The following is a 57,671-nucleotide window of genomic DNA, read 5'->3' as shown; positions in this document are numbered from 1 at the left end:
CTTGCTGGCGTCGATCTCGGCGTTCACTTCGCCGATCACGGTGCGGAACTCACCCTTGGTGAACTCGCTCACCGGCGAGGTGGCGTCCTTGGCGCGCAGCAGCGACTTCGGCGTCAGGATGACCAGCGGCTTGCGGAACATGCGCAGCATCTGGCGGCGCAGCAGATGGAAGATCTGCGAGGCGCTCGTCGGCTGGACGATCTGCATGTTGTTGTCGGCGGCCAGCTGCATGAAGCGCTCCAGGCGGGCCGAGCTGTGCTCGGGGCCCTGGCCTTCGTAGCCGTGCGGCAGCATCATCGTCAGGCCGTTGGCGCGGCCCCACTTCACTTCGCCGGAGGCGATGAACTGGTCGATGACGACCTGCGCGCCGTTGACGAAGTCGCCGAACTGGGCTTCCCAGATCGTCAGCGTCTGCGGATCGGCGGCGGCGTAGCCGTACTCGAAGCCCAGCACCGCCTCTTCCGACAGGATCGAGTCGATCACGACGAACGGGGCCTGGCCTTCCGCGACGTTCTGCAGCGGGATGTAGGTGCCTTCGTCGAAGCGCTCGCGGTTCTGGTCGTGCAGCACGGCGTGGCGGTGCGTGAAGGTGCCACGGCCGCAGTCCTCGCCGGACAGGCGCACCGGGTAGCCCGAGGCCACCAGCGAGGCAAAGGCCATGTGCTCGCCCATGCCCCAGTCGACGTTGATGTCGCCGCGGCCCATGGCCGCGCGGTCGGCGATGACCTTCTCCACCAGCGTGTGGGCCTTGAAGCCGGCCGGCAGCGTGGTGATCTTCTCGGACAGGCGCTTCCACTCGGCCACCGGCAGCGCGGTGTCGCAGCTGTCGGTCCACTTCTTGCCGAGGAACGGGGTCCAGTCGGTGGCGTACTTGCTCTTGAAGTTGGTCAGCACCGGGTCGACGGTGTGACGGCCTTCGTCCATCGCGGCGCGGAAGGCCTTGACCATGCTGTCCGGACCGTCGGCGGCCAGGACGCCCTGGGCCACCAGCTTCTCGCCGTACAGCTTGCGCGTGCCGGGATGCTGGCCGATCTTCTTGTACATCAGCGGCTGGGTCAGCGCCGGCGTGTCCTGCTCGTTGTGGCCCAGCTTGCGGAAGCAGACGATGTCGACGACCACATCCTTCTTGAACTGCTGGCGGTACTCCAGCGCCAGCTGCGTGCACAGCACGACCGCTTCCGGATCGTCGCCATTCACGTGCAGCACCGGGGCCTCGATCATCTTGACGACGTCGGAGCAGTACAGCGTCGAGCGGGTGTCGCGCGGGTCGCTGGTGGTGAAGCCGATCTGGTTGTTGATGACGATGTGGACCGTGCCGCCGGTGTAGTAGCCGCGGGTCTGGGCCAGCGCCAGCGTCTCCATCACGACGCCCTGGCCGGCGAAGGCCGCGTCGCCGTGCACCAGCACGGGCAGCACCTGCTCGCCGGTCTTGTCGCCGCGGCGGTCCATGCGGGCCTTGACCGAGCCCTCGACGACCGGGTTCACGATCTCCAGGTGCGACGGGTTGAAGGCCAGGCTCAGGTGGACCGGGCCGCCGGGGGTGGTCACGTCGCTGGAGAAGCCCTGGTGGTACTTCACGTCGCCGGACGGGAGGTCCTCGGGGGCGGTGTGGTCGAACTCGGCGAACAGGTCCTTGGGCATCTTGCCCAGGGTGTTGACCAGCACGTTCAGGCGGCCGCGGTGGGCCATGCCGATCACGATCTCCTGCACGCCCTTGACGCCGGCGCACTTGACCAGCTCGTCCATCGAGGCGATGAAGCTCTCGCCGCCTTCCAGCGAGAAGCGCTTCTGGCCGACGTACTTCGTGTGCAGGTAGCGCTCCAGGCCTTCGGCGGCGGTCAGGCGCTCCAGGATCTGCTGCTTCTTCTCGGCCGTGTAGGTCGGCTTGCTGCGGATCGCCTCCAGGCGTTCCTGCCACCAGCGCTTCTCGGTCGGCTCGGTGACGTGCATGAACTCGGCGCCAACGGAGCCGCAGTAGGTGTCACGCAAGGCCTGCACGATCTCGCGCAGGGTCATGCGCTCGGCCTTGGTGAAGTAGGTGTTGGTCGCGCTGAAGGTGCGGTCCATGTCGGCCTCGGTCAGGCCGTAGGACGCGGGATCCAGCTCGGGAATCTTGGGACGCTCGGTGCGCTTGAGCGGGTCCAGGTCGGCCCAGCGCGAGCCCAGCGTGCGATACGCGGCGATCAGCGACTGGACGTGCACCTGCTTGCCGGCCACTTCGAGCTCGGCGGAGGACACCTGGTTGTTGAAGGCGTTGGCCTTGGCGCGCTGCGCGAAGGACTCGATCACCGGCGCATGCGCCACGTCGCGCTTGTCGCTGCCGTCCACCGCGGGGACGTGCTGCAGCGCGTCGAAGTAGGCGCGCCAGTTGTCGGGCACGGCGCCCGGGTTGTCGAGGTACTGCTCGTACATCTCCTCGACGTAGGGAGCATTGCCCCCGAACAGATAGGAGTTCGAGCTGTATTGCTGCATCATCTTTCGCTCACCTCTGCCCCGGCTTCCGGAGCTATCGGCTGGTTAACAAACCTTCCGCGACACGGCTTGACCGGTTGGCGGATTGCGACCCGCCTTTGCTGTTGCCAGAAAAGGGGACGGGAAGGACCTGAAGTCACAAGCGCAGGACTGTAGCACCACGCTGATACCGCCGCTGTTGCGGGTTCGCCCAATTGTTGTGCGGGCTGTCCATGACTTGAATCAATCGAGCGGCACCCCAAACCATACAAACGTTTGCGATGCAATAGCCCATAGAAGTAGACTTCGCGCTGGCGTACCGCCCCGACATTGAATGGCGGACAGCCCGGGACCACAGGAGATCCCACATGCAAGTTCGAGTCGTCGACTACCGCGCCGCGGATGCGGCCGAGCAATTCACCCGCTCCCTGCACGAGACAGGCTTCGGCGTCCTGGTGAATCACCCCCTGCCCCAGGACCTGGTCGAGAAGATCTACACGGACTGGCTGGCCTATTTCAATGGCACCGAGAAGCATGAGCTGGCGTTCTCCAAGGAGACGCAGGACGGCTACTTCTCCACCGAGATCTCGGAGACCGCCAAGGGCCACACGCAAAAGGACATCAAGGAGTACTTCCACATCTATCCATGGGGGCGCATCCCGGCGTCTCTGAAGGACGATGCGATGCGCTACTACCGCATCGCCAACGACCTGGCGGCGGAGCTGCTGTCGTGGGTGGAGAAGCACACGCCGGCCGAGATCGCGAAGAACTATCGCGAGCCGCTGTCCAACATGATCAAGGACAGCCGGCTGACGCTGCTGCGGGTGCTGCGGTATCCGCCGCTGACGGGCAACGAGCCGGCCGGCTCGCTGCGCGCGGCCGCGCACGGCGACATCAACCTGCTGACCATCCTGCCGGCGGCCAACGAGCCGGGGCTGCAGGTGCAGGGCAAGGATGGCGAGTGGGTCGACGTGCCCGGCGACTTCGGCATGCTGATCATCAACATCGGCGACATGCTGCAGGAGGCCTCGCAGGGCTACTACCCGTCGACGCAGCACCGCGTGGTCAACCCGACCGGCGAAGGCGCGAAGAAGAGCCGCGTGTCGCTGCCGCTGTTCCTGCATCCGCGTGAGGACGTCGTCCTGTCGGACCGCTACACCGCCCACGAGTACCTCGAGGAACGGCTGCGGGAACTAGGCGTGAAGGCCTGACAAGGACGCTGATCCTCACCCCTACCCTCTCCCGCAGCAAGCGGGAGAGGGAGCCAGAGATCACAGGCTCTTGAGCGGCACGACGTCCTTGCCCTTGAAGGTGAACACGGTGACGGCGGACGACTTCAGGTCGTGCTTCTCGTCATACGCGTACTCGCCGGCCACGCCCGCGTAGCTCGACTTGGCCAGGTGCTCGCCGACCTTCTTCGGATCGGTGGACTGCGTCGCTTCCATCGCGCCGGCCAGCAGGTAGGCGCCGTCGTAGAAGGCCGCCGCATAGGTCAGCGGATCGCGCTTGAACTCGGCCTTGTACTTCTCGAGGAACTTCTTGCCCTTGTCGCTGCGGTCGATCAGCGCGCCGCCCTGGGTGCAGTAGGCGTTCAGCTCGGTCGTGATCTGCGACAGCGTCGCGGTCTCCGTCGAGCAGATGCCGTCGCCGCCCAGCAGCGGCGCGGTGATGCCCAGGCCGCGCATCTGGCGCAGCATCGGGCCGCCCTGCGCGGAGTAGCCGCCGTAGAACACGGCGTCCGGCTTGGCGGCCTTGACGGCGGTCAGGATGCTGCTGAAGTCGGTCGCCTTGTCGTTGGTGAATTCCTTGGCCACCACCTTCAGGCCCAGCTTGGTGGCCTGGGCGGTGAACTCCTGGGCGACGCCCTGGCCGTAGGCGGTGCGGTCGTCGATGACCGCGACGGTCTTGACCTTCAGGTCCTGCGCCGCATAGACGGCCATCTTGGCGCCGAGCTGGTTGTCGGTCGCGCCGATGCGGAACAGGTTGGACTGGTTGGGCTGCTGCGTGATGCGCGGGTTGGAGGCCACCGTCAGCACGATCACGCCGCCGTCGGAGAACACCCGCGAGGCCGGCATGGTCACGCCCGAGTTGTACGGGCCGAGCACGAAGCGGACCTTCTTGTCCACCAGCGCCTGCGCCACCTGCACGCCCTGGCGCGGGTCGGCGACGTCGTCGTTGACATCGAGTTCGAAGATCACCGGCTTGCCGCCGATCTTCACGCCCTTGGCGTTGAGTTCCTTGATCGCCAACGCGGCGCCGTCGCGGTTGTCCGTGCCGTAGCCGGCCTGCGGGCCGGTGATCGGGCTCATGAAACCGATGCGCACGCGCTCCTGCGCCTGGGCGCCCAGCGCCACCAGGCCGGCGGCCAGCACCAGCCACTTCAACGAGATCTTCTTCATGGGTCTTCCTCGGTAAGGTCTTCCCGGGATCGATTCCCGGGAGGGGTCTTCCCCGATAGGGGAAACGCGAGTCTACGTAAAGACGCCGGTACCGGCCGACAACCGCACCGAAGTGCGCGACACGACGACCGCCCTCACGCACGCGGCACGTCTACAGTGGCGCATGGTCCGCCCCCTCTCCGGCAGCGTCATCTGGATCCAGCCCGAGGCCCCGCCCAAGCCCGCCGTCGGCGCGCCCTGCAACGGCTGCGGGGTGTGCTGCCTGGCCGAGCCCTGCCCGCTCGGCATGCTGGTGAGCCTCAAGCGCGAAGGCGCCTGTCGCGCGCTGGTGTGGTCCGACGCCGACCGCCAGTACCGCTGCGGCATGCTGGTGCATCCGAGCCGCTATGTGGGCCTGCGCACATTGCCGCCGCAGGGCCTGGTCAACCGCCTGATCCGCCGCTACGCGCGCCGCATGATCGCCGCCGGCATCGGCTGCGACGCCGCGATCGACACCGATCCGCCTGTCGACGCGGCCCCTCCGGAGAAGCGCTAAGCAACACCCGGCCCCACCGGGCATAGCATCGTCCGCGCATCGCCTGGTCCAGGCTCGATCGGAGGTTCCCCATGACTCGACTGCCGAGCGCTCCGCGCTTGCCTCGCGCCCACGCGGCGCTGTCCCTGGCGATCGCGCTCGGCGCGACGACCGCCGTCACCCTTGCCGCCACCCTCGCCGCCTCGTCCGCCCACGCGGTGCCGCTGCGCTGGGCGGCGCAGAACGACGTGCTGACGCTGGATCCGCATTCGCAGGACCACACCACCACCAGCGCCATCCTGCAGCATGCCTACGAGGGCCTGACCCGCTACAACGAGCAGTGGGAGATCGAGCCCTGCCTGGCCACGAAGTGGACGACGATCAGCCCGACGCAGGTGCGCTTCGAGCTGCGCAAGGGCGTGAAGTTCCACGACGGCTCGCCCTTCACCGCCGACGACGTGGTCTTCAGCTTCGACCGCGTCCGCCAGCCGCAGGGCACGATGCAGATCTACGTCACCGGCATCAAGGAAATCAAGAAGGTCGACGACTTCACCGTCGACCTGATCCTCGACTCGCCGCAGCCCATCCTGCTGCGCAACCTGGTCGACTTCCGGATCATGAGCAAGGCCTGGTCCGAGAAGAACCGGGCCACGCAGATGGCCGATTACAAGGCCAAGGACGAGAACTACGCCAGCCGCCACGCCGCCGGCACCGGGCCCTACGAGATCACCTCGTGGCAGCCCGACCAGAAGGTCTCGATGGTCATCAACAAGGGCTGGTGGGACAGGAACAAGGGCAACATCACCGAGGTCAGCTACATCCCGATCAAGTCGGACCCGACGCGCGTCGCGGCGCTGACCTCGGGCGACGTGGACCTGCTGACCGACGTGCCCACGCAGGACGTGGGCGCGCTCAAGGCCGATGCCAAGCTCAAGTCGATCGACGGTCCCGAGACCCGCACCATCTTCTTCGCGATGGACCTGGGCAGCGACGAACTGCGCGGCGCGTCGGTCAAGGGCAAGAACCCCTTCAAGGACGTGCGCGTGCGCGAGGCGCTGTCGCTGGCCATCGACCGCGAGGCCATCAAGCGCAGCATCATGCGCGGGCTGTCGGTGCCGGCGGCGCTGATGGTCGCGCCCGGCGTGCACGGCTACGACGCGGCGCTGGACAAGCCGCGCGCGCCCGACATCGCCAAGGCGAAGAAGCTGCTCGCCGATGCCGGCTACCCCAGCGGCTTCGAGGTCCCGCTGAACTGCCCCAACAACCGCTACGTCAACGACGAGAAGGTCTGCCTGGCCGTCGTGTCGATGTGGAGCAAGATCGGCATCACCGCGCGGCTGACCGCGCAGCCGATGTCGCAGCACAGCCAGCTGTTCCAGCGCTTCGAGGCGCCGCTGTTCATGCTGGGCTGGGGCGTGTCCACGCGCGACGCGCTCTACGCGATGCAGGCGCTGGCGCGCACCCGCAGCGGCGGCGCGGATGGCAGCTTCAACTTCTCCAAGGTCAGCGATCCCGCGCTCGACAAGCTGATCGACGCCGCCAAGAGCGAAAGCGACACCGCCAAGCGCGATGCGCTGCTGCGCGACGGCCTGGTGCTGATCCGCGATCAATACCTCTTCATCCCGCTGCACCACCAGGTGCGGCCGTGGGCCATGCGCGCCAACCTGCAGACGCTGCACCGCTCCAACGATCGGCCCGAGGCGCGCTTCACGACGATCAAGTGAGCGGCCCGCCGCCGAAGGGCCGGCGCGCGGACTGAAGGACCGGCCGCGGGGCTGGGTTTTCCGGTCCGGCCCTGGGGCAATCCCCAGGGTGGACCTCGCTCCCGGACCGGGTCCCGACGGCTAGTATCCAGGCGACTTCACGTTTGCTTAACGACGTTGCCAAGGGAGCTACCGCTCATGTCGAGGAAATCCATCGGACCGATCCGGTCCGCGCGCCTGTTGCTGTCCGCCGCCGCCGTCGGTGCCGCCGCCCTGATGGGCGCGGCCCTGGCCGCCCACGAGGCGCTCGCCGCCCCGCTGCGCTGGGCCGCGCAGAACGACGTGCTCACGCTGGACCCGCATTCGCAGAACCACAGCACCACCAACGCGATCTCGATGCATGCCTACGAGGGCCTGACCAGGTACGACCGCCAGTACCAGGTCGAGCCCGCGCTGGCCACCAAGTGGACGCAGACCGGCCCCACGAGCTGGCGCTTCGAGCTGCGCAAGGGCGTCAAGTTCCATGACGGTTCGCCGTTCACCGCCGACGACGTGGTGTTCTCCTTCCACCGCATCAAGCAGCCGGTGGGCACGATGCATCCGTTCGTGGCCGGCGTGGCCGACATCAAGAAGGTCGACAGCCACACCGTCGACGTGATCCTGTCGGCGCCCAATCCGATCGTGCTGCGGCAGTTCGTCGACTTCCGCATCATGAGCAAGGCCTGGGCGGAGAAGAACAAGGCGATCAACCTGCCCGACTTCAAGGCCAAGGAAGAGACCTTCGCCACGCGCAACGCCAACGGCACCGGCCCGTACCGGATCACCGGCTGGCAGCCGGACCAGCGCATCACGATGGTCCAGAACAAGGACTGGTGGGACGCGAAGAACGCGACCAATGTCGACGAGGTGATCTACACGCCGATCAAGTCCGACCCCACGCGCGTCGCGGCGCTGCTGTCGGGCGACGTGGACCTGCTGTCCGACATCCCGACGCAGGACGTGGGCCGCCTGAAGGCCGACGGCAAGCTGACGGTGCTGGAAGGCAGCGAGACCCGCACGATCTTCATCGGCATGGACCAGGGCAGCGAGCAGCTCAAGGGCAGCAACATCACCGGCAAGAACCCGTTCAAGGACAAGCGGGTGCGGGAGGCGATGTCGCTGGCCATCGACCGCGAGGCGATCAAGCGCGCGACGATGCGCGGCCTGTCGGTGCCCGCCGGCATCATGGTCGCGCCGGGCGTCAACGGCAATGCGCCGGACATCGACGTGCCGACCAAGGTCGACGCGGAGCGCGCCCGCAAGCTGCTGGCCGACGCCGGTTATCCAGGCGGCTTCGAAGTGCCGATGAACTGCCCCAACAACCGCTACGTCAACGACGAGGAGATCTGCCTGGCGGTGGTGTCGATGTGGAGCAAGGTCGGCATCAAGGCGCGCCTGCAGACCGAGTCGTTCAGCACCTTCAGCCCGAAGCTGCAAGCCTTCGAGTACCCGCTGTTCCTGTACGGCTGGGGCGTGCCCACGTATGACGCGCTGTACACGATGCAATCGCTGGCGCGCACGCGGGTCGGTGGCGCGGACGGCAGCGGCAACTATTTCCGGCTGAGCGACGCCAAGCTCGACCAGATCATCGACGCCGCGAAGGTCGAGGGCGACGTGGCCAAGCGCAACGCGCTGCTGAAGGACGGGCTGGTGCGCATCCGCGACGAGGTGTTCTTCATCCCGCTGCACCACCAGGTGCGTCCGTGGGCGATGAAGAAGAACGTCACGACGCCCCACCGCTCCGACGACCGGCCGGAAGCGCGGTTCACGACGATCAAGTGAGCGCCGAAGGCGGCGGCGCCTGCCGCCGCCTCGAGGGATCAGGCCGCGGCCTGCGGCACAGCCGGGGAGCGTCCGCAACGCGCAGCTCGCCCGACTGCCGGTCGTTCGTCCCCGCGCCTCGACCTCCGTTCACCCTGTAGCAGGGCAGGCATCGTCACGCCACGCCGTCGGCGACGCGGCTCGGTGGCTGAGCCCATTTCAGCAGCACCTCGACCAGCTCGGCCGGCACGATCGGCTTGCCGATGTGGGCGTCCATGCCCGCCGCCAGGCAGGCCTGGCGATCCTCGTCCATCGCCGCCGCCGTCATCGCGACGATCGGCAGGCCCTCGCCCTGCGGCAGCAGCCGGATGCAGCGGGTGGCCTCGATGCCGCTCATCTCCGGCATCTGCATGTCCATCAGCACCAGGTCGAAAGCGCGCTCGCGGACCAGGTCCACCGCCTGCAGCCCGTTGCCGGCAATCGTCACCGCCAGGCCGCCCAGTTCCAGGAAGGCCTGCGCCACCTGCTGGTTGACCGGGTCGTCCTCGACCAGCAGCACCTGCGCGCCCCGCAAGGACCGCAGCGCCTCGTCCAGCGTCTTCTCCAGCGGGCGCGCGATCCGCGGTGCCTCGGTGCCATGCTGCAGTCGCACGATCGCCTCGAACAGCCGGGACGGCGTCACCGGCTTGACCAGCACCTGCAGGCCCTCGCGCGGCCCGAGTTCGCGCTCGAGCGCATCGACGTGATGCTGCCCCGTCAGCACCAGCACGCGCGGCGTCGGCAGCCCCCGTTCGGCGCAGATCGTCTCCATCTTCTCCAGCACCGCCGCGGCGCCGGTCTTGCCGTCCAGCACCAGCAGCTCATACGGCAGCTCGTGGCTCGCGGCGCGCTGGAACTTGAAGACCGCGTCGTCGACGAAAGCTGCCGCGCTCACCTGGAAGCGCCAGCTCGACAGCATGCTGATCCAGGCCTCGCGCTCGGTCGGCGGTCCGTCCATCACCAGCGCGCGCATGCCGCGGATCCGATGCAGGTCGCGCCGCGGTTCACCCGCCGCCGTCAGTCCGAACCAGGCGCTGAAGCGGAAGGTCGAGCCGCTCCCCAACTCGCTGTCGACCGCGATCTCGCCGCCCATCAGCGCCACCAGGCGCCGGCAGATCGCCAGCCCCAGGCCGGTGCCGCCGAAGCGGCGCGCGGTGCCGGACTCGCCCTGCGCGAAGGCCTCGAAGAGCCGCTCGCGGGTCTCGCGGCTCATGCCGATGCCGGTATCGCGCACCGCCAGCCGCAGGCCGACGCGCTCGGGCGTGCGCTCGATCAACTCCACGCGGATCACGATCTCGCCGCGCGGCGTGAACTTGATCGCGTTGCCGACCAGGTTGTTCAGCACCTGCGTCAGCCGGAAGGCATCGCCGACGACACGCGGCGGCACCTCCCGGTCGATGTCGAAGACCAGGTCCAGGCCGGTCTCCTCCAGCCGCGCCGAGAACAGCTCGCCGACGTTCTCCACCACCTCCTCGATGCCGAACTCCTCGGCCTCCAGGCTGATCTTGCCGGCCTCGACCTTGGAGTAGTCCAGGATGTCGTTCAGCAGCGCGAGCAGCGCCTTCGACGAGGTGTGGGCCTTGGCGACATAGTCGCGCTGCCGGCCTTCGAGCGGGCCCTGCAGCGCCAGATGGGTCAGCCCGATCACGGCATTCATCGGGGTGCGGATCTCGTGGCTCATGCTGGCCAGGAACAGGCTCTTGGACGCGTTGGCCCGCTGCGCCTCGTCGCGCGCCAGCGCCAGCTCCGCGGCGCGTTGCCGCTCGCGGCCATGCGCCTGCGCCAGGCGCGCGTACAGCACGGCGTTCTCGAACAGCAGTTCCGCCAGCACCGCGCTGCAGGCCAGCAGGCCGTAGATGCGGCCCGCGTAGAAGCCCAGGTCGTAGCGGCCGCCGTTGAGCATGGCCGACAGGGCGATGTCGCACAGCCAGGCCACCATCACCACCATCAGGCCCAGGTCCAGCATGCTGGCATCGCGCCGCCGTGGCAGCAGCGCCAGCAGCGCGGCGATGCACAGGACCCAGACGGTGCCGACCGTCACCAGCATCGCCGGCGTGTAGCGGTTGCCGCTCATGATCGCCGGCAACAGCGCGTGGCCGGCGGTCGCCAGCGCCGTCAGGCCGACGCCGAGGATCAGCGCCGCCGCAGTCGCGAGCACCGCGGTGCGTCGCTCGCCGGCGGCATCGGCATCGGCATCGGCATCGGCATCGGCATCGGGCGCCGGCGTCCCGCGGCGCATCCAGGCGTAGACGACCACGAAGAGCGGAAAGCCGCCATGCCAGAACATGTAGATCCAGGCCGTCGATTGCGGCCCGGCGCCCAGCACGCCGCCGGGCGCGAACAGTCCGGGGAAGGACAGCGCGTGGCCGATGGTGATGGTGGCCGTGAACAGGTAGCCGCTGGCCAGCACCGCCAGCGCGCGCAGGCGCGTGATCCGCCATTGGCCATAGAGCAGCGCCGCGGTGATCAGGTCGTTGAGGACCAGCGCCGCCTCGTACAACGGGATGAAGGCCGCCATGGCCGGCAGCTGCAGCTTCGCGAATGGCGCCAGCGCCAGGCAGACGCCCAGGGACAGCCCCATCGTCGCGAACGCGCGCAGGCGGGCCCGACGGCCCGCTGGCTGGATCGCAAGAAAGGAAGGCGCCGGATCACCGGCCTCGTCCCCGTCCAACGCGACGCCGCTGGCCGCGGCGCGCTGTGCCTCGACTTCGCCCACGCTGCCTCCCTGAAGGCATGCCCGATCGACTTTGCGTCGATGTTGGCCGATCCCCCCGGGGAGCGCAAGGGCGCGCGCGAGGACGCCGCCTTCCCCCAATGGCGAACGCCCCGCAGGCGGGGCGTTCTTCAAGGGCGCCGGCAGCGCTGGCGCGGGGTCGGGCGGGCGACCCGCGGCGCGAGGACTCAGCCCAGCGCCAGGCGCTGGCGTGCCGCCGCGTATTCGCGGCCGAAGCGCGCGACCAGCTCGCCGGCCGGCAGCACCTCGCGGATCGCGCCGATGCCCTGGCCGCTGCCCCACACGTCCTTCCACGCCTTCGCGCCGTTGCCGCCGAAGTTCATCTTCGTCGGGTCGCTCTCGGGCAGGTTCTCCGGATCCAGGCCCGCCTTCACGATCGAGCCCTTCAGGTAGTTGCCGTGCACGCCGGTGAACAGGTTGCTGTAGACGATGTCGTCGCTGTTGCTCTCGACAATCATCTGCTTGTACTCGTCGGCGGCGCGCGCCTCCTCGGTCGCGATGAAGGCCGAGCCGATGTAGGCCAGGTCCGCGCCCATCGCCTGCGCCGCCAGGATCGCGTCGCCGCTGGCCATCGAGCCCGACAGCGCCAGCGGACCGTCGAACCACTCGCGGATCTCCTGGATCAGCGCGAACGGGCTCTTGACGCCCGCATGGCCGCCGGCGCCCGCCGCGACGGCGATCAGGCCGTCGGCGCCCTTCTCGATCGCCTTCCTCGCGAACTTGTTGTTGATGATGTCGTGCAGCACGATGCCGCCCCAGCCATGCACCGCGGCATTGACGTCCTCGCGCGCGCCCAGCGAGGTGATCACGATGGGCACCTTGTACTTGGCGCACAGGGCCATGTCGTGCTCGAGCCGGTCATTGCTCTTGTGCACGATCTGGTTGATCGCGAACGGCGCCGCCGGCGACTCCGGATGCGCGCGGTCATGCGCGGCCAGGGTCTCGGTGATCTCGGCCAGCCAATCTTCGAGCAGCTCGGCCGGGCGCGCGTTGAGCGCCGGCATCGAGCCGACGATGCCGGCCTTGCATTGCGCGATCACCAGCTTCGGATTGCTGATGATGAACAGCGGCGAGCCGATCACCGGCAGGCGCAGGGTGTTGAACAGCGGGGGAAGTGCCACCTCGGAATCTCCTCGGGTCAAGTCGACGGATCGTTGCCGTCCATGGTGGCCCCGGCGCGCGCGGGAGCGCGTCGCGCCGGGGACGTCGAGATCAGGTCGGGACGCGGCTCAGAAAGCGTCGACCGGCAGCGCCATCACGCTGCCCGCGCCGTTCACCACGGCATCGCGCTGCGCGGCGCAGCGCGGCAGGATGTGCTCGGCGTAGAAGCGCGCGGTGGCGATCTTGGCGTCCATGAAGGCGACATCCTGGCCTACGGCCTTGAGCTCCTGCGCCGCCAGCAGCGAGCGCGCCAGCTGCCAGCCGGCCATCAGGTTGCCGCCCACCATCAGGTAGGGCACCGAGCCGGCGAAGGCGGCATTCGGATTGGCCTTGCCGTTGGCGGCGATGAAATCGACGACGTCGACGAAAGCCGCGCGCGCCGCCGCGAGCTGCGCCCGCACCGCCAGCGCGTCGGCGCTGCCGCTGGCGGCCAGCGCGCCTTCGGTCTCCTCGACCTGCGCCGCGACCGAGCGCGCGAACGCGCCGCCGTCGCGCACCGTCTTGCGGCCCACCAGGTCGTTGGCCTGGATCGCGGTCGTGCCTTCGTAGATCGGCAGGATGCGCGCGTCGCGGTAGTACTGTGCCGCGCCGGTCTCCTCGATGAAGCCCATGCCGCCGTGCACCTGCACGCCCAGCGAGGTGACCTCCAGGCTCATCTCGGTGCTGTAGCCCTTGACCAGCGGCACCATGAATTCGTAGAAGGCCTGCGCCTGCTGGCGGGTCTCGGCATCCTCGTGGTGATGCGCCATGTCGTAGGCCGCGGCGGCATCGATCGCCATCGCGCGGCAGCCTTCGACCAGCGCGCGCTGCGTCATCAGCATGCGGCGCACGTCGGGGTGGTGGATGATCGCGGCCGCGTCCTTCGACGAGCCATCCACCGGGCGCGACTGCACGCGGTCCTTCGCGTACTCGACCGCCTTCTGGTAGGCCCGGTCCGCCACCGCGATGCCCTGCACGCCGACGCCGAAGCGGGCCGCGTTCATCATGATGAACATGTACTCGAGGCCGCGGTTCTCCTCGCCGATCAGCGTGCCGATCGCGCCGCCGTGATCGCCGAACTGCAGCACTGCGGTCGGGCTGGCCTTGATGCCGAGCTTGTGCTCGATCGACACGCAGTGCGCGTCATTGCGCGCGCCCAGCGAGCCGTCCGCGTTGACCAGGAACTTGGGCACCAGGAACAGGCTGATGCCCTTCACGCCTTCCGGCGCGCCCGGCACGCGGGCCAGCACCAGGTGGACGATGTTGTCCGCCATGTCGTGCTCGCCCCAGGTGATGAAGATCTTGGTGCCGAAGATCTTGTAGGTCCCGTCGCCCTGCGGCTCGGCGCGCGTGCGCACCATCGCCAGGTCCGAGCCCGCCTGCGGCTCGGTCAGGTTCATCGTGCCGGTCCACTCGCCGGAGATCAGCTTGGGGATGAAGGTCTGCTTCTGCGCCTCGGAGCCCGCCACCAGCAGCGCCTCGATCGCGCCATCGGTCAGCAACGGGCACAGCGCGAAGCTGACGTTGGCCGCCTGCACGATTTCGCCGCAAGCCGCGCCGATCGTCTTGGGCAGACCCTGGCCGCCATAGGCCTCCGGATGCTGCAGCCCCTGCCAGCCACCCTCGACGTACTGCTTGAACGCTTCCTTGAAGCCGGGTGTCGCGAAGACCTCGCCGTTCTTCCAGTAGGAGGGGTTCTTGTCGCCTTCCACGTTCAACGGGGCGATGACGTCCTCGTTGAGCTTGGCCGATTCCTCGAGCACCGCCTGCGCGGTGTCCAGGCCATGGTCGGCGAACGCGGGAATCTGCTCGGACAGCGTCTGCAGGCCGGCCAGGGCCTGCATGTCGAACAGCATGTCCTTGATCGGGGCGCGGTAGGTCATGGGGTGTCTCCGGATGAAAAAAGGCGCCGCGCGTCGTCGGCGGGCGCCCTTGGTCTTGTCGGCGACCGTTCGATGCGGTCGCGGTGCTCAGCGATCGATTACAGGGCCTTGACCAGTTCCGGCACCGCCGTGAACAGGTCGGCTTCCAGGCCGTAATCGGCCACCGAGAAGATCGGCGCTTCCGGATCCTTGTTGATCGCCACGATCACCTTGGAGTCCTTCATGCCGGCCAGATGCTGGATCGCGCCCGAGATGCCGGCCGCGATGTACAGCTGCGGCGCGACGATCTTGCCGGTCTGGCCGACCTGCCAGTCGTTGGGCGCGTAGCCCGCGTCCACCGCGGCGCGCGAGGCACCCAGCGCGGCGTTCAGCTTGTCGGCCAGCGGGGTCAGGACTTCATTGAACTTGTCGCTGCTGCCCAGCGCGCGGCCACCCGACACGATGATCTTGGCGGCGGTCAGCTCGGGGCGGTCGCTCTTCGTCACCTCGCGGCCGACGAAGCTGCTCTTGCCGCTGTCGGCCACGGCCGTCAGCGATTGGACCGCGGCGCTGCCGCCTTCGGCCGCCGAATCGAACCCGGTCGTGCGGACGGTGATCACCTTGACCGAGTCGGTCGACTGCACGGTCGCGATCGCGTTGCCGGCGTAGATCGGACGCTCGAAGGTGTCGGCCGAGACGACCTTGGTGATGTCGCTCACCTGGCCCACGTCCAGCAGCGCGGCCACGCGCGGTGCGACGTTCTTGCCGGCAGCGGTGGCCGGGAACAGGACGTGCGAGTAGTCCTTGGCGATGGCGATCACCTGCGCGGCGACGTTCTCGGCCAGGCCGTCGGCGAACTGGGCGCCGTCGGCGTGCAGCACCTTGGCGACGCCCGAAATCTTGGCGGCGGCCTGCGCGGCGGCGCCGGCGTTCGAGCCGGCGACCAGTACGTGCACGTCGCCACCGATGGCAGCGGCGGCGGTGACGACGTGGTGGGTGGCGCCCTTGAGCGAGGCGTTGTCGTGTTCAGCGATGACGAGGATGGTCATGTCTTATCTCCGAATCTTGTTCTGGGGGCTCAGATGACCTTGGCCTCGGTCTTCAGCTTCGTGACCAGCGTGGCCACGTCCGGCACCTTGATGCCGGCGCTGCGCTTGGGGGGCTCCGCCACCGACAGCGTCTTGACGCGCGGCGCCACGTCCACGCCCAGGTCGGCCGGCTTGACCACGTCCAGCGGCTTCTTCTTGGCCTTCATGATGTTGGGCAGCGTCACGTAGCGCGGCTCGTTCAGGCGCAGGTCGGTCGTCACGACCGCCGGCAGCGTCAGCGACACGGTCTCCAGGCCGCCGTCGACTTCGCGCGTCACGTTGACCTTGCCGTCGGCCACTTCCACCTTCGACGCGAAGGTGCCCTGCGGCAGTCCCGTCAGCGCGGCCAGCATCTGGCCGGTCTGGTTGCAGTCGTCGTCGATGGCCTGCTTGCCCAGGATCACCAGCTGCGGCTGTTCCTTGTCGACCAGCGCCTTCAGCAGCTTGGCCACGGCCAGCGGCTGCAGTTCGGCGTCGGTCTCGACGAGGATGGCGCGGTCGGCGCCGATGGCCATCGCGGTGCGCAGCGTTTCCTGGCATTGCGTGACGCCGCAGGACACGGCGATCACCTCGGTGACCACGCCCTTCTCCTTCAGGCGGACGGCTTCTTCGACGGCGATCTCGTCGAACGGGTTCATGGACATCTTCACGTTGGCGATGTCCACGCCGGTTCCGTCACTCTTGACGCGCACCTTGACGTTGTAATCGACGACTCGTTTGACGGGGACCAATACCTTCATCGAAGCACTCCAAGCTGGATTGACGTTAACGTTAATTCGATTCTATGGGAGCCCCGGGGCGCCCCCGTGTCTCCCAGCCGTCATGCGCCCCTGCTCCCGTCCCGGAATCTCCGTGGACCCGCGAGCACCGCCTCGGCGCCGGCTCGAAAATAAAACGAACGATCGTTCTATTCTAGCCATCGATTCACGGCTGCCAAGCGGGTGGAGGCCGGGAATGAGGGAATCCCTCTAGACTCCGCTCCCGACACGCCACCCCCACGATGACGATCTTGAGTTCAGCGCCCTCCGCCACCGCCCCCGTCGCCTCCCTCGAACGGGAGTCGCGCGTCCCCTGCATCGGGGTCTTCGATTCCGGCGTGGGTGGGTTGACGGTGCTGAAGGCACTGCGGGAGCAGCTGCCCGAGGTGCCGCTGCACTACCTCGCCGACACCGCGCACGCGCCCTACGGCGACCGCAGCAGCGAATACATCGTCGATCGCAGCGTGCGCGTGGCTGAACGCCTGCGCGAGGTCGGCGCGCGGATGGCGGTCGTGGCCTGCAACACCGCCACCGCGCACGCGGTGCAGGCGATGCGGGACCGCTGGCCCGACTGGCCGGTCGTCGGCATCGAACCGGGCGTGAAGCCCGCGGTCGCGGCGACCCGCAACGGCCGCATCGGCGTGATGGCGACGACCGCCACGATCGCGAGTCGACGCTTCGAGCAGCTGGTCGCCGCGCATGCGGGCGACGTCGAGCTCGTCAGCCAGCCCTGCCCGGGCCTGGTCACCCTGATCGAGCAAGGCGACCTGGGCAGCGACGCACTCGGCGCGCTGATCGAACGCTTCTGCGCGCCGCTGCGCGCGGCCGGCGTCGACACGGTGTTGCTCGGCTGCACGCACTATCCGCTGGTGCAGTCGCGCATCCAGGCGGCGCTGGGCGAGGAGGTGCGCTTGCTCAACATCGAAGACGCGGTCGCGCGCCAGGCCCGTCGGGTCTGGGAAGGACTGGGGCTGGCATCGACGGGGACGGGGCGCGTGGTGCTCGAGAGCACCGGCGATCCTGCGCCGCTGCAGCATCTGGCCCGCGAGGCGCTGGGCTGGCGTGACATCGTCGCCGCGCACGCCACGGCTTGAAGCCGGGCGCCGTCGAAGCGCTCAGACCAGCGCGCGCGAGAGGCCTCTCGTCATGTCCACGCGCCGCAGCAGCCAGTAGCCCAGCACGAAGAACACCCCCGTGGACAGGATCGCGAGCCGGTGGTTGCCCGCCGTCAGCACGGTGACCGCGCCGTAGGTCAGCGGCCCGATGATCGCGGCGAGGCGCGTGGCGAAGGTCCACAGGCCGAAGAATTCGGCCAGCCGGTCATGCGGCGCAAGTGCGCCGGCCAGCGCGCGGCCGCAGGACTGGCTCGATCCCATGCACAGGCCCGCGATCACCGCGGCGATCCAGAACAGCCAGGCGCTGGTCGCCAGAAAGGCGAGCAGCGCCATGATCATCCAGCCGACCAGCGTGATCGCGAGCGCCGGCTGGTGGCCGATGCGGTCCTCGTAATAACCGAACACGAACGCGCCGACGGCCGAGGCGATGTTGACCAGGAACACCAGGGTCATGGTCTGCGCCTGGGTGAAGCCGAGCGCCTGCTCAGCGTAGACCGCGGCCAGCGCGATGACGACGGCGATGCCGGCCTGGTAGCTGGTGCCGCAGGCCAGCAGGCGCAGGAAGTCCGGATAGGCACGGGCGCGCTGCCAAGACGCCCACAGCTGCGAGAGGCCGGAACCCATGCGCGCGGCCCGGCGTGTCGCGCACGGATCGGCGCGCTCGCGCAGCAGCAGGAAGGTGGGCAGCGCGGCCAGCAGGTAGAGGCCCGCAGTGATGAGCATCGTGACCGGCACGAAGTGGCTGGCGGTGTCGCCGCGCGCTTGAGCGCTCAGCACGTAACCCAGGCACAGCCCCAGCGCGAGCATGCCGCCCAGATAACCGAAGGCCCAGCCCCAGCCGGACACGCGGCCCAGCGCGTCGCGTCTCGCGAGCTCGGGCAGGAACGCCGCGATCAGCGATTCGCCATAGGAAAAGAAGACATTGGAGATCACGACGGCGACCGCCGCCCACCACAGCTGATCGGGGCCGAACACCGCGAGCGCCGCGGTCGAGAGCACGCAAGCGCCGGTGCAGAAGCCAAGCAGCTTCTTCTTCGCGCCGTGCGCGTCGGCCCAGGCGCCCAGCCCGGGCATGGTCACCATCACCAGGAAGCTGGAAATCGCGATCAGCACGGTCCAGAGCAGCGTCGCCGACGGCTGGCCCCGGGCGATCACGCCGACGAAATAGGCGTTGTAGACGGCGGTCAGGACAACGGTCGTGTAGCCCGAGTTGGCGAAGTCGTACATCGACCAGCCAAGGACCTCGCGTTTGCGGACGCCCGGGTTCAACAGTTCCTGCGCAAACATGCCCATGCGATGCGACCGCCGGTTGCCATGCGCGTGGTGCCTGGAACGGGACTCGAACCCGTACGCCGGTTGAGGGCGGCGGATTTTAAGTCCGCTGTGTCTACCGATTTCACCATCCAGGCCACGGCGGCTCCGAGCGGAGTTCCATGTCGTAGTGACCGGGCATTATCGGGGCCACCGGGCAAGAAAAAAGGGAAGCCGCGGAGGCTTCCCTTTTCGAGATTTTTGGAGCGGGAAACGAGGCTCGAACTCGCGACCTCAACCTTGGCAAGGTTGCGCTCTACCAACTGAGCTATTCCCGCATCGCAGGACAGTGGAGTGAATCACCCCACCGACCTTTGGTGTCGTGTGGAGCGGGAAACGAGGCTCGAACTCGCGACCTCAACCTTGGCAAGGTTGCGCTCTACCAACTGAGCTATTCCCGCAATGTCCATTCTTTGGAGGCGCGATCCGGAGTCGAACCGGACTGACCGGATTTGCAATCCGGGGCATAACCGCTTTGCTATCGCGCCCCAGAACCCTGGACGGGATTCTGTTGAAACCGGATTTGGTGTGTCCGATTCCGATAAAAAATGGAAGCCGGAGCTTCCATCCTTTTGAATACCTGGAGCGGGAAACGAGGCTCGAACTCGCGACCTCAACCTTGGCAAGGTTGCGCTCTACCAACTGAGCTATTCCCGCATGGTCTTCAACGCACTGCCTGCTTCAACTTCGTGGCGTCTCTTGCGATTCGCCTTGTCGTCGCAGCACCGTTTGCGCTGAAGCCGAAAGTATAGAACGGTTTTTCACCCGCTCGCAAGAGTTCGGCGACTTCTTTATGAAGATCGCCCAAACACCAGAACGATTCACCCGACCGTCACCGCCCCCCGCGCCGCTCGCGCGGCGGAATGAACAACGGCGCCCGAAGGCGCCGTTGTCATGGGGCTCGCGAACGAGCGCCGGTCAGTGCTTCAGCGAATCGCCGGTCGCGTCGGCCGGCTTGGTCTCCGCGACCTTCTCGGCCGGAGGCGTCGCCGCCTCCTCGTCCGGCAGCGCCTGCGGATAAGCCTCCAGCGCCACTTCCAGCACGCGGTCGATCCAGCGGACCGGGACGATCTCCAGCTGGTTCTTCACGTTCTCGGGAATGTCCTGCAGGTCCTTGACGTTCTCTTCCGGAATCATCACGGTCTTGATGCCGCCCCGGTGGGCCGCCAGGAGCTTCTCCTTCAGGCCACCGATCGCCGTCACCTCGCCGCGCAGCGTGATCTCACCGGTCATCGCCACGTCCGCACGCACCGGGATGCCGGTCAGCGCCGACACGAAGGCCGTCGTCATCGCGGCGCCCGCGCTCGGGCCGTCCTTCGGCGTCGCGCCATCGGGCACGTGGATGTGCACATCGCGCTTCTCGAAGAGCTCGTCCTTGATGCCCAGGCGGCGCGCCCGCGACCGCACCACCGTGCGTGCCGCCTCGACCGATTCCTTCATCACGTCGCCCAGCGAGCCGGTGCGGATGATGTTGCCCTTGCCCGGCATCGCGGTGGCTTCGATGGTCAGCAGGTCGCCGCCCACTTCCGTCCATGCCAGACCGACCACTTGGCCGACCTGGTTCTTCTTCTCGGCGCGGCCGAAGTCGTACTTGCGCACGCCCAGGAACTCGTTGAGGTTGTCCTCGGTGACCACCACCTTGCCGGTGAAGGTCTTGAGCTGCAGGCCCTTGACGACCTTGCGGCAGATCTTCGAGACCTCGCGTTCGAGCGAACGCACGCCGGCTTCCCGCGTGTAGTAGCGGATCACGCCGCGGATCGCATCCTCGGTGACCTCGAGCTCCTCTTCCTTCACGCCGTTGTTGCCGCGTTGCTTGGGCAGCAGGTAGCGCTGGGCAATGTTGACCTTCTCGTCCTCGGTGTAACCCGACAGGCGGATGACCTCCATCCGGTCCAGCAGCGCCGGCGGGATGTTCAGCGAGTTCGACGTCGCCACGAACATCACATCGCTCAGGTCATAGTCGACCTCGATGTAGTGGTCCGCGAAGGTGTGGTTCTGCTCGGGGTCCAGCACCTCCAGCAGCGCCGACGACGGGTCGCCGCGGAAGTCCATGCCCAGCTTGTCGATCTCGTCGAGCAGGAACAGCGGATTGCGCGTGCCGACCTTGGACAGGCTCTGCAGCACCTTGCCCGGCATCGAGCCGATGTAGGTGCGGCGGTGACCGCGGATCTCGGCCTCGTCGCGCACGCCGCCCAGCGCCATGCGGACGAACTTGCGGCCCGTGGCGCGCGCCACCGACTGCCCCAGCGACGTCTTGCCCACGCCAGGAGGCCCGACCAGGCACAGGATCGGCGCCTTGACCTTGTCGACGCGCTGCTGCACCGCGAGGTACTCGAGGATGCGTTCCTTGACCTTGTCCAGGCCGTAGTGGTCCTCGTTCAGCACGGCCTCGGCATTGGCCAGGTCGTGCTTGATCTTGGTCTTCTTCGACCACGGCAGGTTGACCAGCGTGTCGATGTAGTTGCGCACGACGGTCGCTTCGGCGGACATCGGCGACATCAGCTTGAGCTTCTTGAGCTCCGCCTCGGCCTTCTTGCGCGCTTCCTTCGGCATGCGAGCAGCCTGGATCTTCTTCTCCAGCTCCTCCATGTCGGCGCCTTCCTCGCCGTCGCCCAGTTCCTTCTGGATGGCCTTGACCTGTTCGTTCAGGTAGTACTCGCGCTGCGACTTCTCCATCTGGCGCTTGACGCGGCCACGGATGCGCTTCTCGACCTGGAGGATGTCGACCTCGTGCTCGAGCAGGTCCAGCAGCTTCTCCAGCCGCTTGCCCACTTCGGACAGGTCCAGCACCGACTGCTTGGCGTCGAGCTTGAGCGGCAGGTGCGCGGCGATCGTGTCGGCCAGGCGACCGGCGTCATCAATGCCGGCGATGGACGTCAGGATCTCGGGCGGAATCTTCTTGTTCAGCTTGACGTACTGGTCGAACTGCTGCGTCACCGCGCGGCGCAGCGCCTCGACCTCGGGCTGGTCGTCGGCTTCCGGCGGGATCGGCAGGACCTCGGCGGTGAAGTGCTCCTCGCCGTCCTCGATCTTGTTGGTCGTGGCGCGTTGCAGGCCCTCGACCAGCACCTTCACCGTGCCGTCGGGCAGCTTCAGCATCTGCAGGATGCTGGAGACGCAACCCATCTCGAACATGTCGTCGGGCTTGGGCTCGTCCTTGCCGGCGGCCTTCTGCGCGACCAGCATGATCTGGCGCCCTGCTTCCATCGCCGCTTCCAAGGCCTTGATGGACTTGGGACGGCCCACGAAGAGCGGGATCACCATGTGCGGGAAGACGACCACGTCGCGCAGCGGCAGCAGCGGCAGCGTGATGGGTTCCGCGGGGAGGATCGGATGACCGGACATGAAAACCTCTCTTTCTCAGGCCCATCTAGGGCCCGAGCTACCAATTACAAGGTGCCGTTCAATAGCCTTTGAGCAATTGCCTTCCACAAGGGGTCATGGCAAGCAGATCGCCCGGCGTGTGATCGCGACCTCAGGCGCTTGCCTTGGTTTCGCGATAGACCAGCAACGGCTTGGTGTCCTCGTCGATGTTGTGCTCGTCCAGCACGACCTTGGCGACGCTGTCCAGCGAAGGCAATTCGAACATGGTGTCGATCAGCGCGTGCTCGACGATCGAGCGCAGGCCGCGGGCACCAGTCTTGCGGGCCAGGGCCTTGCGCGCGACGGCGCTCAGCGCCGACGGCCGCACCTCCAGTTCCACGCCGTCCATCGAGAACAGCTGCTGGTACTGCTTGACCAGCGCGTTGCGCGGCTCGGTCAGGATCTGCACCAGCGCGTCCTCGGTCAGCTCGCCGAGCGTGGCGATCACCGGCAGGCGGCCCACCAGTTCGGGGATCAGGCCGAATTTGATCAGGTCGCCCGGTTCCACTTCACGGAACAGTTCGCCGACCTTCTTCTCGCTCTTGCTCTTGACCGAGGCGCCGAAGCCGATGCCCGACTTCTCCGAGCGGTTCTGGATGACCTTCTCGAGGCCGTCGAACGCACCGCCGCAGATGAACAGGATGTTGGTCGTGTCGATCTGGAGGAAGTCCTGGTTCGGATGCTTGCGGCCGCCCTGCGGGGGGACCGAGGCCATCGTGCCTTCGACCAGCTTCAGCAGCGCCTGCTGGACGCCCTCGCCCGACACGTCGCGGGTGATGGAGGGGTTGTCCGCCTTGCGGCTGATCTTGTCGATCTCGTCGATGTAGACGATGCCGCGCTGGGCGCGCTCGACGTCGTAATTGCAGTTCTGGAGCAGCTTCTGGATGATGTTCTCGACGTCCTCGCCGACATAACCGGCTTCGGTCAGCGTCGTCGCATCGGCGATCACGAAGGGGACATTCAGCACGCGGGCCAGGGTCTGGGCCAGCAGCGTCTTGCCCGAGCCGGTCGGCCCGATCAGCAGGATATTGCTCTTGGACAGCTCGACGCCGTCCTTGGTGTCGGCCGCGTGGCGCAGCCGCTTGTAATGGTTGTAGACCGCGACGGAGAGCGTGCGCTTGGCGACGTCCTGGCCGATCACGTACTGGTCCAGCGTCGTCTTGATCTCGCTGGGCACGGGCAGGTCCGACTTGCTCGCGCGACCGCCGGCCGCGGCCTCGGCCGGGACTTCGTCACGGATGATGTCGTTGCACAGCTCGATGCATTCGTCGCAGATGAACACCGACGGGCCCGCGATCAGCTTCTTGACCTCGTGCTGGCTCTTGCCGCAGAAGGAGCAGTACAAGACTTTTTCGCTGGAATTGCCTTTTTTCTCGGCCATGGGAGTGCTGCTGGGGCTGGGGCTGCTGGAGGGCTGCGGGGAATACAGGCAAGTGCCTGCATTGATGATAGTTCAATTGCCGGCACCACCCTTGGGGGGATAAAAGCCCCTAAGAGTGGTCAGTTGGCGCGCTCGACCGGCGGTCAGTTGCTGCACCGCGGCGGCAGTTCCCGGTGGCGTCGCCGAGCGGTGGATTCCACGGGTGAACGCCGCCGCCGGCGTCAGGAAGCGCATGGCGCGGGGATCCGGGCCGCGGCCCGCGACGACCACGGGACGCCGCGGCGGCCCGAATCCCGCGTCGCGATCAGGGACGCTTCTCGATGACCTGGTCGATCAGGCCATAGGTCGACGCCTCGGCGGCCGACATGAAATAGTCCCGCTCGGTGTCGGCCTGGATCTTCTCCAGGCTCTGGCCGGTGCGCTCGGCCAGGATGCGGTTGAGCTGTTCGCGGGTCTTGAGGATCTCGCGGGCATGGATCTCGATGTCCGTGGCCTGGCCCTGCGCGCCGCCCAGCGGCTGGTGGATCATGATCTTGGAGTTCGGCAGCGCGAAGCGCTTGCCCTTCTCGCCCGCAGCCAGCAGGAAGGCGCCCATCGAGGCCGCCATGCCCATGCACAGCGTCGAGACCTGCGGCTTGATGAACTGCATCGTGTCGTAGATCGACATGCCCGCCGAGACACTGCCGCCCGGCGAGTTGATGTACAGCGAGATCTCCTTGTCCGGGTTCTCGCTCTCAAGGAACAGCAGCTGCGCGACGACGAGGTTGGCGACGGCATCATTCACCGGGCCGACCAGGAAGACGATGCGCTCGCGCAGCAGGCGGCTGTAGATGTCGTAGGCGCGCTCGCCGCGGCCCGACTGTTCGATGACGATGGGCACCATGCCCAGGTTGCTGGTTTCAAGCGCGCTCATGAAATCCTCTGAATTGGTTCGAGATCACGACAAACCATTATGTCGTGCGCTCCATCCCCTTGCCGCCGCGCGGCCCCGGCGAAGCGGGATCGCGCCAGCGGCTGCGCCGGGGAAAGAAAAAGGCGCCGGCCTCTCGGCCAGGCGCCTTACTTGGCGATGAGTTCCCGGTGAATCAAGGGCGATGCCGGGAAAGCCCGCGCCAGATGGCGTCGAGCCGGCCGATCAGGCCGTGGCCATCAGCTCGTCGAAGGGCAGTTGCTTGTCGGTGACCTTGGCCTTGCCCAGGATGAAGTCGGTGACGTTGTTCTCGATCACGACGGCTTCGACCTCGGCCATGCGCTCGCGGTCCGACAGGTACCAGCGCACGACTTCCGCCGGCTTCTCGTAGCTCTGCGAGATTTCCTCGATGTGGGCCTGCAGTTGCTCAGGCTTGGCCTGCAGGTTCTGCGAACGGACCAGCTCGGCCACGACCAGGCCCAGGCGCACGCGCTTCTCGGCCTGCTCGTTGAACAGCTCGGCCGGGATCGGGGCCTTGTCGGCGTCCTTGATGCCGCGCTTCTTCAGGTCCTCGCGGGCGTTGGCGACCATGCGCTCGGCTTCGCCGGCGACCAGCGCCTTGGGCACGTCCAGTTCGGCCTTGCCGACCAGCGCGTCCATCGCGGCGCCCTTGTTCTTGGCCAGCACGCGGAACTTCACTTCACGCTCGAGGTTCTTCTTGATGTCGGCACGCAGCGCCTCGACCGTGCCTTCCTTGATGCCCAGGGCCTTGGCGAAGGCCTCGTTCACTTCGGGCAGGTGCTGGGCCTCGATCTTCCTGACCGTGACCAGGAAGTCGGCTTCCTTGCCGGCGACGTCCTTGCCGTGGTAATCGGCCGGGAAGGCCAGCGGGAAGGTCTTGGACTCGCCCGCCTTCATGCCGCGCACGGCCTTCTCGAAGGCCTCGAGCATCTGGCCTTCGCCCAGCAGGAACTGGAAGCCGTCGGCCTTGCCGCCGGCGAAAGGCTCGCCGTCGATCTTGCCTTCGAAGTCGATGGTCACGCGGTCGCCGTCGGCGGCCACGTCCGCCGCGCCGCGCTGGGCGAACGAGCGGCGCTGCTTGCGCAGGATCTCGACGGTCTTGTCGATGGCTTCATCGGTCACGTCGGCGGCGACGCGCTCGATCTCGGCCTCGGCCAGGTCGGCGATCTTCACTTCCGGGTAGACCTCGAAGGTCGCGTCGAAGGCCAGTTCGCCTTCGGCGGCCGTGTCCTTCTGGGCGATGGTGGGCATGCCGGCCACGCGCAGCTTGGCTTCGTTGGCGGCGACGGTGAAGGCCTCGCCCAGCTTGTCGTTCACGACCTCGTACTGCACCTGCGCGCCGTAGCGCTGCGCCACGAAGGACATCGGCACCTTGCCGGGGCGGAAGCCGTCGGCCTTGACGGTGCGGGCCAGCTTCTTCAGGCGGGACTCGACCTCGGTGTTGATGTCAGCGGCCGCCAGCGTGAGCGTGATGCGGCGTTCGAGCTTTTCGAGAGTTTCGACGGTGACAGCCATAGTGGACTCGGAATCAGTTGGAAGTGTGGTGCGCGGGGCCGGACTCGAACCGGCACGCCCGTGAAGGCGTCAGGACCTAAACCTGGTGCGTCTACCAATTTCGCCACCCGCGCCGGGTGATGGGGGCTCGTCGCGATCGCTGCGCGCAGTCCTGCGCGGCGGGCCCTTGGTAATTCGGAGATGCGAGAGAAGAGCCCAGGGCCCTGCCGTCCGCGATCCGGAAAACCGGCGATTGTAATCAAGGATTCAGCCGATTCCCACGGCCGCCCCCGCCCCTCCCGGGCGGGGGTTAACCCCCGAAGGCCGGAGGCCTGGGGGCCTCCGGCCTCGCCGGTTCAATGCGTCGACGGGGCGATGCCGGCGTCCTTGTCGCGCTCGACGCGGAACCAGGCCGCGTACATCGCCGGCAGCGCCAGCAGCGTCAGCACGGTGGCGACGATCAGGCCGCCCATGATGGCCACCGCCATCGGCCCCCAGAACACGCTGCGCGACAGCGGCACCATCGCCAGCACCGCGGCGGCGGCGGTCAGCGCGATCGGACGCAGCCGTCGCACGGCGGACTCCACGATGGCCTGCGCCGGTGGCACGCCGCGGCCGCGGTCCTGCTCGATCTGGTCGATCAGGATGACGGAGTTCCGCTGGATCATGCCCATCAGCGCAATGACGCCCAGCAGCGCGACGAAACCGAAGGGCCGGTTCAGCAGCAGCAGCGCGGCCGACACGCCGGCGATGCCCAGGAAGCCGGTCAGGAAGGCCAGCATCGCCCGCGAGAAGCTGTGCAGCTGCAGCATCAGCAGCGTGAAGGTGATGAACAGCATGATCGGCACGCCGGCGGCGATCGAGCCGGTGCCCTTGCTGCTTTCCTCGACCGCGCCGGCGATCGAGATCGAGTAGCCGGGCGGCATCTCCTTCTGCATCGCGTCGAGCGCGGGCCAGAGCTGGCTGGTCACCGTCGCGCCCTGCAGGCCCTCGATGACGTCGCCCTGCACGGTGATCGCGAACTGGCGGCTCTCGCGGTGCATCACGCCAGGCTCCCAGGTGAACTGCGGCTTGGCGATCTGCGTCAGCGGCACCGAGCGGCCCGAGGCGGTGGGCACGTAGGCGTTGGCGAGCTCCGACAGCGTGTCGCGCTCCTGCACCGGCTGGCGCAGGACGATGTCGATCAGCCGGTCGGCCTCGCGGTACTGCGACACCGTCGTGCCCGACACCAGGATGCGCGCCGCCTGCGCGATGCTCTGGCTGGTCACGCCCAGCGCCCGCGCCTTGTCCTGGTCGACTTGCAGGCGCAGGACCTTGATGGCCTCGTTCCAGTTGTCGTTGACGCCCACCATGTTGGGGTTGGCGCGCATCTGTTCCTTGGCGCGATCGGCGTAGATCCGCAGCTGCGCGGGATCGTCGCCGGCGATGCGGAACTGCACCGGATACGGCACCGGCGGCCCGTTGGGCAGCAGCTTCACGCGGCCGCGCACCTCGGAGAACTCCTCGGCCAGGATCTGCGGCAGCTTGTGGCGCAGGGTCTCGCGGTCGGCCGGCGTCTTGGGCAGGATGATGGCCTGGCTGACGTTGGTGTTGGGCAGGATCTGGTCCAGCGGCAGGTAGAAGCGCGGCACGCCCGAGCCCACCCAGGTCGCGATGCTGCCCACCAGCGGCTCCTTGGCCATGCGGGCCTCGAAGCGCTTGGCCACGACGTTGCTCTGCTCGATCGTGGCGCCTTCGGGCAGCCACAGGTCGACCAGGATCTCCGGCCGGCTCGAATCCGGGAAGAACTGCTGCTGCACCTTGCCCATGCCGGCCAGGCCGAGCACGAACACCAGGATGGTGAGGCCGATGGTCTTCCAGCGGTGGTAGACGCACCACGCGACCCAGCGGCGGAAGCGGTTGTAGAACGGCGTGTCGAAGACCTCGTGGGCCTCGCCTTCATGGCCGGCGCGGGTCTTGAGCAGCAGCGCGCCCAGGTAGGGCACGAAGTAGACCGAGACGATCCACGAGATCACCAGCGCCGCGGCGGTCACCGCGAAGATCGCGAAGGTGTATTCCCCGACGGTGGACTTGGCCAGGCCGATGGGCAGGAAACCCACCGCGGTGATCAGCGTGCCGGTCAGCATCGGCTTGGCGGTGGCGTCGTAGGCGTACGTCGCCGCATGCATCTTGTCGTAGCCCTCCTCCAGCTTGCGCACCATCATCTCGACCGCGATGATGGCGTCGTCGACCAGCAGGCCGAGCGCGATGATCAGCGAACCGAGCGAGATCTTGTGCAGCCCCACGCCGGCATACAGCATCACCACGAAGGTGATGGCCAGCACCAGCGGGATGGTGATGCCGACCACCAGGCCCGGCCACACGTCGATGCGCAGCGGCTTGGTGTGCAGGCCCAGGCTGATGAAGCTCACGCCCAGCACGACGATGACGGCCTCGATCAGCACGTGGACAAACTCGCCGACGGAGGTCTTCACCGCGGCGGGCTGGTCCTGGATCTGCTGCAGCGTGATGCCGGCGGGCAGTTGCTGCTGCAGCCGCTTGACGGTGGCCTGCAGCGCCTTGCCCAGCGCGATGATGTCGCCGCCCTTGCCCATCGACACGCCCAGGGCCACGACCTGCTTGCCGTTGAAGCGCACCATCGTCGTGGCCGGGTCGACATAACCGCGGCGCACCGTGGCGATGTCGCCCAGGCGCAGGCTGCTGGCGGCGCCGGTGGTCGGGTTGGTGCCACGGATCGGGAAGTCGCTCAGCGCCTGGACGGAATTGAGCTGGCCCTCGATGCGGATCTGCACGTTGGCGCTGCTGGCGTCCATGACGCCGGCGCTCTCGACCGCGTTCTGCGCGTTGAGCTGCGAGACCACCTGGTTGAAGTCCAGGCCCAGTTCGGCCAGGCGCTTCTGCGAGATCTCGATGAACAGCTTCTCGGCCTGCACGCCGAAGAGGTCGACCTTGGCCACGTCCTGCACGCGCAGCAGCTCGGAGCGCACCGCCTCGGCCTGCTGGCGCAACTCCTCGATCGAGAAGCCGCCGTCGGAGGACAGCGCGAAGATGGAGCCGTAGACGTCGCCGAACTCGTCGTTGAAGAAGGGCCCCAGCACGCCCTGCGGCAAGGTGGGCTTGAGGTCGCCGATCTTCTTGCGGACCGTGTACCAGAGCTGGGGCACCTCGCCCGGCGAGGTGTTGTCCTTCACCTGGAAGATGGTCAGCGACTCCCCCGGCTTGGTGTAGCTGCGGATCTTGTCGGCATGCGGCACCTCCTGCAGGGTGCGCTCGATCTTGTCGGTGACCTGCTCGGCCATCTGCTGCGGCGTCGCGCCGGGCCAGTAGGCCTGCACGACCATCGCGCGGAAGGTGAACGGGGGGTCTTCGTCCTGGCCCAGCTGGAAGTAGGCGGCGAAGCCCAGCACCATCAGCACCACCATCAGGTAGCGCGTCAGCGGGGCATGCTCCAGCGCCCAGCGCGAGAGGTTGAAACCGGCGCGGCTCGGGTTGCTCATTCAGCGCTCCCGAGGATCAGCGAGACGCGGCGCCGGACGGCGCGGGCGAGGGCGAGCCCTCGACCGGCGTGCCCGGCGGGCGGAAGCGCTTGACCTTCTGGCCGGGCGTCAGCACATGGCCGCCGGCGGCCACGATCTCCATACCGGGCGCCAGGCCCTGCACCACCAGCTCGTTGCCTTCCGCACCGACGACGGTCACCGGCCGGGGCTGCACGGTCATGGTCTTGGGGTCCAGCAGCAGCACGGCGCTCTTGCCTTGCGACTCCATCACCGCGCTCAGCGGCAGCTTGATCGCGTTGTCCGACGGCGTGCCGGTCAGGATCACCGTGGCGGTCTGGCCCAGGCGGACGTTCTGGTCGTTGAGTTCGGCCTTCACCAGGAAGGTCCGCGTCACCGGATCGGCGGCGGCGGCCAGCTCGCGCAGCTTGATCGGCTGCGGCTCGGCCTTGGTGTCGGTCCACAGGCGCACCTTCAGGCCGTCGGGCCGCGCCGCGGCGGCACGCACCAGCGCCACCTGGTCCTCGGACACGGAGAAGACGATGTCCCGCGGGCCGTCGTTGGCCACGCGCACCACCGGCGTGCCGGCGGCCACGACCATGCCGGGCTCGGCATCGATGCCGGTGACGACGCCGGGCGCGTCCGCCACCAGGCTGGAGTACTGCGCCTGGTTGCGCTGCACGTCGGATTGCGCGCGCGCCGATTCGTATTGCGCCTGCGCGGCCTTGAAGGCGGCATCGCGGCGGTCCAGTTCGGCGGCGCTGATGAAGCCCTGCCGGTGCAGGTCGATGTAGCGCCGGTAATCGGCGCCGAGCTGGTCGCGGTTCACCCGGGCCGCCAGCACCGAGGCCTTGGCCGCCTCCTGCGCGAGCACCAGGTCCGAGCTGTCGATGCGCGCCAGCGTCTGGCCCGGCTTCACCACCGAGCCCAGGTCCACGCGGCGCTCCAGGATCTTGCCGGCGACGCGGAAGGACAGCCGCGACTCGACGCGGGCACGGACTTCGGCGGCGAACTCGCGCTGCAGGCCGGCCGATTGCGGCGTCAGCACCAGCGTGCGCACGTAGCGGTCGGGCTCCGGCGGCGGCGCCTGCTTGCCGCAGGCGGCCAGCACCACGACGGCGATCGCCGCCAGGCCGCCGGTCAGCGCGCGGCCCCAGGTTCCGGCAACCCAGGTTCCGGAAACAACACGCCCGGACGGCGCGATGGACGCCAGGCCGGGCGCGGCGGCGGGCAGGGACACAAGAGACCGTTGGGGCATGAACACCTCGACAAAGCCGCGGCGCCCCTAGGAGGGCACCGGAGTAACTGACTGACCGGTCAGTAATGTATTCAGCGTGTCCGGACGTGTCAAACCGACGGCGTACGGTTCGCCGGGGTACTGCTCGTGTACTGCGGTTCTTGACGTTCCCGGGGAACGGCGCGGGGATCGGGGCGTCAGGTTGTCGGAAACGGCATCGCCGCTCAGCGGAGAATGCCGGCCGTGAGCATAGAGCACTACGAAAACTTTCCTGTCGCTTCCTGGCTGTGTCCGCCGGCGCTGCGTCCCGCGATCATGGCGATCTACAGCTTCGCGCGCACCGCCGACGACCTGGCCGACGAAGGCGATACCAGCGCCGGCCAGCGACTGCGCGACCTCGCCGATTACCGCGCCGACCTGCGCGCGGTGGCGGCGGGCCGGGCGCCCTCCCCGCGCTGGGCCGCGCGGGTGTTCGCACCGCTGGCGCGCGCGATCGCCGAGCATCGGCTGCCGCTGCCCTTGCTGGAGGACCTCCTCGACGCCTTCGAGCAGGACCTGGTCAAGACCGACTACGCCACCCGCGCCGAACTGCTGGACTACTGCCGGCGCTCCGCCAACCCGGTCGGGCGGCTGCTGCTGCACCTGTACGGCATCGACGACGCCGACGCGCTGAGGCAATCGGACGCGATCTGCTCGGCGCTGCAGCTGATCAATTTCTGGCAGGACTTCACCGTCGACGGTCCGCGCGGCCGGATCTACGCGCCGCTGGAGGACCGCCGGCGTCACGGCGTCGAGGGACAGGACCTGCTGTCCCTGCGCGACAGTCCGGCGGCGCGGGCGCTGATCGCCGAGCTCTGCGCCTGGGCCCGCGCGCTGATGGCGGACGGGGCGCCGCTGGTCCACCGGATCCCGGGCCGGGCCGGCTGGGAGCTGCGCTTGGTGGTACAAGGCGGCCTTCGCATTCTCGACAGGCTGCAGGCGATGCGCTTCGCCGCCCTGCTGCGGCGCCCCACCGTCGGCGCCGCCGACGCGCCCCTGTTGCTGTGGCGCGCGCTGACGATGAACGCGATCTCCAGCAACACCCGCCGCGAAGGGACGGCGCGATGAGCACCAAGACCGACAAGACCCCCGATGCGACGGCCAGCGCCGGCGCCGCCTCCACGCCGGAGCAGTACGTCCAGCAGAAGGCCGCCGCCAGCGGCTCGAGCTTCTATTACGCCTTCCTCTTCCTGCCGCCGCCGCGGCGCGCGGCGATCACCGCGTTCTACGCGTTCTGCCGCGAGGTCGACGATGTCGTCGACGAGGTCTCGGATCCCGGCGTGGCCGCGACCAAGCTGGCCTGGTGGCGCAAGGAAGTCATGAGCGCCTTCAACGGCCAGCCCTCGCACCCGGCGATGAAGGCGCTGCTGCCGCACGTGAAGGACTACGACATCCGCGTCGAGCACCTGCTGGCCGTCATCGACGGCTGCCAGATGGACCTGGAGCAGACGCGCTACCTGGACTTCGCCGGCCTGCAGCGCTATTGCCACCTGGTAGCGGGCGTGGTGGGCGAGGTGGCGTCGGGCATCTTCGGCCGCACCGACGCCCAGACCATCGCCTACGCCCACAAGCTGGGCCTGGCGATGCAGCTGACCAACATCATCCGCGACGTCGGCGACGACGCGCGCCGCGGTCGCATCTACCTGCCGGTGAGCGAGCTGCAGCAGTTTGACGTCAAGGCCCACGAGATCCTCAAGCGCGACGCGCCCTGGGGCTACAGCGACCGTTTCCTGGCGCTGATGAAGTTCCAGGCCGAACGCGCGCACCGCCTCTACGACGAGGCCATGGCGCTGCTGCCCGAGGCCGACCGCAAGGCGCAGAAGCCCGGCGTCATGATGGCCAACATCTACCGCACGCTGCTGCGCGAGATCGAGGCCGAGCAGTTCCAGGTCCTGCAGCAACGCATCGCGCTGACGCCGCTGCGCAAGCTGTGGATCGCGATGAAGACCAACTGGCGCGGGCGCTGAGGTGACCCGCATCGCCGTCATCGGCGGCGGCTGGGCCGGCCTGGCCGCAGCCGTGGAGGCGGTCTCGCTGGGCGCCGCCGTCACGCTGTTCGAGATGGCGCCGACGCTCGGCGGCCGGGCGCGCAGCCTCGAAGGCAGCGAGCCGGCGCTGGACAACGGCCAGCACATCCTGATCGGCGCCTACACGGCATCGCTGGCGCTGATGCGCCGCGTCGGCGCCGACCCCGAGGCGGACCTGCTGCGCATGCCGCTGCGGCTGCGCTATCCCGACCGCGACACCCTCACCCTGCCCGCCGGCCTGCCCACGCTCGCCTTCCTGCGCGGGGTGCTGGGCTGTGCGGCCTGGTCCTGGCCCGACCGGATGCGGTTCCTGATGGCGAGCAGCGGCTGGACGATGCGCGGCTTCCGCTGCGACCCGGCGCTCACGGTGGCCGAGCTCTGCGCCCACCTGCCGCGCGCGGTCCGCGATGACCTGATCGATCCGCTGTGCGTCGCCGCCCTGAACACGCCGGCGTCGCAGGCGAGCGCGCAGGTCTTCCTGCGCGTGCTGAAGGACGCGCTGTTCAGCGGCCCGGGCAGCGCGGACCTGCTGCTGCCACGGCGCGGCCTGAGCGCCCTGCTGCCGACACCGGCGCGCGACTGGCTGCTCGCGCGAGGCGCCCAGCTCCGCACACAGCGCGTTCAAAGACTGGAGGCATCGGGGCGCGGCTGGCTGGTCGACGGGGAGCCTGCCGACGCGGTCGTCGTCGCCTGCAGCTCGGTGGAGGCGGCCCGGCTCACCCGCGACCTCGCGCCGCGCTGGAGCGCCATCGCCGGCGCCTTCGAGTTCCAACCCATCGTGACCGTCTACCTGGAAAGCGCCGGCTCGGCACTGCCCGCGACGATGGTCGCGCTGCGGGAATCCGCCACCGAGCCGGCGCAGTTCGCCTTCGACCTGGGCCAACTGGGCCAACATCCCGGCCTGTTCAGCCTGGTCATCAGCGGCGCGGCGCCTTGGGTCGAACGAGGCCTGGAAGCGACCGGGGCCGCAGCCCTCGAACAGGCCATCCGGCACCTGCCCTGGCAGCGCGCGCCGAAGCTGGTCCGCGTGCTCAGCGAGAAGCGCGCGACCTTCGCCTGCACGCCGGGTCGGATTCGCCCCGAGGCGCCGATCGCGCCGGCGCTGTGGGCCGCCGGCGACTACCTGGCCGGTCCCTATCCGGCGACGCTGGAAGGCGCCGTGCGCAGCGGGCTCGCCGCAGCCCGTTCCGCAATGCGGCAATCCGGGACCGACGCCACCTCCTGAGGGGGATTCATCGCGGCGCCACGCACCGCTGATGGGCAAAAGCGACGGAATGCGCCCGCTAGATGCGGCTCTCGGTTTCGCCATGCAAAACCTGAGCGAAATCCTTCACAATCGTCCGCCATGAAGTCCAAGGAGCTCCAGACCCCCGCGATCCAGGTCCTTGAGCGCACCTTCGCGCTGTTGGACGTCCTGGCCCAGCACCAGGATCCGGTGTCGCTGAAGTTGATCAGCGAAACCACCGGCCTGCATCCCTCCACCGCCCACCGCATCCTGAACGACCTGGCGCTGGGTCGCTTCGTCGACCGCCCGGAGGCCGGCAGCTATCGGCTCGGCATGCGGCTGCTGGAACTGGGCAACCTGGTCAAGGCGCGGCTGGACGTCCGCGAGGCGGCGATCGGCCCGATGCGCGAGCTGCACAAGCTGACCCATCAGCCGGTCAACCTGTCGGTGCGCCAGGGCGACGAGATCGTCTACATCGAGCGGACCTATTCCGAGCGCAGCGGCATGCAGGTCGTGCGCGCCGTCGGCGGCCGGGCGCCGCTGCACCTGACCTCGGTGGGCAAGCTGTTCCTGGCGAGCGACGATCCCCAGCGGGTGCGCGCCTACGCGACCCGCACCGGCCTGTCGGGCCATACCCGCAACAGCCTGACCGACATCAGCCAGCTCGAGCGCGAGATGGCGCTGGTCCGCCAGCGCGGGGTCGCGCGCGACGACGAGGAGCTCGAGCTGGGCGTGCGCTGCATGGCCGCCGGCATTTACGACGATCAGGGCAAGCTGGTGGCGGGGCTGTCGATCTCCGCGCCCGCGGACCGGCTCGAGGAAGGCTGGCTGCCGCGCCTGAAGGAGACGGCGACGCGGATCTCCGCCGCGCTGGGCTTCCGCGGCTGAATTCCGCGGGCCCCCACGAAAAAGCGGACCCGAGGGTCCGCTTCTGCATTCAGCCGGAGGCCGCTTGCTCCGGGGCGCTCCGGCGATTACTTCGCCGACACCGCCGGGATCACGGCCGCGGTCGTCGCGGCGGCGGGGGCCGTCGCCACGCCCGCCAGCGGCGAGGCGGCACCGGTGAGCCACTTGCGGACGCGTTCGGCGTCGCCGATCCGGGAGTACTTTCCAGCGGAGTCCAGGAACACCATGATCAGCTTGCGGCCGGCCAGCTGGGCCTGCATGACCAGGCACTGTCCCGCTTCATTGATGAAGCCCGTCTTCTGCAGGCCGATGTCCCAATCGCCCTTGCGGACGAGGCCATTGGTGGTGCCGAAGCGGACCTGCCGGCGGCCCAGGGCCACGGTGTATTCGGACGAGGTCGACAGCTCGCGGATCAGCGGGAAAGCGTGAGCGACCTTGACCAGCTTGGCGAGGTCGGCCGCGCTGGATTGGTTGCGGCTGGACAGGCCGGTGGGCTCGACGTAATGGGTGTCCATCATGCCCAGCGCGCGCGCCTTGGCGTTCATCGCCGCGACGAAGGCCTCCAGGCCGCCCGGGTAGTTGCGCCCGAGCGCATGGGCCGCGCGGTTCTCCGAGGACATCAGCGCCAGGTGCAACAGTTCGCCACGGGTCAGTTCGGTGCCGATGGCCAGGCGCGACCCGGTGAACTTCTCGGTGTCCTTGTCCTCGTCGGTGATCTCGAGCTTCTCGTCGAGCGACTGGTTGGCCTCGACCACCAGCAGCGCGGTCATCAGCTTGGTGATGGACGCGATCGGCAGCACGGCCGACGGGTTCTTCGAGAACAGGACCTCGTTGGTGTCCTGGTCGACGACATAGGCGACGCTGGATTTCAGGTCGAGGGGGTCCTCGGTGTCATGCAGCCCGTACATCGTCCCGAAGGACGGTTTGGACAGGGCCACTTCCCGGGCCGGTGCCGCCGCGCGGGCGGCCACCTTGCGGGGAGAGCGCGGGGCCGGTTTGGCCTTGCGCACGCTCTTCACCTTGGCTTTGGAGGACGACGCCGTGGCCGCCTGCGCCGGTTGAACCGGCAGGAGACTGGCGGTCAGGCCCGTCAGCAACATGACGCCGCTGAGCGCGGCACCAGACAGCAATGTCGCAATGGTCTTCAATCCAGTCCCCAGAAGTGGGCGCGAGTTTAGGGGATCGCTGAAAGACCGGCAAGATCAATGACTTAACGCAGGCTCTTAAAGTGCCCGAATCCGTGCCATCCGACGCGACCGGGCGGCCGGCGTGCGCTGTCCTGTCAACCTTGGGCGGCGACCCGCTCCGTTTTGCTTTGAAGCTTGTTCAGAGCGCTCAAATATGCTTTCGCGGAGGCGACGACGATATCGGGGTCTGCCCCCACGCCGTTCACCACGCGTCCGGCATGCTGCAGGCGCACCGTCACTTCGCCCTGGGATTCTGTGCTCCCGCTGGTGATCGCGCTGACCGAATACAGCAGCATTTCGGCCCCACTTCCGACCTTGCTCTCGATCGCCTTGAGCACCGCGTCGACCGGGCCGTTGCCGTCGCTCTCGGTGCGGTACTCGGTCTCGCCGGCGGCGAAGACGACCTGCGCCTGCGGGCGTTCACCGGTTTCGGAGCGCTGCGCCAGCGCCACCAGCCGGTAGTGCTCCTGGTCCTGCGTGACCGACTCGTCCATCACCAGCGCGATGATGTCCTCGTCGAAGATCTCGGCCTTGCGGTCGGCCAGGTCCTTGAAGCGAACGAAGGCGGCATTGATCTCCGCCTCGGACGCCAGCTCCACGCCCAGTTCCTGCAAGCGCTGCTTGAAGGCGTTGCGCCCCGAGAGCTTGCCCAGCACGATCTTGTTGGCGCTCCAGCCCACGTCCTCGGCGCGCATGATCTCGTAGGTGTCGCGGGCCTTGAGCACGCCGTCCTGGTGGATGCCCGAGGCATGCGCGAAGGCATTGGCACCGACCACCGCCTTGTTGGGCTGGATCACGAAGCCGGTGGTCTGCGACACCATCCGGGACGCCGCCACGATCTGCGAGGGATCGACCCGCACGTCCAGGCCGAAATAGTCGCGGCGGGTCTTCACCGCCATCACGACCTCCTCCAGCGAGCAGTTGCCGGCGCGCTCACCCAGGCCGTTGATCGTGCACTCCACTTGGCGCGCGCCGCCGATCTTCACCCCGGCCAGCGAGTTGGCCACCGCCATGCCCAGGTCGTTGTGGCAGTGGACGCTCCAGATCGCCTGGTCCGAGTTGGGCACGCGCTCGCGCAGCGTCTTGATGAACTGGCCGTAGAGCTCGGGGATCGCGTAGCCGACGGTGTCCGGGATGTTGATCGTGCGGGCACCCTCGCGGATCACCGCCTCGACGACGCGGGCCAGGAACTCCGGATCGGAGCGGTAGCCGTCCTCGGGCGAGAACTCGATGTCGTCGGTCAGGTTGCGGGCGAAGCGCACCGCCTGGATCGCCTGCTCCAGCACCTGCTCGCGGGTCATGCGCAGCTTCTTCTCCATGTGGAGTTCGCTGGTGGCGATGAAGGTGTGGATGCGCGAACGCGCCGCGCCCTTCAGCGCCTCGGCGGCGCGGGCGATGTCGCGATCGTTGGCCCGCGCCAGCGAGCAGACGGTGCTGTCGCGGATCGCGTCGGCGATCGCCTTGACCGCCTCGAAGTCGCCGTGGCTGGCGGCCGCGAAGCCGGCCTCGATCACGTCCACCTTCAGCCGCTCCAGCTGCCGCGCGATGCGCAGCTTCTCGTCCTTGGTCATGGACGCGCCGGGCGACTGCTCACCGTCGCGCAGGGTGGTGTCGAAGATGATCAGTTGGTCGGACATGGGAGGCTTCCTTGCGGTGGCGGGGCGGACCCGGTGGTCCGGGTCCCGGTCAGCGAGTTTAGGCGGCCGGCGGGCCCCGGCGGCTCAGGCCGCGATGCGGTCAGCGAGCTTGAGCACGCCGCGCTGCGAGGCGCGGCGCAGGCCCGAGACGATCGCCTTCAGCGACGCCGAGGCGATGTTGCCGTCCATGCCGACGCCGAACAGCGTCGCCTCGCCGACCCGCAGCTCCAGGTAGGCCACGGCCTGCGCATCGGCGCCGCTGCCCATCGCATGCTCGTGGTAGTCGAGCACCCGGACCTGGGTCTTGAGCAGCTTGTTCAGGCCCTCGACGAAGGCATCGATCGGGCCCTTGCCCTGGCCGTCGATCCGGACCATGCGCACGCACAGGTCGGCCTGCGCCTGCACGCGGGTCTGGCCATCCTCGCCGGTGTCGATCTGCGGGTGCAGCGCCGGCGCCTGCCTGACGCCGTATTCGCGGTCGAAGATGCGCCAGAGGTCCGCCGCGCCGAGCTCCTTGCCGTTCGTGTCCATCACGCCCTGGACGATCTGGCTGAATTCGATCTGAAGGCGGCGCGGCAGCTCGATGCCGTATTCGGCCTCGAGCAGGTAGGAGATGCCGCCCTTGCCCGACTGGCTGTTGACGCGGATCACCGCCTCGTAGCTGCGGCCCAGGTCCTTGGGGTCGATGGGCAGGTAGGGGATCTCCCAGACGTCGCCCTCCTTGCGGGCGGCGAAGGCCTTCTTGATCGCGTCCTGGTGCGAGCCCGAGAACGAGGTGTAGACCAGCTCGCCGACATACGGATGACGCGGATGGACGGGGATCTGGTTGCAGTGCTCGACGCAGCGGCGGACCTCGTCGATGTCGGAGAAGTCCAGTTCCGGATGCACGCCCTGCGTGTACAGGTTGAGCGCGACGTTGACCAGGTCCAGGTTGCCGGTGCGCTCGCCGTTACCGAACAGACAGCCCTCGACGCGGTCGGCGCCGGCCATCAGCGCCAGCTCGGCGGCGGCGGTGCCGGTGCCGCGGTCGTTGTGCGGATGGACCGACAGGATGACGCTGTCGCGGCGTTCGATGTTCCGGCCCATCCACTCGATCATGTCGGCGTAGATGTTGGGTGTCGAATGCTCGACGGTGGTCGGCAGGTTGATGATGATCTTGCGCTCGGGCGTCGGTCCCCAGGCCGCGGTCACGGCGTCGACGACGCGCTTGGAGAAGGCCAGCTCGGTGCCCGAGAACATCTCCGGCGAGTACTCGAAGCGGAAGTCCGTCTCCGGCTGCTTCGCGGCCAGTTCGCGGATCATCGCCGTGTGGGTCACGGCCAGCTCGACGATCTCGTCCTCGCTCATGTTCAGCACGACGCGGCGCATCACCGGCGCAACCGCGTTGTAGAGATGGACGACCGCGCGCGGCACGCCGACCAGCGATTCGAAGGTGCGCTCGATCAGCGGCTGGCGGGCCTGCGTCAGGACCTGGATGGTCACGTCGTCAGGGATGTGGCCGTCCTCGATCAGCATGCGGACGAAATCGAAATCCGTCTGCGAGGCCGAGGGGAAGCCCACCTCGATCTCCTTGAAGCCGATCTTCACCAGCATCTGGAACATGCGCAGCTTGCGCTCGGGATCCATCGGCTCGATCAGCGCCTGGTTGCCGTCGCGCAGGTCGGTGCTCAGCCACAGCGGCGCCTTCGTGATCTGCGCGTCGGGCCAGCGGCGGTCCGGGAGGGCGATGGGGGCGAAGGCGCGGTACTTGGTCTGCGGTTGCTTGAGCATGGGAGCGTTCCTGGTGGGTTCAGGGGCGCAACTCGCAGACTCTCCAGAAACAGAAACGGCCCGCTGCGAGTTGCATTCGGGCCGTTGATCTGGGATGAGCGTCTGGATGGACGGACGTGCGCGATCTAGCGAACCCGAGGTTCAGCTAGTAGTAGCAGCGACAGCCCGAAGGCTTGGCTGGTGGAGGCGGACACGAACGTCATGGGCGTCGAATATAGGGGCGCGGCGCGGCGGGCGTCAACGCGAATGGGCGAATGCACGCGCCGCAAGCGTTCGCTATCGGTGAAGGCCTGCTTCATCGGGCTCGTCGGTCGACATCGCGATCACGCTGGCCGGCTTGCCCTTGGCGCGCCGCACCGCGTAGACGACGTAGCCCGAGATGCCATAGGCGCAGAAGACGCCGAACAGCACCCGCGGCGGATCGATGTTGATCGCCGCGATGGCCAGCATGATCACCACCAGCACGATGAAAGGCACCGAGCGCTTGAAGGTGATGTCCTTGAAGCTGTAGAACGGCGCGTTGGTCACCATCGTGAGGCCCGCATAGAGCGTGAAGCCGAAGGCCAGCCAGGCCAGCGCCGGATCGCGGTGGATGTCCTTGTAGCCGGCGCTGTCCAGCGCCCAGATCAGGCTCATCACCAGCGCGGCCGCGGCGGGACTGGGCACGCCCTGGAAGAAGCGGCGGTCCACGACGGCGATGTTGGTGTTGAAGCGCGCCAGCCGCAGCGCCGCGCCAGCGATGTAGACGAAGGCGGCGAACCAGCCCCACTTGCCCAGTCCCTGCAGCGCCCAGGAATACATGATCAGCGCCGGCGCCGCGCCGAAGGACACCATGTCGGACAGCGAGTCCATCTGCTCGCCGAAGGTGCTCTGCGTGTTGGTCATGCGCGCGACGCGGCCGTCCAGGCTGTCGAGCACCATGGCCGCGAAGATGCCGTAGACGGACTGCTCGAAGCGCCCGCCGATGCCCATCACCACGGCATAGAAACCGCTGAACAGCGCGGCCAGGGTGAACAGGTTGGGCAGCAAGTAGATGCCCTTGTGGCGCGGGCGCTGCGGGGCGTCGAGGACGTCGGGCTCGTCCTCGTCGAGCAGGTCCACGTTCTTGTTCTGAGTCGAATTCATGGGCCGGGAGGATAACCCACCCCCTACCGGCTTGCGCCGGCCCCCTCAAGGGGGCGCACCCGGCGGCCTGGCAAAGCCACGCCACGGGTGCCGCCTGGAAGACAAGCAGCCGGGGTACTGACTGCGGGGGGCTCAGTCGGGAGGCCGGCGGCTGGAAGACAAACAGCCCGGGCTGCTTGCGCAGGCCGGGCTGTCGAGGTGTTGATCAGGCGATCAGTTCTTGGACTTGTCGACCAGCTTGTTGGCCTTGATCCAGGGCATCATCGCGCGCAGCTGTTCGCCGACCTGCTCGATCGGGTGCTCGGCGGTCAGGCGGCGGCGGCTGATCAGCGTCGGGGCGCCGGCCTTGTTCTCCAGGATGAAGGACTTGGCGTACTCGCCGGTCTGGATGTCCTTCAGGCACTGGCGCATCGCGTCCTTGGTCGCCTCGGTCACCACGCGCGGGCCGGTGACGTACTCGCCGTACTCCGCGTTGTTGGAGATCGAGTAGTTCATGTTGCCGATGCCGCCTTCATAGATCAGGTCGACGATCAGCTTCAGTTCGTGCAGGCACTCGAAGTAGGCCATCTCGGGCGCGTAACCGGCTTCGGTCAGCGTCTCGAAGCCGGCCTTGATCAGCTCGACGGCGCCGCCGCACAGCACGGCCTGCTCGCCAAACAGGTCGGTCTCGGTCTCTTCGCGGAACGAGGTCTGGATGATGCCGGCCTTGCCGCCACCGTTGGCCGCGGCATAGCTCAGGGCCAGGTCGCGCGCCTTGCCGGTCTTGTCGGCGTAGACCGCGATCAGGTGCGGCACGCCGCCGCCCTGGCGGTAGGTGTTGCGCACGGTGTGGCCCGGCGCCTTCGGGGCGACCATCCACACGTCCAGGTCCTCGCGCGGCTGCACCTGGCCGTAGTGGACGTTGAAGCCGTGGGCGAAGGCCAGCGACGCGCCCTGCTTGATGTTGGGTTCCACGTCCTTCTTGTAGACGTCGGCGATCTGCTCGTCCGGCAGCAGGATCATGACCACGTCGGCCGCCTTCACCGCCTCGGCGATCTCGGCGACCTTCAGGCCGGCGCCTTCGGCCTTGGCCCAGGACGCGCCGCCGCGGCGCAGACCCACGGTGACCTTCACGCCGCTCTCGTTCAGGTTCTGGGCATGGGCATGGCCTTGTGAGCCGTAGCCGATGATGGTGACGTTCTTGCCCTTGATCAGGCTGAGGTCGGCGTCCTTGTCGTAGTACACGTTCATGGTGGTCTCTCCGGGGGAAATCAGTACAGGGGGTGGTTCAGTGAAGCGCGCGTTCAGACGCGCAGGATCCGTTCGCCGCGGCCGATGCCGCTGGTGCCGGTGCGCACCGTCTCGAGGATCGCCGTGCGGTCGATCGCGTCGATGAAGGCGTCGAGCTTGCCGGCGTCGCCGGTCAGTTCGATGGTGTAGGTCTTCTCGGTGACGTCGATGACGTGGCCGCGGAAGATGTCCGAGGTGCGCTTGAGCTCCTCGCGCTCCTTGCCGACGGCCCTCACCTTGATCAGCATGAGCTCGCGCTCGATGTAGCGGCCTTCGGTCAGGTCGACGACCTTGACCACCTCGATCAGCCGGTTCAGGTGCTTGGTGATCTGCTCGATCACGTCGTCGCTGCCGCTGGTGACGATGGTCATGCGCGACAGCGAGGGGTCCTCGGTCGGCGCCACGGTCAGGCTCTCGATGTTGTAGCCGCGGGCGGAGAACAGCGCCACGACGCGCGACAGCGCGCCCGGCTCGTTCTCGATGAGCAAAGCAATGATGTGTTTCATGGAATCTCGTCCTTCGCGCTCTTCAGACCGCCGGCGGTAACCGGACGGCCCTTGGCCACGCTCTTCGATTCAGGGAATGGGCCGGATCGCTCCGAGCGCCTCTGGCTTTCCGCCGCCGGCCGCGACGCGCGCGGTAACGCGCGTCACGCCGGACGGCTTCGAGCCGTCAGCGGTCTCAGAGGTCCTCGGACCCCAGCAGCATTTCGGAGATGCCCTTGCCCGCCTGGACCATCGGCCAGACGTTCTCGGTCGGGTCGGTGCGCACGTCCAGGAAGACGGTGCGGTCCTTCAAGCGCATCGCCTCGCGCAGCGCGGGCTCGACATCCGAGGGTCTCTCCACCAGCAGGCCCACATGCCCATAGGACTCGGCCAGCTTGACGAAGTCAGGCAGCGCATCCATGTAGCTGTGCGAGTAGCGCTTGCCGTAGTCCAGCTCCTGCCACTGCCGCACCATGCCCAGGTAGCGGTTGTTCAGCGAGACCACCTTCACAGGCGTCTTGTACTGCTGGCAGGTGGACAGCTCCTGGATGTTCATCTGGATGCTGCCCTCGCCGGTGATGCAGAACACGTCCGCCTCCGGCTTGGCCAGCTTGATGCCCATCGCATAGGGCAGCCCCACGCCCATCGTGCCCAGGCCGCCGGAGTTGATCCAGCGGCGCGGCTCGTTGAAGCGATAGAACTGCGCGGCCCACATCTGGTGCTGGCCGACATCGGAGGTGATGTAGGCGTCGCGGTCGCGGGTCAGGTTCCACAGCGTCTCGACGACCTGCTGCGGCTTGATGACGTCGCTGGACTGCTTGTAGGCGAGGCAGTCGCGCTTGCGCCAGTCGTTGATCTGGCTCCACCAGGCGTTGATCGAGTCCGCGTCGGGCCGCGCCTGCGCTTCCTTGATCTGCGCGATCAGTTCCTGCAGCACGTCCTTGACGTCGCCCACGATCGGGATGTCCACGCGCACGCGCTTGGAGATCGACGACGGGTCGATGTCGATGTGGATGATCTTGCGGTCGACCGACGCGAAGTGCTTCGGATTGCCGATGACGCGGTCATCGAAGCGGGCACCCACGGCCAGCAGCACGTCGCAGTGCTGCATCGTCATGTTGGCCTCGTAGGTGCCGTGCATGCCGAGCATGCCCAGGAAGCGCGGGTCGGTGCCGGGCATCGCGCCCAGGCCCATCAGCGTGTTGGTGCAGGGATACCCCAGCAGCTCCACCAGCTGGCGCAGCTCGGCCGTGGCCTCGCCCAGGATCACGCCGCCACCGGTATAGATATAGGGACGCTTGGCGCCCATCAGCAGCTGGACCGCCTTGCGGATCTGGCCGCTGTGGCCCTTCTTCACCGGGTTGTAGGAGCGCATCTCGACGCGCTCCGGGTAATGGAACGCGGTGCGGTTGAGCGAGACGTCCTTGGGGATGTCCACCACGACCGGGCCGGGCCGGCCGGTGCGCGCGATGTGGAAGGCCTTCTTCAGCGTCGTGGCGAGATCGCGGACGTCCTTGACCAGGAAGTTGTGCTTGACGATCGGGCGCGTGATGCCGACGGTGTCGCACTCCTGGAAGGCGTCCAGGCCGATGGCGGGCGTGGGGACCTGACCGGTGATGATCACCATCGGGATCGAGTCCATGTACGCCGTCGCGATGCCGGTGATCGCGTTCGTGACGCCGGGACCCGAGGTCACCAGCGCGACGCCGACTTCGCCGGTCGCCCGGGCGTAGCCGTCGGCCGCGTGCACGGCGGCCTGCTCATGACGGACCAGCACGTGCTGGATGGCGTCCTGCTTGTAGAGCGCGTCGTAGATGTAGAGGACGGCACCGCCTGGATAGCCCCAGAGGAACTTCACGCCTTCGGCTTGAAGACTCTGAACCAGGATTTCGGAGCCATTCAGTTCCTGGCCGGAACTGACGGAATGGGGGTGCGGTTGTGAGCGAGCTTCCGTGATCGCTGCACGTTTGATGTCCGCGGCAGACATGTCCATATGTCGAACCTCTGAGATTTTCTCTGACGAAAAACCATCGGTGCTTCTCCTCGCGCTCTTGTGAAGCGGACTTGAAACGTCGCGTCAAAAACAGGGGCGCCGTGGTCGGGCGGCCTACTTGAGACAAAAACTGCGGTGTGCGAGGGGCCGATTATGCACGCAAACCCGCGCACGACCGGTCGGCGGTGGCGATCTGTAGCGCTGGTGCGATAATCCGCGCCGTTTTGCCTGCCCGACCGCCCTTTCCGGCGCCAGCCCATTGGCCACAGACAAAGAACTCAACGACTTTCTCAAGACCGTCGACCGGCGTGCCTTCAAGCGCACGGTGTACATGGTGCGAGACGAGGACGCCGCACTGGACATCGTCCAGGACGCCATGATCCGGTTGGCGGAGAAATACTTCGATCGGCCGGCGGCGGAGTTGCCGCTGCTGTTCCAGCGCATCCTGTCGAACGCGACGATGGATTGGTTCCGGCGTCAGAAGGTCCGCAACGCCGTCTTCAGCAACCTGTCGGATTTCGAGGGGGGCGAGTCCGGCGAGGACTTCGACCTGCTGGAAATGCTGGAGACGCAGGAAGGCTCGATGGGGGCGCTGTCCGCCGCGGACGAGGTCTCGCGCGTTCAAGTGCTGGCCGCCATCGAACAGGAAGTTGCAGCATTGCCCGCGCGTCAACGGGAAGCCTTCCTCCTGCGTTACTGGGAAGAACTCGACGTTGCCGAAACGGCGGCGGTCATGGGTTGCTCGGAGGGCAGCGTCAAGACACACTGCTCCCGCGCCGTGCATGCGCTGGCCAAAACGCTGAAAGCCAAGGGAATCTCGCTATGAAGAAGAACACGCCAGGAACGCCGCTGCCGCTGGAGGCGGAAGCGCGCGTGACCCGTTTCGGCCTCCGGGTGGCCGCGGGTTTGACCGAGCAGAGCGAGACCCTGTCCGGCGACATCCAGGAGAGATTGCGCTTCGCGCGTGAGCAGGCGCTCGCCAAGGCCATGGCCGCGCGCGCCGCCGCGCCGACTCAGGCCGCTTCCGAAACGCGCCATGTGGGCAACGGCACGCTCGCGCTGGGCGGTGGCGAGAAGACCCCGCGCTGGCGCAAGGCCGCGGCGCTGCTGCCGCTGGCGCTGCTGCTGGGGGGCTTGCTGCTGATCCAGCACAGCCAGTGGTACGAGCAGATCCGCAGCGCGGCCGAACTCGACACCGAGATGCTCTCCAAGCCGCTCCCGCCGGCGGCGTACAGCGATCCGGGTTTCCGCGAATACCTCAACGAGGCGCCGAACGACCCGAGCAACGCCAACAGCCCCGAGGAAGGCGAGAAGTCCGACGAAGCGAAATCGTCGCAGTGAGGCGGCGCGTGGCCAGATCGTTCCGCCTCTCTTCGGCTCTCATCGGCCCTCTCGGCGTTTTCCCTGATTTCTCGACGATGCGTCGCCTGACGACGATCGCGCTCTGCGCGGCGCTCGGCTGTGTCGCTGCATCGGCGCAGGAGGGCCCCGCCCCCGCGCCAGCCCCCACTTCTCTTTCCGCATCCGCGCCCACGTCGCACGCGTCTGCTGCCGCGCGCGCCACCGCTCCCGGTGTGCTGGTCGCCAATGTGAACTGGGCGTCGCTGAGCGCTTCCCAGAAGGAAGCCCTCGCACCCCTGTCGAAGGAGTGGGACCAGCTCGACGGCGCCCGCAAGGGCAAGTGGCTGGAAATCGCCGCCCGCTATCCGACGCTCCCCACCGAGCAGCAACACCGGCTGCGCGAACGGATGGTGGAGTGGACCCGCATGTCGCCCGCCGAGCGCCAACGCGCGCGCATCGGCTACCAGCATGCCGGCGAACTGCGCGCACCCGAGCAGGAATCGAAGCTGCGCGAGAAGTGGGACGCCTATCAGGCCCTGCCCGCCGAGAAGCGCCAGCGCCTGGCCGAACGCGCGGCCGAAAAGGCCTCGGCCGCCGGCCGTGAGGCGCCGGCTTCCGCCGTCTCTCATCGCGCCAAGGCGCCGATCCAGCGCGCGCCGCTGACCGCCGTCACCGGCCCCACCATCGTCCAGGCGCTGCCCGGCGCGACGACGGTGCTGATGACGCAGCGCGCCGATCCACCGCTGCCCGGCGCCAGCGCGGCGCCCGGCCGCCCGCTGCGCGCCCCGAGCGAAGCCGGTCTCGACCCGCACACGCTGCTGCCTCGCCGCACCGGGGCCAGCCGCTAAACTCGCCGGATGACCTCCGCACCCGCTGCCGGCGGCGACGCACCGCCCGGCCTGATGCGCCGCCTCGCGTCCTTCATCTATGAAGGCGTCGTCCTGTTCGGCGTCGTCTTCATCGCCGGCTGGCTGTATTCGACGCTCACCCAGCAGCGCAACGCGCTGGTCGGCACACAGGGCCTGCAAGCCTTCCTGTTCCTGATCCTGGGCATCTACTTCATCTGGTTCTGGTCGCGCGGCGGCCAGACGGTTGCGATGCGCGCCTGGCACCTGCGGGTCGTCGACGCCCAGGGCCGACCGCTCACGCAGGCGCGCGCCACGGCGCGCTACCTTGCCGCCTGGCTGTGGTTCCTGCCGGCACTGGCCAGCGTCCACCTGCTGGGACTGGACCGAAGCACCGGCGCCATCTTCGGCGCGATGTTCGCTGGTGTGGCGGGCTACCTGCTGCTGGCGCGGCTGCATCCACAGCGGCAGTTCCTGCACGACGTCATCTGCGGCACGCGCCTGGTCACGCAGCTGCCGCCACCACGCGCAAAGAAGCGCGCCGCGCCGCAGCCGGCCGATTCCTGATCCCCTGCCCCTCCCGACGATGAGCAATCCCCACAAGGGCCGCACCGGCCTGGACCGCATCCTGCACGCCGCCGGCTACTCCTGGGCCGGACTGCGCGCCGCCTACGTCGGCGAAAGCGCCTTCCGCCAGGAAACCTGGCTGACGATCATCGGCACGCCGCTGGCGTTCTGGCTGGGCCGGGACTGGGTGCAGGTCGCGCTGCTGCTGGGGTCGCTGATCCTGGTGCTGATCGTCGAGCTGCTCAATTCGGCGGTCGAGGCGGCGATCGACCGCGTCTCCTTCGAGCTCCACGAGCTCAGCAAGCGCGCCAAGGACATCGCCAGCGCCGCCGTGCTGCTGTCGCTGGTGCTGGCCGGCGGGATCTGGCTCGCGGCGATCTGGCAGCACCTGCGCTGAGGCGCTCCGATCCAGCGCGCGAAATGAACAAGGGCGGGACGCCGATCGGCGCCCCGCCCTTTCTTCATTCAGGGGACCCGCGACGGGCCCGGACGGTCAGACCGCCGCTTCGTCCTGTTCGCCGGTGCGGATGCGGATGACCTGCTCGACGGCGGTGACGAAGATCTTGCCGTCGCCGATCTTGCCGGTCTTGGCGGCCTTCAGGATGGCATCGATGCAGCGGTCGACCTCGTCGTCCTTCACCACCACCTCGACCTTCACCTTGGGCAGGAAGTCGACCACGTACTCGGCGCCGCGATACAGCTCGGTGTGTCCCTTCTGGCGGCCGAAGCCCTTCACTTCGGTGACCGTCAGGCCGGAGGCGCCGACCTCGGCCAGCGCTTCACGCACTTCGTCGAGCTTGAACGGTTTGATGATGGCGGTGATCTGTTTCATCACGAGGCTCCGAGAGAGGGTTTCTGGCAGGCAAGACTGGCTGTGATTTAAGCACGGATCTTTTGGGATGGCCCCCTCGGTTGAAGAAGGGAGACATCGCCCGCTCCTTCAATCCGGGATACGGTCCAGGTCCGCGAGCCAGACCGCCGGCTCGGAATCGCTCGGCGCGCGCCAGTCCCCACGCGGCGACAACGATCCGCCGCTGCCGACCTTGGGCGCGTTGGGCACGCAGCTGCGCTTGAACTGGCTGCCGCGGAAGAAGCGGCTCACGAAGATCCGCAGCACCCGCTTGATCTCCGCCAGCGGGTATTCATTGCGCCGCACATGCTCGCCGTCGGGCCAGTCGCCTCGCGTCCGGTCGCCCCACGCGTGCCGCGCCAGGAACGCGATCTTCGTGGGCGAGTAGCCATGGCGGATCGTGTAGAACAGGTTGAAATCCTGCAGCTCGTAGCGGCCGATCCGGTCCTCGGTGCTCTGCAGGCCGGACCCCTCGGCGGCCGCGTCCTGCGGCACCAGCTCCGGGCTGATCTCGGTGCCGAGAATGTCGAGCAGCACATCACGCCCGGCATGGCCGAGCTGCTCGGTCTCCGCGACCCAGCGCACCAGGTACTGGATCAGCGTCTTGGGCACCGACGCATTCACGTTGTAGTGCGACATGTGGTCGCCCACGCCGTAGGTACACCAGCCCAGCGCGAGTTCGCTGAGATCGCCCGTGCCCAGCACCAGCGCGCCGGTGTGGTTGGCCAGCCGGAACAGGTGGCTGGTGCGCTCGCCGGCCTGGACGTTCTCGAAGGTGACGTCGTAGACCGGCTCGCCCTTCGCGTACGGGTGGCCGAGGTCCTTGAGCATCTGCTCGCAGCTGGGACGGATGTCGATCTCGCGGGCCTCGCAGCCGATCTCCCGCATCAGGCGCAGCGCCTGGTCCCGGGTGCGGCTACCCGTCGCGAATCCCGGCATCGTGACGCCCAGGATGTTCGACCGCGGCCACCCCATCTGGTCCATCGCGCGCGCGGCGACCAGCAGCGCATGCGTCGAGTCCAGCCCGCCCGAGATGCCGACGACCAGCTTGTGGATGCCGCTCGAAACCAGCCGCTGCACCAGTGCCTGGACCTGGATATGGAAGACCTCGTTGCAGCGCTCGTCGCGGCGCTGCCGATCGGCGGGCACATACGGGAAGCGCTCGACGCGGCGGCGCAGCGGCAGCGGCTGCGCGCGGTCCAGGCCCAGTTCGAACTCGACGGTGCGGAAGCCCTTCAGCAGCGGCGCGTGGTGGCGCACCGAGTCGCCGAAGCTGGTCTGCCGCATGCGCTCGCGCGACAGCCGTTCGAGGTCGACATCCGCCGCCACCAGCTGCGAGCGGCGCTGGAAGCGTTCGCTCTCGGCGAGGAAGCTGCCGTTCTCGTAGACCAGCGCCTGACCGTCCCAGGCCAGGTCGGTGCTGGACTCGCCCGCGCCGGCCGAACTGTAGACATAGGCCGCCAGGCAGCGGGCCGACTGCTGACCGACCAGTTGGTGCCGATAGCCCGACTTGCCGACCGTGATGTTGGAGGCCGACAGGTTGACCAGCACCGTCGCACCGGCGAGCGCCGCATAGGACGACGGCGGGATCGGCGTCCAGACGTCCTCGCAGATCTCGACATGCAGGCGCAGCAGCGGCAGGTCGCTGGCGGCGATCACGATGCGGGTCCCGAAGGCCACCCGCTGGCCGAGCAGCGTGATCTCCTCGGAGATCGCCTCGTCGGCGGCGTTGAACTGGCGGGCCTCGTAGAACTCGCCGTAGTTCGGCAGGTAGGTCTTGGGCAGCACCGCCAGCAGGCGGCCGCGCTGGAACACGACGGCGCAGTTGAACAAGCGGTGCTCGACGCGCAGCGGCAGGCCGACGATCGCCACCGTGGGCAGGTCCTTGGAGACGGCCAGCAGATGCGCCAGCGCGGCCTCGCAGCCGTCGAGCAACGGGCGCTGATGGAAGAGGTCGTCGCTGGTGTAGGCGGCCAGTCCCAGTTCCGGGAACGCGGCGATCGCGGCGCCGTCGGCCGCCGCCTCGCGCAGCAGCTGCGCCGTCTGCTCGCCGTTGAAGGCCGGATCGGCGACGCGGCACAGCGGCACGCCGACCGCGACGCGGGCGAAGTCATGGGTGTAGAGGTTGTCGAAGGACGGGCCGGCGTGGGCGGCCGCGCTTGGGGTGGAAGGCGTCGTCGCTTGCATGGGGCTCATCCTGCCATCAAAGCGAGGGCTTTGAGCTTGCCCCTAAGATTTGCCGCGCATGACCGCGCCCTCGCCCCCCTCCCCGTTCCCCCCATCCTCCCCCGCGCGTCCCCCGCGGTCCTCCCCCGTGGCCGCGCCGGACGCGGACGCCGCGCCGGGCCCGGCCGTCGGTCGCACCGCTGCCGAGACGCCACACGCCGCACAGCCGCTGATCCGGGTCGACGACGATCCCGCCGCGCTGCCGCGCGACCAATGGAACGCGCTGCTGGCGGCCTCCCCCTGGCCGTCGCCCTTCATGAAGCTCGAGTACCTCGAGGCGATGCAGGCGTCAGGCTCGGCGGTGGCGAGCAAGGGCTGGCAGGCGCAGTTCCTCAGCGTGTGGGAGGGCGACACGCTGATCGCCGCCTGCCCGGCCTACCTCAAGGGGCACTCCTATGGGGAGTACGTCTTCGACTGGGCCTGGGCCGATGCCTACGAGCGCCACGGCCTCCCCTACTACCCCAAGCTGCTGGTCGCCGTGCCCTTCACGCCGGTGCCCGGCAGCCGGCTGCTGGCCCGTGACGACGCGGCCCGCGCCTGGCTGGTGAAGGCGCTGCGCGCGCTGACGGCGCGCTCCGAACTGTCGTCGGTGCACGTGCTCTTCGGCGACGAGCAGGACCAGCGCGCGCTCACCGGCGACGACTGGCTGGCGCGGCAGCAGGTGCAGTTCCACTGGACGGGGGACGGCCAGCCGCGCGCCTTCGCCGACTACCTCGCGACGCTGCAGCGCGAGAAGCGCAAGAAGATCCAGCAGGAACGGCGCAAGGTCGCCGAGGCCGGCATTCGCTTCGAGACGCTGCGCGGCGCCGCGATCACGGCGGCGGACTGGGACTTCTTCTACGAGTGCTACACGCTGACCTACCTGGCCCACCGCAACAAGCCCTACCTGACGCGCGACTTCTTCGCGCGCATGGCGACGGACATGCCGGCGCACTGGCTGATGTTCGTGGCCCGCGACGATCAGGGCGAGCGCGTCGCGGCCTCGCTGGTGGCGATCGACGAATCGCAGCGCGCCGCGTATGGGCGCTACTGGGGCTCGACGCGCTACATCCCCCACCTGCATTTCGACGCCTGCTACTACCAGCCGCTGGCCTGGTGCCTGGAGAACGGCTGGCGCCGCTTCGAGGGCGGCGCGCAGGGCGAGCACAAGATGGCGCGCGGTTTGATGCCGGTGGCGACGCATTCGGCGCACTGGCTGGCGCATCCGCAGTTCCGGGAGGCGGTCGCCGATTTCCTCCAGCGCGAGGGCCAGGCGATGGACGAGTACATCGACGAGCTGGAGCGGCATCAGCCGTTCAAGGCCGCACCGGAGCTCGAACGCCCCGATTGAGAGCCTCAGATCGGCTGGGGTTTGCCAAGCCGCTTGAAGCTCGCGATGACTTGATGCATCGGGGTACTCGGATTCTTCTCGGCGTCAGCTTCCGCATCTGCCATGGAACGCTCGGCATGCCGGCAAGCAGCCGCCAACCGCGGCAGCAGCTTGTCGAACAGTCCTTTGACGCTGCCCTTGGCATAGTCCGCCATCTCCGGCTGCTCCCTCAAATGGCGGAGTGCGCAATCAGCCGGCGAGCGCTTTCCCTGCTGCTGATAGGGCGCACGGACGTACTGGAAGTGAAGCAGCAGCCAGTACTCGCAACAAGGGTAGGACGTGAAGACCTGGACCTTCCCGCTAGCTGCCGCTTCCCGCTGGGCTTGGTCAAAGTTCCTTTGATCGTGGGTGTCCCGATCGATGACGCACAGCACGGTGTCGTACTTCTTCGACCTGGAGATCGCGGTGCGGACGATTCCGAGAGGATCGGTATGGCCGCTGTGAATCACCTCGATCTCCGCGACTGCGCGGAAGTGCGCTTTCGCGTCGATCAAGTATTCCCGGGATGAGCGCGCGTCCTCGCAAATCACCAGCGCCACGGCCTGCCTGAGCCTTGGTCCACCGCGCTTGAAAGAGCCTGCATCGCGCGTCATCGTCATTGGCCTCGGATGAATGGCAACGACCGGTACCGGCCTTCGTAATAGCGCTTCTCGATGTCTTCCCCCTCGCGCCCTTCGAAGTCATGAACGCAGCGCAATTGCGTCGCGCCCGTTTCATCACGCTCCGTGAGCCAGAACTGATCTCGCCGAAGCAGCTTCGCATCCATGAGATGCGTGTCATGCGTCGTGAACACCAGTTGTGTCGGATGAGCCCGCTCGATGTGTCGCCTTACGAGTTCCGCCACGACCTTGGGGTGAAGGCTGCTGTCGAACTCGTCGATGAAGCAGAAGTCAAACGCATCGGGATGGAGATGTTCCCCAAACACCAGCCACGGGAAGGCGAAGCCGAGAAGATTCTGCGTCCCGCTGGACTCTTCCTCGAAGTCGAATTTGGCCGTGCCCAGCGCCGTGCGGTGCGTCAACGTGGTCTCGACATCCAGGGAGCTGATCTGCGCGAATCGATCGCGACGAGTCCTTGGATCCAGGTCCGTCAGGTCGTGGGACGCCGAGCCGGCCACGACCGGCTTCGCTGAGATGTCCGTGACCGGGACGTCGACGTCGGACAGGAATCCCGTCACGAACTCTGCGAACTTTGAAGACTGCGCAATCATGTGCTGCGACATGTGCGCCATGGCCTGCATGCCGCCAATGCCTGAGACATACATGCGCCGGAGCCAGGAGAACGGAACCCGCAATTGCGTGAGTTCAGCACTGCTGTTGGCAACCGCTTGGGCGAGAAACAGTGTCTGCGGGCCCGTCAGACTACGCCACACATTCGCGAGCGCGTGGCCGCCCTCCAGTTGCTCCCCGAACTCGTAGACCTCTTGCCCGTCCATCAGGCGGCGGTCATAGAGCTTGCAGCCTTTTCCCCTGCGATATCGCGTCAGCACTTCACGATGGACACGTTCGGCGGAGATCGCCAGTTCATATCCGAAGCGAATCCCCTCGTGGATGAAATTGATCTCGAAGCGGGACGGTCGGGAACGGGCGTCCTTGTCAAACCGGAACGGGGCGGCCGGCAATTTGCGAAGGTCTGCCGACGGCGAACGTTCGACCATGTCGAACAAGGCCCGGAAGGCCAACATCAAGGTGCTCTTGCCCGACGCATTCGGCCCGTAGACGGCCGCGGCCTTCAGCAAAGGAGGGAAGCTCTTCTCGTCGAGTATTCCGGCGGGGACCACGTTGCCCCGTTTCTGCAACCGGGACGCGGCCACCATGGAGAGCGTGACCGGCTGGTGGATCGACCGAAAGTTCTCGACAGTGAATTCAATCAACATACGGTTTTCCCGCAGCTTCTCGCCGAACCAGCGCTGAATGTACGCCAGTTATGAGTCGAAATGAAATTTTTCTGCAACTCCCCATCAAGATCGACAACCAGTGCCGGCTAAAGGCGAGTCAGAAACGACAAAGCGCCCCTCGGGGCGCCTTTGTCACTTGTGCGGGACCGGCCAGCGAGCTGTCCGGTCGCCGATGTTCGCCTCAGCCCTGCTGCGCCTTCGCGTAGTTGGCCAGGCCGTCGGTGATTTCCTTCTTGGCGGCCTCGGGGCCTTCCCAGCCCTTGACCTTCACCCACTTGCCGGCTTCCAGGTCCTTGTAGTGCTCGAAGAAGTGCTGGATCGCCTTCAGGCGCATCTGGTTGATGTCCTCGGGCTTGGTCCAGTGCTCGTAGATCGGCAGGATCTTGGTCGTCGGCACCGCCAGCAGCTTGGCGTCGCCGCCGGCTTCGTCGTCCATCTGCAGCACGCCGATGGCGCGGCAGGTCACCACCACGCCGGGGGTCAGCGGGAACGGCGTGATCACTAGCACGTCCACCGGATCGCCGTCATCGGCCAGCGTCTGCGGGATGTAGCCGTAGTTGCAGGGGTAATGCATGGCCGTCGTCATGAAGCGGTCGACGAACAGCGCGCCGCTTTCCTTGTCGACCTCGTACTTGATCGGGTCAGCGTTCATCGGGATCTCGATGACGACGTTGAACTGCTCGGGCGCCTTCGCGCCGGGGGTGACTTTGTGCAGGCTCATGGTGGTGGACGGCGAGTGAATCCGGAGGAATCCGGGAAAACCGCGATTCTAGAGGGTCGCCTGAACCGGCCCTGACGCCCTCCCCCATCACGGCGGGGAGGGTCGCCCGTTGGGGCGTCCCGTCGCGCCACCTCAGGTGGTGAGACTGTGCGCCGGCCGCTCGCCGGCCAGCGCCTGGGCCAGGCTGTCCAGCACCATCTGTCCCATCGCCGCGCGCGTCTCCTCGGTGGCGCTGGCGCGGTGGGCCTGCAGCATGACGTTGTCCATGTCCAGCAGCGCCGGCGGCACGTTGGGCTCGTCCGCGAAGACGTCCAGCCCCGCACCGGCGATGCGCCGCTCCTGCAGCGCGCGGACCAGGTCCGCCTCCTTCACCAGCCGGCCGCGCGCGACGTTGATCAGGAAGCCGCGCGGGCCCAGCGCGTCCAGCACCGCCGCGTCGACCAGGTCGCGCGCCTGGTCGGCGGCGGCGCAGACGATCAGCGCGTCGCTGTCGCGGGCGAGCTGCACCAGGTCGGCCTCGAAGGCCCAGGCCACGCCGGGGATCTCCTTCAGGTCGGTGTAGCGCACCGGGCAGCCGAAGGCGCCGACGCGCTCCGCCACCGCCCGGCCGACGCGCCCCAGCCCGACGATGCCCACCCGCATGCCGCTGACGCGACGCGCCAGCGGCAGCGCCCCCGGCTGCGGGAACTTCGGCCACAGGCCGCCGCGCACGAAGCGGTCGACGGCGCCGAGGTGGCGGCAGGTCGCCAGCAGCAGGCCCAGCGCCATGTCGGCGACGTCCTCGGTCAGCGCGCCGAAGGTGCCGGTCACCGGCAGGCCGCGCGACCGGGCATAGGCCAGGTCGACCGCGTCGGTCCCGACGCCGTTCACCGCGACCACCTCCAGCGCCGGCAGCCGCTCCATCAGCGACCTCGAGATGCCGGTGTGGCCGCCCGTGATGACGCCGCGCATCGCGGCGCCGTGCGTCGCGATGTAGGCATCGGGGTCGGCCTGCTCGAACAGGCGGTGCATCGTGTACAGCTCGTCCAGCCGCGCATTGATCGACGGCACGAGGATGGGGTTCAGTTGCAGGATGTGCGGCTTCATGGCGCTCTCTTCGGGATGACGGATGGGAGGCGATGGGGAACGGGCGGCCGGGCCGCGCGCCTCATTCGGGCTGGATGCCGGCGGCCTTGATGACGGCGCCCCAGCGCCGGTACTCGGCCGCCTGGAAGCTCGCCAGCTCGGCCGGCGTCGAGGTGAAGGGCTCCATGCCGTTCTGCTCGACGAAGCGCCGCACCGGCTCGGCGGTCATGGCCTTCTGCATGAGGGCGTTGAGGCGCTCGACCACCGGCGCGGGCGTGCCGGCGGGCGCGTACACCGCGTTCCAGTAGCTGATCTCGTAGCCGGGCAGGCCGGCCTCGGCGATCGTCGGCAGGTCCGGGACCAGCGGGGAGCGCCGGGGACTGCTCACGCCCAGCGCCTTCAGCTTGCCGGCCTTGACCTGCGGCAGGCTGGTGGTGAGGTCCACGATCATCAGGTCCACCTGGCCGCCGACCAGGTCGACCATCGCCTGCGGATTGGCCTTGTACGGCACATAGGTCAGCTGGGTCTTCGTCATCTGCTGGAACAGCTCCGCCGCGACGCGCGCCGACGAACTGCCCGCGCCGAAGGTCAACGGCTGCTGCTTCGCGATCGCGCTGAGCTCGGTGACGTTGCGGGCGGCCACCCGCGGATGCGTCACCAGCAGCAGATAGCCCTTGACCAGCGCGCCCACCGGGGCGAAGTCCTTCACCGGGTCGTAGGCCAGCTTGCGGAAAAGGTGAGGATTGGCGGCCTGGGTCGTGTTGGTGGTGATGAACAGCGTGTAGCCATCCGCCGCAGACCGCGCCACCGCCTGGGCCGCGATGCCGCCGCTGGCGCCGGCCTTGTTCTCGACGACCACCGGCACCTTGGTGGCGGCGGTGATCTCCGCGCCGATCGCGCGGGCCAGGCCATCGGTGGTGCTGCCGGGACTGGAGCCGACCACGATCGTGATCGGCTTGGACGGATAGGCGCTGGCAGCAGCCGCCGGGCTCTGCGCCCAGGCGGGGAGCGATGCCAGGCTGGCCGAACTCAGGAGGGTCAGCGCGGCCAGGCGGCGCGCGGGATTCATGCGGGTCATGCGGTTGTCTCCGTGGGGGTGGGCATGAGGTCGGCACCGCGAGGATTTCTGGACGACCCTCGTCGATGTCGCGTGGACTCATGCTGCGGGTCCGCCACTGCATCGTCAATATTGATCATCAAGATCAATTCAAATCGCTGGCGCCGACGAAAAGACGGCGCGTGTCTCGACGCGAGCGCTTGGACACGCCTGATGTTGACGATTACATTGACGACCTCGACGACCAGATTCCCGCCCACGCATGTCCCCCTGGATGACCCTGGACGAAGCCCGCGACGCCCTCGACGTGCGCGCGCAGACGATCTACGCCTACGTCAGCCGCGGCCGGATCGGCGTCAGCCCCGATCCGGCCGACTCGCGCCGCAGCCTCTACCGCGCCGAGGACGTGAAGGCGCTGCTGCGGCGCAAGGAGACCGGGCGCACGCGCGAGACGCTCGCGGCCACGACGCTGTTCGGCGCCGAGCCCAGCCTGCCGACGGCGATCTCGACCTTCTCCGGCGGGCGGCCCTTCTACCGCGGTGTCGACGTCGTGGAGCTCGCGGCGACGGCGACGCTGGAGGACGCCGCGCAACTGCTGTGGAACCTCGAGCAGGCGCCCGGCTTCCCGAGTCCCGTGGGTGTGCCGGGATCGCCGGCCGCGTCGGCGCTGGACGTGGTGGCCTCGCTGCCCGTGGGCCGGGCCCGGGCGTTCGCCGAGCTGGCCGCGCTGACCGCGACCGGGCACTCGACGCGCGGCCGCCTGCCGCGCGTGCTGGTCGAAGAGGCCGCCGGCCTGGTGGGCCGCCTCGCGGTCGCCTTCGGCGCCTCGGAGGAGGACGACCGGCCGCTGCATGAGCGCCTCGCGCGCGGCTGGGGACTGCCGAAGGCCGTCGCCGCATTGCTGCGCAAGACGCTGGTGCTCGCCGCCGACCACGAGATCACCAGCTCCGCGTTTTCCGCCCGCATCACCGCGTCGACCGGCGCCTCGTTGCCGGCCTGCCTGCTCGCGGGCTTGACCACCTTCTCCGGTCCGCTGCATGGCGACGCCTCCGGGCGCGTGCGCGCGCTGTTTGACGAGGTCGAGCGCGAAGGCGCCGACGCGGTGGTGGACCGCTACCTCGCCGCCGCGATGCCGCTGCCCGGCTTCGGCCACCCCATCTATCCGGACGGCGATCCGCGCGCCGCGGCGCTGATGGACGAGTTCAAGCCGCCGGCCGCGATCGCACGCCTGATCGAGCGCGTGGTGACGCTCACCG

The 57,671-nt window shown here is 68.0% G+C and carries 44 protein-coding genes and 6 tRNA genes (2 of these 50 only partly in view); 16 read left to right on the top strand and 34 right to left on the bottom strand.

The features are described from left to right. Window positions 1–2,475: the 5' portion of a 2-oxoglutarate dehydrogenase E1 component gene (locus BM393_RS04785; protein ID WP_091722849.1), read on the bottom strand. It extends 378 nt beyond the left edge of the window; 2,475 of the gene's 2,853 nt are visible here — the first part of the coding sequence; the start codon lies at window positions 2,473–2,475; its stop codon lies beyond the left edge, outside the window. 344 nt (window positions 2,476–2,819) lie between these two features. Between BM393_RS04785 and BM393_RS04780 the strand changes: the two genes are divergently transcribed. Next, the gene (locus BM393_RS04780; RefSeq protein WP_091722846.1) at window positions 2,820–3,662 is read left to right on the top strand and encodes an isopenicillin N synthase family oxygenase; all 843 of its coding nucleotides are present in this window, start codon (window positions 2,820–2,822) and stop codon (window positions 3,660–3,662) included. A gap of 60 nt (window positions 3,663–3,722) precedes the next feature. Here BM393_RS04780 and BM393_RS04775 read toward each other — a convergent pair whose 3' ends face one another. After that, the gene (locus BM393_RS04775; protein WP_091722843.1) at window positions 3,723–4,850 is read right to left on the bottom strand and encodes a branched-chain amino acid ABC transporter substrate-binding protein; all 1,128 of its coding nucleotides are present in this window, start codon (window positions 4,848–4,850) and stop codon (window positions 3,723–3,725) included. A gap of 163 nt (window positions 4,851–5,013) precedes the next feature. Here BM393_RS04775 and BM393_RS04770 point away from each other — a divergent pair, with 163 nt between their 5' ends. The 3 genes from BM393_RS04770 (at window position 5,014) to BM393_RS04760 (ending at window position 8,888) form a co-directional block, all read left to right on the top strand. Further along, complete coding sequence (locus BM393_RS04770; protein WP_091722840.1) at window positions 5,014–5,385, top strand: hypothetical protein; 372 nt, start codon at window positions 5,014–5,016, stop codon at window positions 5,383–5,385. A gap of 71 nt (window positions 5,386–5,456) precedes the next feature. Next, a complete protein-coding gene (locus tag BM393_RS04765) occupies window positions 5,457–7,088 on the top strand; it encodes an ABC transporter substrate-binding protein (protein WP_091722836.1) in 1,632 nt (543 codons plus the stop codon). A gap of 177 nt (window positions 7,089–7,265) precedes the next feature. After that, window positions 7,266–8,888: an ABC transporter substrate-binding protein gene (locus BM393_RS04760; protein WP_091722831.1), complete on the top strand. Its 1,623-nt coding sequence runs from the start codon at window positions 7,266–7,268 to the stop codon at window positions 8,886–8,888. Between the two features lie 154 nt (window positions 8,889–9,042). Here BM393_RS04760 and BM393_RS04755 read toward each other — a convergent pair whose 3' ends face one another. From BM393_RS04755 to BM393_RS04735, 5 genes are all read right to left on the bottom strand, one after another. Beyond that, window positions 9,043–11,622, bottom strand: coding sequence for a response regulator (locus BM393_RS04755; protein ID WP_091722828.1), 2,580 nt, complete (start codon window positions 11,620–11,622; stop codon window positions 9,043–9,045). 185 nt (window positions 11,623–11,807) lie between these two features. Beyond that, window positions 11,808–12,761, bottom strand: a complete 954-nt coding sequence (locus BM393_RS04750) for a nitronate monooxygenase family protein (RefSeq protein WP_091722823.1) — start codon at window positions 12,759–12,761, stop codon at window positions 11,808–11,810. Window positions 12,762–12,869: 108 nt separating this feature from the next. Next, window positions 12,870–14,663, bottom strand: coding sequence for an acyl-CoA dehydrogenase (locus tag BM393_RS04745; protein ID WP_091722818.1), 1,794 nt, complete (start codon window positions 14,661–14,663; stop codon window positions 12,870–12,872). Between the two features lie 98 nt (window positions 14,664–14,761). Next, entirely contained in the window at window positions 14,762–15,691 is a 930-nt protein-coding gene (locus BM393_RS04740; RefSeq protein ID WP_091722814.1) for an electron transfer flavoprotein subunit alpha/FixB family protein, read from the bottom strand. A gap of 29 nt (window positions 15,692–15,720) precedes the next feature. Then, on the bottom strand, window positions 15,721–16,470 hold the full coding sequence (locus tag BM393_RS04735) for an electron transfer flavoprotein subunit beta/FixA family protein (RefSeq protein ID WP_091722811.1): 750 nt from the start codon (window positions 16,468–16,470) through the stop codon (window positions 15,721–15,723). 269 nt (window positions 16,471–16,739) lie between these two features. On the opposite strand from BM393_RS04735, the gene murI reads away from it, so the two are divergent. Next, a complete protein-coding gene (murI, locus tag BM393_RS04730) occupies window positions 16,740–17,582 on the top strand; it encodes a glutamate racemase (RefSeq protein ID WP_254783210.1) in 843 nt (280 codons plus the stop codon). A 21-nt stretch (window positions 17,583–17,603) separates the two neighbouring features. Here the strand turns inward: murI and BM393_RS04725 are convergent, their stop codons facing one another. The 13 genes from BM393_RS04725 to BM393_RS04665 all read right to left on the bottom strand — a co-directional run bounded on the left by BM393_RS04725 (window position 17,604) and on the right by BM393_RS04665 (window position 30,817). Beyond that, window positions 17,604–18,896, bottom strand: a complete 1,293-nt coding sequence (locus BM393_RS04725) for an MFS transporter (protein ID WP_091722805.1) — start codon at window positions 18,894–18,896, stop codon at window positions 17,604–17,606. A 28-nt stretch (window positions 18,897–18,924) separates the two neighbouring features. Continuing rightward, window positions 18,925–19,012: transfer RNA gene (locus BM393_RS04720), tRNA-Leu, on the bottom strand. Between the two features lie 104 nt (window positions 19,013–19,116). Continuing rightward, a tRNA-Gly gene (locus BM393_RS04715) sits at window positions 19,117–19,192 on the bottom strand. 47 nt (window positions 19,193–19,239) lie between these two features. After that, window positions 19,240–19,315 (bottom strand) — tRNA-Gly (locus tag BM393_RS04710). Window positions 19,316–19,328: 13 nt separating this feature from the next. Continuing rightward, window positions 19,329–19,402: transfer RNA gene (locus BM393_RS04705), tRNA-Cys, on the bottom strand. Window positions 19,403–19,495: 93 nt separating this feature from the next. Then, a tRNA-Gly gene (locus BM393_RS04700) sits at window positions 19,496–19,571 on the bottom strand. 261 nt (window positions 19,572–19,832) lie between these two features. Beyond that, on the bottom strand, window positions 19,833–22,259 hold the full coding sequence (gene lon, locus BM393_RS04695) for an endopeptidase La (RefSeq protein ID WP_091722803.1): 2,427 nt from the start codon (window positions 22,257–22,259) through the stop codon (window positions 19,833–19,835). Between the two features lie 130 nt (window positions 22,260–22,389). Next, entirely contained in the window at window positions 22,390–23,658 is a 1,269-nt protein-coding gene (gene clpX / locus BM393_RS04690) for an ATP-dependent Clp protease ATP-binding subunit ClpX (RefSeq protein WP_091722800.1), read from the bottom strand. A gap of 304 nt (window positions 23,659–23,962) precedes the next feature. Continuing rightward, a complete protein-coding gene (clpP, locus tag BM393_RS04685) occupies window positions 23,963–24,571 on the bottom strand; it encodes an ATP-dependent Clp endopeptidase proteolytic subunit ClpP (RefSeq protein WP_091722797.1) in 609 nt (202 codons plus the stop codon). Window positions 24,572–24,793: 222 nt separating this feature from the next. Then, window positions 24,794–26,104: a trigger factor gene (tig, locus tag BM393_RS04680; protein ID WP_091722795.1), complete on the bottom strand. Its 1,311-nt coding sequence runs from the start codon at window positions 26,102–26,104 to the stop codon at window positions 24,794–24,796. A gap of 26 nt (window positions 26,105–26,130) precedes the next feature. Further along, window positions 26,131–26,217: transfer RNA gene (locus BM393_RS04675), tRNA-Leu, on the bottom strand. A gap of 222 nt (window positions 26,218–26,439) precedes the next feature. Beyond that, on the bottom strand, window positions 26,440–29,580 hold the full coding sequence (locus BM393_RS04670) for an efflux RND transporter permease subunit (RefSeq protein WP_091722792.1): 3,141 nt from the start codon (window positions 29,578–29,580) through the stop codon (window positions 26,440–26,442). A 16-nt stretch (window positions 29,581–29,596) separates the two neighbouring features. Next, the gene (locus BM393_RS04665; RefSeq protein ID WP_254783209.1) at window positions 29,597–30,817 is read right to left on the bottom strand and encodes an efflux RND transporter periplasmic adaptor subunit; all 1,221 of its coding nucleotides are present in this window, start codon (window positions 30,815–30,817) and stop codon (window positions 29,597–29,599) included. Between the two features lie 231 nt (window positions 30,818–31,048). Here BM393_RS04665 and hpnC point away from each other — a divergent pair, with 231 nt between their 5' ends. The 4 genes from hpnC (at window position 31,049) to BM393_RS04645 (ending at window position 34,993) form a co-directional block, all read left to right on the top strand. Beyond that, window positions 31,049–31,921 carry a squalene synthase HpnC gene (gene hpnC, locus BM393_RS04660; RefSeq protein WP_091722785.1) on the top strand — a complete coding sequence of 291 codons (873 nt, stop codon included), beginning with the start codon at window positions 31,049–31,051 and terminating at the stop codon, window positions 31,919–31,921. Then, window positions 31,918–32,820, top strand: coding sequence for a presqualene diphosphate synthase HpnD (hpnD, locus tag BM393_RS04655; protein WP_091722780.1), 903 nt, complete (start codon window positions 31,918–31,920; stop codon window positions 32,818–32,820). Before hpnC ends, hpnD begins: the two co-directional genes overlap by 4 nt. A 1-nt stretch (window position 32,821) precedes the next feature. Then, window positions 32,822–34,105: a hydroxysqualene dehydroxylase HpnE gene (gene hpnE / locus BM393_RS04650; protein ID WP_091722777.1), complete on the top strand. Its 1,284-nt coding sequence runs from the start codon at window positions 32,822–32,824 to the stop codon at window positions 34,103–34,105. A 120-nt stretch (window positions 34,106–34,225) separates the two neighbouring features. Further along, on the top strand, window positions 34,226–34,993 hold the full coding sequence (locus tag BM393_RS04645; protein ID WP_091722774.1) for an IclR family transcriptional regulator: 768 nt from the start codon (window positions 34,226–34,228) through the stop codon (window positions 34,991–34,993). An 86-nt stretch (window positions 34,994–35,079) separates the two neighbouring features. On the opposite strand, the gene pbpG is transcribed toward BM393_RS04645, so the two are convergent. The 7 genes from pbpG to BM393_RS04610 form a co-directional block, all read right to left on the bottom strand. Next, window positions 35,080–36,111 carry a D-alanyl-D-alanine endopeptidase gene (gene pbpG, locus BM393_RS04640; RefSeq protein ID WP_091725036.1) on the bottom strand — a complete coding sequence of 344 codons (1,032 nt, stop codon included), beginning with the start codon at window positions 36,109–36,111 and terminating at the stop codon, window positions 35,080–35,082. A 182-nt stretch (window positions 36,112–36,293) separates the two neighbouring features. Beyond that, window positions 36,294–37,835 carry a 2-isopropylmalate synthase gene (locus BM393_RS04635; protein ID WP_091722769.1) on the bottom strand — a complete coding sequence of 514 codons (1,542 nt, stop codon included), beginning with the start codon at window positions 37,833–37,835 and terminating at the stop codon, window positions 36,294–36,296. Between the two features lie 84 nt (window positions 37,836–37,919). Further along, window positions 37,920–39,605, bottom strand: coding sequence for a 2-isopropylmalate synthase (gene leuA / locus BM393_RS04630; RefSeq protein ID WP_091722766.1), 1,686 nt, complete (start codon window positions 39,603–39,605; stop codon window positions 37,920–37,922). Window positions 39,606–39,881: 276 nt separating this feature from the next. Continuing rightward, window positions 39,882–40,730: a CDP-diacylglycerol--serine O-phosphatidyltransferase gene (pssA, locus tag BM393_RS04625; RefSeq protein WP_091722762.1), complete on the bottom strand. Its 849-nt coding sequence runs from the start codon at window positions 40,728–40,730 to the stop codon at window positions 39,882–39,884. 213 nt (window positions 40,731–40,943) lie between these two features. Then, entirely contained in the window at window positions 40,944–41,960 is a 1,017-nt protein-coding gene (gene ilvC / locus BM393_RS04620) for a ketol-acid reductoisomerase (protein ID WP_091722757.1), read from the bottom strand. Window positions 41,961–42,013: 53 nt separating this feature from the next. Continuing rightward, a complete protein-coding gene (gene ilvN / locus BM393_RS04615) occupies window positions 42,014–42,505 on the bottom strand; it encodes an acetolactate synthase small subunit (protein WP_091722753.1) in 492 nt (163 codons plus the stop codon). Between the two features lie 175 nt (window positions 42,506–42,680). Further along, complete coding sequence (locus BM393_RS04610) at window positions 42,681–44,477, bottom strand: acetolactate synthase 3 catalytic subunit (RefSeq protein ID WP_091722750.1); 1,797 nt, start codon at window positions 44,475–44,477, stop codon at window positions 42,681–42,683. Between the two features lie 259 nt (window positions 44,478–44,736). Between BM393_RS04610 and BM393_RS04605 the strand changes: the two genes are divergently transcribed. The 5 genes from BM393_RS04605 to BM393_RS04585 are packed head-to-tail and all read left to right on the top strand — an operon-like array spanning window position 44,737 to window position 47,627. Continuing rightward, a complete protein-coding gene (locus tag BM393_RS04605; RefSeq protein WP_091722747.1) occupies window positions 44,737–45,303 on the top strand; it encodes an RNA polymerase sigma factor in 567 nt (188 codons plus the stop codon). Next, the gene (locus tag BM393_RS04600; RefSeq protein WP_091722742.1) at window positions 45,300–45,818 is read left to right on the top strand and encodes a DUF3619 family protein; all 519 of its coding nucleotides are present in this window, start codon (window positions 45,300–45,302) and stop codon (window positions 45,816–45,818) included. Before BM393_RS04605 ends, BM393_RS04600 begins: the two co-directional genes overlap by 4 nt. Before the next feature lie 8 nt (window positions 45,819–45,826). Next, on the top strand, window positions 45,827–46,666 hold the full coding sequence (locus tag BM393_RS04595) for a DUF3106 domain-containing protein (protein ID WP_141225220.1): 840 nt from the start codon (window positions 45,827–45,829) through the stop codon (window positions 46,664–46,666). 9 nt (window positions 46,667–46,675) lie between these two features. Continuing rightward, window positions 46,676–47,230 (top strand): RDD family protein, encoded by a 555-nt coding sequence (locus tag BM393_RS04590; RefSeq protein WP_091722732.1) that lies wholly within the window; start codon window positions 46,676–46,678, stop codon window positions 47,228–47,230. 19 nt (window positions 47,231–47,249) lie between these two features. Next, window positions 47,250–47,627 (top strand): diacylglycerol kinase, encoded by a 378-nt coding sequence (locus BM393_RS04585; RefSeq protein WP_099861024.1) that lies wholly within the window; start codon window positions 47,250–47,252, stop codon window positions 47,625–47,627. 96 nt (window positions 47,628–47,723) lie between these two features. Here BM393_RS04585 and BM393_RS04580 read toward each other — a convergent pair whose 3' ends face one another. Then, window positions 47,724–48,062, bottom strand: a complete 339-nt coding sequence (locus BM393_RS04580) for a P-II family nitrogen regulator (RefSeq protein WP_091722727.1) — start codon at window positions 48,060–48,062, stop codon at window positions 47,724–47,726. 108 nt (window positions 48,063–48,170) lie between these two features. Continuing rightward, on the bottom strand, window positions 48,171–50,267 hold the full coding sequence (locus tag BM393_RS04575; RefSeq protein WP_091722722.1) for an NAD(+) synthase: 2,097 nt from the start codon (window positions 50,265–50,267) through the stop codon (window positions 48,171–48,173). 127 nt (window positions 50,268–50,394) lie between these two features. Here BM393_RS04575 and BM393_RS04570 point away from each other — a divergent pair, with 127 nt between their 5' ends. Beyond that, window positions 50,395–51,636, top strand: coding sequence for a GNAT family N-acetyltransferase (locus BM393_RS04570; RefSeq protein ID WP_254783207.1), 1,242 nt, complete (start codon window positions 50,395–50,397; stop codon window positions 51,634–51,636). A gap of 5 nt (window positions 51,637–51,641) precedes the next feature. On the opposite strand, the gene BM393_RS04565 is transcribed toward BM393_RS04570, so the two are convergent. The 5 genes from BM393_RS04565 to BM393_RS04545 form a co-directional block, all read right to left on the bottom strand. Next, entirely contained in the window at window positions 51,642–52,268 is a 627-nt protein-coding gene (locus BM393_RS04565) for an RloB family protein (protein WP_091725028.1), read from the bottom strand. Window positions 52,269–52,270: 2 nt separating this feature from the next. Further along, entirely contained in the window at window positions 52,271–53,551 is a 1,281-nt protein-coding gene (locus tag BM393_RS04560; protein ID WP_091722718.1) for an ATP/GTP-binding protein, read from the bottom strand. Window positions 53,552–53,753: 202 nt separating this feature from the next. Further along, window positions 53,754–54,293: an inorganic diphosphatase gene (gene ppa, locus BM393_RS04555; protein WP_091722714.1), complete on the bottom strand. Its 540-nt coding sequence runs from the start codon at window positions 54,291–54,293 to the stop codon at window positions 53,754–53,756. A gap of 132 nt (window positions 54,294–54,425) precedes the next feature. Next, the gene (locus BM393_RS04550; protein ID WP_091722710.1) at window positions 54,426–55,379 is read right to left on the bottom strand and encodes a 2-hydroxyacid dehydrogenase; all 954 of its coding nucleotides are present in this window, start codon (window positions 55,377–55,379) and stop codon (window positions 54,426–54,428) included. 61 nt (window positions 55,380–55,440) lie between these two features. Then, the gene (locus BM393_RS04545; protein ID WP_091725025.1) at window positions 55,441–56,427 is read right to left on the bottom strand and encodes a tripartite tricarboxylate transporter substrate binding protein; all 987 of its coding nucleotides are present in this window, start codon (window positions 56,425–56,427) and stop codon (window positions 55,441–55,443) included. A gap of 250 nt (window positions 56,428–56,677) precedes the next feature. Between BM393_RS04545 and BM393_RS04540 the strand changes: the two genes are divergently transcribed. Beyond that, window positions 56,678–57,671: the 5' portion of a citrate synthase family protein gene (locus BM393_RS04540; protein WP_091722705.1), read on the top strand. The gene runs 224 nt beyond the window's last position; the window shows 994 of its 1,218 coding nt (coding positions 1–994); it begins with the start codon at window positions 56,678–56,680; the stop codon falls past the right edge of the window.

The sequence above is a fragment of the Mitsuaria sp. PDC51 genome (assembly GCF_900113225.1).
Taxonomy (GTDB): domain Bacteria; phylum Pseudomonadota; class Gammaproteobacteria; order Burkholderiales; family Burkholderiaceae_C; genus Roseateles.
This window is presented reverse-complemented; position numbering and strand designations above follow the sequence as displayed.

Excerpts from the sequence above, each read along its gene's own strand:
- BM393_RS04780 (WP_091722846.1), top strand. The coding sequence starts at position 2,820 with ATGCAAGTTCGAGTCGTCGACTACCGCGCCGCGGATGCGGCCGAGCAA.
- BM393_RS04775 (WP_091722843.1), bottom strand. The coding sequence starts at position 4,850 with ATGAAGAAGATCTCGTTGAAGTGGCTGGTGCTGGCCGCCGGCCTGGTG.
- BM393_RS04770 (WP_091722840.1), top strand. The coding sequence starts at position 5,014 with ATGGTCCGCCCCCTCTCCGGCAGCGTCATCTGGATCCAGCCCGAGGCC.
- BM393_RS04765 (WP_091722836.1), top strand. The coding sequence starts at position 5,457 with ATGACTCGACTGCCGAGCGCTCCGCGCTTGCCTCGCGCCCACGCGGCG.
- BM393_RS04760 (WP_091722831.1), top strand. The coding sequence starts at position 7,266 with ATGTCGAGGAAATCCATCGGACCGATCCGGTCCGCGCGCCTGTTGCTG.
- BM393_RS04745 (WP_091722818.1), bottom strand. The coding sequence starts at position 14,663 with ATGACCTACCGCGCCCCGATCAAGGACATGCTGTTCGACATGCAGGCC.
- BM393_RS04740 (WP_091722814.1), bottom strand. The coding sequence starts at position 15,691 with ATGACCATCCTCGTCATCGCTGAACACGACAACGCCTCGCTCAAGGGC.
- BM393_RS04735 (WP_091722811.1), bottom strand. The coding sequence starts at position 16,470 with ATGAAGGTATTGGTCCCCGTCAAACGAGTCGTCGATTACAACGTCAAG.
- BM393_RS04725 (WP_091722805.1), bottom strand. The coding sequence starts at position 18,896 with ATGGGCATGTTTGCGCAGGAACTGTTGAACCCGGGCGTCCGCAAACGC.
- lon (WP_091722803.1), bottom strand. The coding sequence starts at position 22,259 with ATGTCCGGTCATCCGATCCTCCCCGCGGAACCCATCACGCTGCCGCTG.
- clpX (WP_091722800.1), bottom strand. The coding sequence starts at position 23,658 with ATGGCCGAGAAAAAAGGCAATTCCAGCGAAAAAGTCTTGTACTGCTCC.
- clpP (WP_091722797.1), bottom strand. The coding sequence starts at position 24,571 with ATGAGCGCGCTTGAAACCAGCAACCTGGGCATGGTGCCCATCGTCATC.
- tig (WP_091722795.1), bottom strand. The coding sequence starts at position 26,104 with ATGGCTGTCACCGTCGAAACTCTCGAAAAGCTCGAACGCCGCATCACG.
- BM393_RS04670 (WP_091722792.1), bottom strand. The coding sequence starts at position 29,580 with ATGAGCAACCCGAGCCGCGCCGGTTTCAACCTCTCGCGCTGGGCGCTG.
- hpnC (WP_091722785.1), top strand. The coding sequence starts at position 31,049 with ATGCCGGCCGTGAGCATAGAGCACTACGAAAACTTTCCTGTCGCTTCC.
- hpnD (WP_091722780.1), top strand. The coding sequence starts at position 31,918 with ATGAGCACCAAGACCGACAAGACCCCCGATGCGACGGCCAGCGCCGGC.
- BM393_RS04645 (WP_091722774.1), top strand. The coding sequence starts at position 34,226 with ATGAAGTCCAAGGAGCTCCAGACCCCCGCGATCCAGGTCCTTGAGCGC.
- pbpG (WP_091725036.1), bottom strand. The coding sequence starts at position 36,111 with ATGTTGCTGACGGGCCTGACCGCCAGTCTCCTGCCGGTTCAACCGGCG.
- BM393_RS04635 (WP_091722769.1), bottom strand. The coding sequence starts at position 37,835 with ATGTCCGACCAACTGATCATCTTCGACACCACCCTGCGCGACGGTGAG.
- leuA (WP_091722766.1), bottom strand. The coding sequence starts at position 39,605 with ATGCTCAAGCAACCGCAGACCAAGTACCGCGCCTTCGCCCCCATCGCC.
- pssA (WP_091722762.1), bottom strand. The coding sequence starts at position 40,730 with ATGAATTCGACTCAGAACAAGAACGTGGACCTGCTCGACGAGGACGAG.
- ilvC (WP_091722757.1), bottom strand. The coding sequence starts at position 41,960 with ATGAACGTGTACTACGACAAGGACGCCGACCTCAGCCTGATCAAGGGC.
- ilvN (WP_091722753.1), bottom strand. The coding sequence starts at position 42,505 with ATGAAACACATCATTGCTTTGCTCATCGAGAACGAGCCGGGCGCGCTG.
- BM393_RS04610 (WP_091722750.1), bottom strand. The coding sequence starts at position 44,477 with ATGGACATGTCTGCCGCGGACATCAAACGTGCAGCGATCACGGAAGCT.
- BM393_RS04600 (WP_091722742.1), top strand. The coding sequence starts at position 45,300 with ATGAAGAAGAACACGCCAGGAACGCCGCTGCCGCTGGAGGCGGAAGCG.
- BM393_RS04590 (WP_091722732.1), top strand. The coding sequence starts at position 46,676 with ATGACCTCCGCACCCGCTGCCGGCGGCGACGCACCGCCCGGCCTGATG.
- BM393_RS04585 (WP_099861024.1), top strand. The coding sequence starts at position 47,250 with ATGAGCAATCCCCACAAGGGCCGCACCGGCCTGGACCGCATCCTGCAC.
- BM393_RS04580 (WP_091722727.1), bottom strand. The coding sequence starts at position 48,062 with ATGAAACAGATCACCGCCATCATCAAACCGTTCAAGCTCGACGAAGTG.
- BM393_RS04575 (WP_091722722.1), bottom strand. The coding sequence starts at position 50,267 with ATGCAAGCGACGACGCCTTCCACCCCAAGCGCGGCCGCCCACGCCGGC.
- BM393_RS04565 (WP_091725028.1), bottom strand. The coding sequence starts at position 52,268 with ATGACGCGCGATGCAGGCTCTTTCAAGCGCGGTGGACCAAGGCTCAGG.
- BM393_RS04560 (WP_091722718.1), bottom strand. The coding sequence starts at position 53,551 with ATGTTGATTGAATTCACTGTCGAGAACTTTCGGTCGATCCACCAGCCG.
- ppa (WP_091722714.1), bottom strand. The coding sequence starts at position 54,293 with ATGAGCCTGCACAAAGTCACCCCCGGCGCGAAGGCGCCCGAGCAGTTC.
- BM393_RS04550 (WP_091722710.1), bottom strand. The coding sequence starts at position 55,379 with ATGAAGCCGCACATCCTGCAACTGAACCCCATCCTCGTGCCGTCGATC.
- BM393_RS04545 (WP_091725025.1), bottom strand. The coding sequence starts at position 56,427 with ATGAATCCCGCGCGCCGCCTGGCCGCGCTGACCCTCCTGAGTTCGGCC.